The organism is Streptomyces zagrosensis, assembly GCF_014203645.1.
Lineage (GTDB): Bacteria > Actinomycetota > Actinomycetes > Streptomycetales > Streptomycetaceae > Streptomyces > Streptomyces zagrosensis.
The window spans coordinates 1-52,537 of sequence record NZ_JACHJL010000031.1 but is presented as its reverse complement, the minus strand read 5'-3'; the positions used below and the strand labels follow the sequence as shown (position 1 = coordinate 52,537).

At 68.7% G+C, this 52,537-nt stretch carries 59 protein-coding genes and 4 pseudogenes; 23 read left to right on the top strand and 40 right to left on the bottom strand.

What is annotated here, in order from left to right; genetic code table 11:
• Positions 1 to 316 precede the first annotated feature (316 nt).
• The 7 genes from FHS42_RS33930 to FHS42_RS33900 form a co-directional block, all read right to left on the bottom strand.
• Positions 317 to 622: a MazG-like family protein gene (locus tag FHS42_RS33930; RefSeq protein WP_184579801.1), complete on the bottom strand. Its 306-nt coding sequence runs from the start codon at positions 620 to 622 to the stop codon at positions 317 to 319.
• A gap of 89 nt (positions 623 to 711) precedes the next feature.
• The gene (locus FHS42_RS33925; protein ID WP_312867156.1) at positions 712 to 1,203 is read right to left on the bottom strand and encodes a P-loop nucleotide/nucleoside kinase family protein; all 492 of its coding nucleotides are present in this window, start codon (positions 1,201 to 1,203) and stop codon (positions 712 to 714) included.
• Positions 1,200 to 2,153: a nucleoside 2-deoxyribosyltransferase gene (locus FHS42_RS33920; protein ID WP_184579799.1), complete on the bottom strand. Its 954-nt coding sequence runs from the start codon at positions 2,151 to 2,153 to the stop codon at positions 1,200 to 1,202. The genes FHS42_RS33925 and FHS42_RS33920 overlap by 4 nt, the downstream gene beginning before the upstream one ends.
• Positions 2,154 to 2,187: 34 nt before the next feature.
• Positions 2,188 to 2,997 carry a carbohydrate kinase family protein gene (locus FHS42_RS33915; protein ID WP_184579797.1) on the bottom strand — a complete coding sequence of 270 codons (810 nt, stop codon included), beginning with the start codon at positions 2,995 to 2,997 and terminating at the stop codon, positions 2,188 to 2,190.
• A 17-nt stretch (positions 2,998 to 3,014) separates the two neighbouring features.
• Positions 3,015 to 3,839: a Rossmann-fold NAD(P)-binding domain-containing protein gene (locus FHS42_RS33910; protein WP_184579795.1), complete on the bottom strand. Its 825-nt coding sequence runs from the start codon at positions 3,837 to 3,839 to the stop codon at positions 3,015 to 3,017.
• Positions 3,836 to 4,513, bottom strand: a complete 678-nt coding sequence (locus FHS42_RS33905) for an aspartate racemase/maleate isomerase family protein (protein WP_246495798.1) — start codon at positions 4,511 to 4,513, stop codon at positions 3,836 to 3,838. Before FHS42_RS33905 ends, FHS42_RS33910 begins: the two co-directional genes overlap by 4 nt.
• Positions 4,514 to 4,529: 16 nt before the next feature.
• A complete protein-coding gene (locus tag FHS42_RS33900; protein ID WP_184579791.1) occupies positions 4,530 to 6,050 on the bottom strand; it encodes a radical SAM protein in 1,521 nt (506 codons plus the stop codon).
• Positions 6,051 to 6,260: 210 nt separating this feature from the next.
• Here FHS42_RS33900 and FHS42_RS33895 point away from each other — a divergent pair, with 210 nt between their 5' ends.
• Complete coding sequence (locus FHS42_RS33895) at positions 6,261 to 7,646, top strand: NsdA family TPR-like regulatory protein (RefSeq protein ID WP_184579789.1); 1,386 nt, start codon at positions 6,261 to 6,263, stop codon at positions 7,644 to 7,646.
• A gap of 9 nt (positions 7,647 to 7,655) precedes the next feature.
• Here FHS42_RS33895 and FHS42_RS33890 read toward each other — a convergent pair whose 3' ends face one another.
• Positions 7,656 to 8,465 (bottom strand): SDR family NAD(P)-dependent oxidoreductase, encoded by an 810-nt coding sequence (locus tag FHS42_RS33890; RefSeq protein ID WP_184579787.1) that lies wholly within the window; start codon positions 8,463 to 8,465, stop codon positions 7,656 to 7,658.
• A 290-nt stretch (positions 8,466 to 8,755) separates the two neighbouring features.
• Here FHS42_RS33890 and FHS42_RS33885 point away from each other — a divergent pair, with 290 nt between their 5' ends.
• The 3 genes from FHS42_RS33885 to FHS42_RS33880 all read left to right on the top strand — a co-directional run bounded on the left by FHS42_RS33885 (position 8,756) and on the right by FHS42_RS33880 (position 10,621).
• Positions 8,756 to 9,331 (top strand): ATP-binding protein, encoded by a 576-nt coding sequence (locus FHS42_RS33885; protein ID WP_184579785.1) that lies wholly within the window; start codon positions 8,756 to 8,758, stop codon positions 9,329 to 9,331.
• 355 nt (positions 9,332 to 9,686) lie between these two features.
• Entirely contained in the window at positions 9,687 to 9,884 is a 198-nt protein-coding gene (locus tag FHS42_RS36415) for a DUF5999 family protein (protein ID WP_221477133.1), read from the top strand.
• The gene (locus FHS42_RS33880) at positions 9,881 to 10,621 is read left to right on the top strand and encodes a hypothetical protein (RefSeq protein ID WP_184579783.1); all 741 of its coding nucleotides are present in this window, start codon (positions 9,881 to 9,883) and stop codon (positions 10,619 to 10,621) included. The genes FHS42_RS36415 and FHS42_RS33880 overlap by 4 nt, the downstream gene beginning before the upstream one ends.
• A gap of 520 nt (positions 10,622 to 11,141) precedes the next feature.
• Here the strand turns inward: FHS42_RS33880 and FHS42_RS33875 are convergent.
• On the bottom strand, positions 11,142 to 11,912 hold the full coding sequence (locus tag FHS42_RS33875) for a helix-turn-helix domain-containing protein (RefSeq protein ID WP_184579781.1): 771 nt from the start codon (positions 11,910 to 11,912) through the stop codon (positions 11,142 to 11,144).
• A gap of 422 nt (positions 11,913 to 12,334) precedes the next feature.
• Between FHS42_RS33875 and FHS42_RS33870 the strand changes: the two genes are divergently transcribed.
• From FHS42_RS33870 to FHS42_RS33860, 3 genes are read left to right on the top strand one after another with little or no spacing between them, the layout of a single operon-like run.
• Complete coding sequence (locus FHS42_RS33870) at positions 12,335 to 12,922, top strand: hypothetical protein (protein ID WP_184579779.1); 588 nt, start codon at positions 12,335 to 12,337, stop codon at positions 12,920 to 12,922.
• A complete protein-coding gene (locus tag FHS42_RS33865) occupies positions 12,915 to 14,228 on the top strand; it encodes an MAB_1171c family putative transporter (RefSeq protein ID WP_184579777.1) in 1,314 nt (437 codons plus the stop codon). Before FHS42_RS33870 ends, FHS42_RS33865 begins: the two co-directional genes overlap by 8 nt.
• Positions 14,225 to 14,686 (top strand): NUDIX domain-containing protein, encoded by a 462-nt coding sequence (locus FHS42_RS33860; RefSeq protein ID WP_184579775.1) that lies wholly within the window; start codon positions 14,225 to 14,227, stop codon positions 14,684 to 14,686. The genes FHS42_RS33865 and FHS42_RS33860 overlap by 4 nt, the downstream gene beginning before the upstream one ends.
• 53 nt (positions 14,687 to 14,739) lie before the next feature.
• On the opposite strand, the gene FHS42_RS33855 is transcribed toward FHS42_RS33860, so the two are convergent.
• Positions 14,740 to 15,606: a helix-turn-helix domain-containing protein gene (locus FHS42_RS33855; RefSeq protein ID WP_246495796.1), complete on the bottom strand. Its 867-nt coding sequence runs from the start codon at positions 15,604 to 15,606 to the stop codon at positions 14,740 to 14,742.
• 1,086 nt (positions 15,607 to 16,692) lie between these two features.
• On the opposite strand from FHS42_RS33855, the gene FHS42_RS33850 reads away from it, so the two are divergent.
• From FHS42_RS33850 to FHS42_RS33810, 9 genes are all read left to right on the top strand, one after another.
• On the top strand, positions 16,693 to 17,025 hold the full coding sequence (locus FHS42_RS33850) for a transcriptional regulator (protein WP_376772779.1): 333 nt from the start codon (positions 16,693 to 16,695) through the stop codon (positions 17,023 to 17,025).
• A gap of 1 nt (position 17,026) precedes the next feature.
• On the top strand, positions 17,027 to 18,046 hold the full coding sequence (locus FHS42_RS33845; RefSeq protein WP_184579773.1) for a hypothetical protein: 1,020 nt from the start codon (positions 17,027 to 17,029) through the stop codon (positions 18,044 to 18,046).
• On the top strand, positions 18,046 to 18,753 hold the full coding sequence (locus FHS42_RS33840; RefSeq protein ID WP_184579771.1) for an ATP-binding protein: 708 nt from the start codon (positions 18,046 to 18,048) through the stop codon (positions 18,751 to 18,753). Before FHS42_RS33845 ends, FHS42_RS33840 begins: the two co-directional genes overlap by 1 nt.
• Positions 18,754 to 18,871: 118 nt before the next feature.
• The gene (locus tag FHS42_RS33835) at positions 18,872 to 19,438 is read left to right on the top strand and encodes a WhiB family transcriptional regulator (RefSeq protein ID WP_184579769.1); all 567 of its coding nucleotides are present in this window, start codon (positions 18,872 to 18,874) and stop codon (positions 19,436 to 19,438) included.
• Positions 19,435 to 20,484 (top strand): DUF2637 domain-containing protein, encoded by a 1,050-nt coding sequence (locus FHS42_RS33830; protein ID WP_184579767.1) that lies wholly within the window; start codon positions 19,435 to 19,437, stop codon positions 20,482 to 20,484. Before FHS42_RS33835 ends, FHS42_RS33830 begins: the two co-directional genes overlap by 4 nt.
• 101 nt (positions 20,485 to 20,585) lie before the next feature.
• Positions 20,586 to 20,810 carry a hypothetical protein gene (locus FHS42_RS33825; protein ID WP_184579764.1) on the top strand — a complete coding sequence of 75 codons (225 nt, stop codon included), beginning with the start codon at positions 20,586 to 20,588 and terminating at the stop codon, positions 20,808 to 20,810.
• Positions 20,807 to 21,472, top strand: coding sequence for a MobC family plasmid mobilization relaxosome protein (locus FHS42_RS33820; RefSeq protein WP_184579762.1), 666 nt, complete (start codon positions 20,807 to 20,809; stop codon positions 21,470 to 21,472). Before FHS42_RS33825 ends, FHS42_RS33820 begins: the two co-directional genes overlap by 4 nt.
• The gene (locus FHS42_RS33815) at positions 21,472 to 23,244 is read left to right on the top strand and encodes a relaxase/mobilization nuclease domain-containing protein (protein ID WP_184579761.1); all 1,773 of its coding nucleotides are present in this window, start codon (positions 21,472 to 21,474) and stop codon (positions 23,242 to 23,244) included. The genes FHS42_RS33820 and FHS42_RS33815 overlap by 1 nt, the downstream gene beginning before the upstream one ends.
• 99 nt (positions 23,245 to 23,343) lie before the next feature.
• On the top strand, positions 23,344 to 23,748 hold the full coding sequence (locus FHS42_RS33810) for a hypothetical protein (protein WP_184579759.1): 405 nt from the start codon (positions 23,344 to 23,346) through the stop codon (positions 23,746 to 23,748).
• A 70-nt stretch (positions 23,749 to 23,818) separates the two neighbouring features.
• On the opposite strand, the gene FHS42_RS33805 is transcribed toward FHS42_RS33810, so the two are convergent.
• From FHS42_RS33805 to FHS42_RS33785, 5 genes are all read right to left on the bottom strand, one after another.
• Positions 23,819 to 24,052 (bottom strand): hypothetical protein, encoded by a 234-nt coding sequence (locus FHS42_RS33805; protein WP_184579757.1) that lies wholly within the window; start codon positions 24,050 to 24,052, stop codon positions 23,819 to 23,821.
• Between the two features lie 32 nt (positions 24,053 to 24,084).
• Positions 24,085 to 24,321: a MarR family transcriptional regulator gene (locus FHS42_RS33800; RefSeq protein WP_184579755.1), complete on the bottom strand. Its 237-nt coding sequence runs from the start codon at positions 24,319 to 24,321 to the stop codon at positions 24,085 to 24,087.
• 104 nt (positions 24,322 to 24,425) lie between these two features.
• A complete protein-coding gene (locus FHS42_RS33795) occupies positions 24,426 to 24,740 on the bottom strand; it encodes an esterase (RefSeq protein ID WP_221477132.1) in 315 nt (104 codons plus the stop codon).
• Between the two features lie 105 nt (positions 24,741 to 24,845).
• Complete coding sequence (locus tag FHS42_RS33790) at positions 24,846 to 25,058, bottom strand: hypothetical protein (RefSeq protein ID WP_184579753.1); 213 nt, start codon at positions 25,056 to 25,058, stop codon at positions 24,846 to 24,848.
• Between the two features lie 348 nt (positions 25,059 to 25,406).
• A complete protein-coding gene (locus FHS42_RS33785; RefSeq protein ID WP_184579751.1) occupies positions 25,407 to 25,754 on the bottom strand; it encodes an SPDY domain-containing protein in 348 nt (115 codons plus the stop codon).
• A 218-nt stretch (positions 25,755 to 25,972) separates the two neighbouring features.
• On the opposite strand from FHS42_RS33785, the gene FHS42_RS33780 reads away from it, so the two are divergent.
• The gene (locus FHS42_RS33780; RefSeq protein WP_184579749.1) at positions 25,973 to 26,239 is read left to right on the top strand and encodes a hypothetical protein; all 267 of its coding nucleotides are present in this window, start codon (positions 25,973 to 25,975) and stop codon (positions 26,237 to 26,239) included.
• Positions 26,240 to 26,243: 4 nt separating this feature from the next.
• On the opposite strand, the gene FHS42_RS33775 is transcribed toward FHS42_RS33780, so the two are convergent.
• Complete coding sequence (locus FHS42_RS33775) at positions 26,244 to 26,567, bottom strand: hypothetical protein (protein ID WP_246495794.1); 324 nt, start codon at positions 26,565 to 26,567, stop codon at positions 26,244 to 26,246.
• Positions 26,568 to 26,751: 184 nt separating this feature from the next.
• Between FHS42_RS33775 and FHS42_RS33770 the strand changes: the two genes are divergently transcribed.
• Entirely contained in the window at positions 26,752 to 27,420 is a 669-nt protein-coding gene (locus FHS42_RS33770; RefSeq protein WP_184579747.1) for a hypothetical protein, read from the top strand.
• A gap of 350 nt (positions 27,421 to 27,770) precedes the next feature.
• On the opposite strand, the gene FHS42_RS33765 is transcribed toward FHS42_RS33770, so the two are convergent.
• Positions 27,771 to 28,715: an SPDY domain-containing protein gene (locus FHS42_RS33765; protein ID WP_184579745.1), complete on the bottom strand. Its 945-nt coding sequence runs from the start codon at positions 28,713 to 28,715 to the stop codon at positions 27,771 to 27,773.
• A 121-nt stretch (positions 28,716 to 28,836) separates the two neighbouring features.
• On the bottom strand, positions 28,837 to 29,682 hold the full coding sequence (locus FHS42_RS33760) for a winged helix-turn-helix transcriptional regulator (protein ID WP_184579743.1): 846 nt from the start codon (positions 29,680 to 29,682) through the stop codon (positions 28,837 to 28,839).
• Between the two features lie 319 nt (positions 29,683 to 30,001).
• Between FHS42_RS33760 and FHS42_RS33755 the strand changes: the two genes are divergently transcribed.
• Entirely contained in the window at positions 30,002 to 30,235 is a 234-nt protein-coding gene (locus FHS42_RS33755; RefSeq protein ID WP_184579741.1) for a hypothetical protein, read from the top strand.
• A gap of 6 nt (positions 30,236 to 30,241) precedes the next feature.
• Positions 30,242 to 30,379: a hypothetical protein gene (locus tag FHS42_RS33750; RefSeq protein ID WP_184579739.1), complete on the top strand. Its 138-nt coding sequence runs from the start codon at positions 30,242 to 30,244 to the stop codon at positions 30,377 to 30,379.
• Between the two features lie 145 nt (positions 30,380 to 30,524).
• Here the strand turns inward: FHS42_RS33750 and FHS42_RS33745 are convergent, their stop codons facing one another.
• The 13 genes and pseudogenes from FHS42_RS33745 to FHS42_RS33685 all read right to left on the bottom strand — a co-directional run bounded on the left by FHS42_RS33745 (position 30,525) and on the right by FHS42_RS33685 (position 40,690).
• On the bottom strand, positions 30,525 to 31,202 hold the full coding sequence (locus tag FHS42_RS33745; RefSeq protein ID WP_184579737.1) for a hypothetical protein: 678 nt from the start codon (positions 31,200 to 31,202) through the stop codon (positions 30,525 to 30,527).
• Positions 31,199 to 31,675 (bottom strand): hypothetical protein, encoded by a 477-nt coding sequence (locus FHS42_RS33740; protein WP_184579735.1) that lies wholly within the window; start codon positions 31,673 to 31,675, stop codon positions 31,199 to 31,201. Before FHS42_RS33740 ends, FHS42_RS33745 begins: the two co-directional genes overlap by 4 nt.
• Positions 31,672 to 32,439 (bottom strand): glycosyl hydrolase, encoded by a 768-nt coding sequence (locus FHS42_RS33735; protein WP_184579733.1) that lies wholly within the window; start codon positions 32,437 to 32,439, stop codon positions 31,672 to 31,674. Before FHS42_RS33735 ends, FHS42_RS33740 begins: the two co-directional genes overlap by 4 nt.
• Positions 32,436 to 33,041, bottom strand: coding sequence for a DUF4913 domain-containing protein (locus FHS42_RS33730; protein ID WP_184579731.1), 606 nt, complete (start codon positions 33,039 to 33,041; stop codon positions 32,436 to 32,438). The genes FHS42_RS33735 and FHS42_RS33730 overlap by 4 nt, the downstream gene beginning before the upstream one ends.
• Positions 33,042 to 33,134: 93 nt before the next feature.
• A complete protein-coding gene (locus FHS42_RS39535; RefSeq protein WP_512700950.1) occupies positions 33,135 to 34,034 on the bottom strand; it encodes a DNA cytosine methyltransferase in 900 nt (299 codons plus the stop codon).
• A gap of 118 nt (positions 34,035 to 34,152) precedes the next feature.
• Positions 34,153 to 34,332 (bottom strand): annotated as a pseudogene (locus tag FHS42_RS38360) (DNA cytosine methyltransferase); the annotation flags it as partial.
• 1 nt (position 34,333) lies between these two features.
• Positions 34,334 to 34,915 (bottom strand): hypothetical protein, encoded by a 582-nt coding sequence (locus FHS42_RS33720; protein WP_184579729.1) that lies wholly within the window; start codon positions 34,913 to 34,915, stop codon positions 34,334 to 34,336.
• Between the two features lie 45 nt (positions 34,916 to 34,960).
• Positions 34,961 to 36,127 carry a DnaB-like helicase N-terminal domain-containing protein gene (locus tag FHS42_RS33715; RefSeq protein ID WP_184579727.1) on the bottom strand — a complete coding sequence of 389 codons (1,167 nt, stop codon included), beginning with the start codon at positions 36,125 to 36,127 and terminating at the stop codon, positions 34,961 to 34,963.
• A complete protein-coding gene (locus FHS42_RS33710) occupies positions 36,124 to 36,354 on the bottom strand; it encodes a hypothetical protein (protein ID WP_184579725.1) in 231 nt (76 codons plus the stop codon). Before FHS42_RS33710 ends, FHS42_RS33715 begins: the two co-directional genes overlap by 4 nt.
• Positions 36,351 to 38,139: pseudogene (locus FHS42_RS33705) on the bottom strand (type IV secretory system conjugative DNA transfer family protein). The gene FHS42_RS33710 and the pseudogene FHS42_RS33705 overlap by 4 nt, the downstream one beginning before the upstream one ends.
• 359 nt (positions 38,140 to 38,498) lie before the next feature.
• Positions 38,499 to 38,996 carry a hypothetical protein gene (locus tag FHS42_RS33695; protein WP_184579710.1) on the bottom strand — a complete coding sequence of 166 codons (498 nt, stop codon included), beginning with the start codon at positions 38,994 to 38,996 and terminating at the stop codon, positions 38,499 to 38,501.
• A gap of 26 nt (positions 38,997 to 39,022) precedes the next feature.
• On the bottom strand, positions 39,023 to 39,796 hold the full coding sequence (locus FHS42_RS33690) for a hypothetical protein (protein WP_184579708.1): 774 nt from the start codon (positions 39,794 to 39,796) through the stop codon (positions 39,023 to 39,025).
• A 198-nt stretch (positions 39,797 to 39,994) separates the two neighbouring features.
• Complete coding sequence (locus FHS42_RS33685; RefSeq protein ID WP_246495792.1) at positions 39,995 to 40,690, bottom strand: hypothetical protein; 696 nt, start codon at positions 40,688 to 40,690, stop codon at positions 39,995 to 39,997.
• Between the two features lie 92 nt (positions 40,691 to 40,782).
• Here FHS42_RS33685 and FHS42_RS38355 point away from each other — a divergent pair, with 92 nt between their 5' ends.
• A complete protein-coding gene (locus tag FHS42_RS38355; RefSeq protein ID WP_281392926.1) occupies positions 40,783 to 40,914 on the top strand; it encodes a hypothetical protein in 132 nt (43 codons plus the stop codon).
• Positions 40,915 to 40,946: 32 nt separating this feature from the next.
• On the opposite strand, the gene FHS42_RS33675 is transcribed toward FHS42_RS38355, so the two are convergent.
• The 7 genes from FHS42_RS33675 to FHS42_RS33645 form a co-directional block, all read right to left on the bottom strand.
• Positions 40,947 to 42,515, bottom strand: a complete 1,569-nt coding sequence (locus FHS42_RS33675; RefSeq protein WP_184579706.1) for a putative type IV secretion/conjugal transfer ATPase — start codon at positions 42,513 to 42,515, stop codon at positions 40,947 to 40,949.
• A 26-nt stretch (positions 42,516 to 42,541) separates the two neighbouring features.
• On the bottom strand, positions 42,542 to 42,994 hold the full coding sequence (locus FHS42_RS33670; protein WP_184579703.1) for a DUF6238 family protein: 453 nt from the start codon (positions 42,992 to 42,994) through the stop codon (positions 42,542 to 42,544).
• 34 nt (positions 42,995 to 43,028) lie between these two features.
• Positions 43,029 to 44,501 carry an SCO6880 family protein gene (locus tag FHS42_RS33665; RefSeq protein ID WP_184579701.1) on the bottom strand — a complete coding sequence of 491 codons (1,473 nt, stop codon included), beginning with the start codon at positions 44,499 to 44,501 and terminating at the stop codon, positions 43,029 to 43,031.
• Between the two features lie 143 nt (positions 44,502 to 44,644).
• Complete coding sequence (locus tag FHS42_RS33660; RefSeq protein WP_184579699.1) at positions 44,645 to 46,039, bottom strand: SCO6881 family protein; 1,395 nt, start codon at positions 46,037 to 46,039, stop codon at positions 44,645 to 44,647.
• Between the two features lie 27 nt (positions 46,040 to 46,066).
• On the bottom strand, positions 46,067 to 46,759 hold the full coding sequence (locus FHS42_RS33655; protein WP_184579697.1) for a hypothetical protein: 693 nt from the start codon (positions 46,757 to 46,759) through the stop codon (positions 46,067 to 46,069).
• On the bottom strand, positions 46,756 to 47,064 hold the full coding sequence (locus FHS42_RS33650; protein ID WP_184579803.1) for a DUF6112 family protein: 309 nt from the start codon (positions 47,062 to 47,064) through the stop codon (positions 46,756 to 46,758). Before FHS42_RS33650 ends, FHS42_RS33655 begins: the two co-directional genes overlap by 4 nt.
• 84 nt (positions 47,065 to 47,148) lie before the next feature.
• The gene (locus FHS42_RS33645) at positions 47,149 to 48,297 is read right to left on the bottom strand and encodes a C40 family peptidase (protein ID WP_184579694.1); all 1,149 of its coding nucleotides are present in this window, start codon (positions 48,295 to 48,297) and stop codon (positions 47,149 to 47,151) included.
• Between the two features lie 580 nt (positions 48,298 to 48,877).
• Between FHS42_RS33645 and FHS42_RS33640 the strand changes: the two genes are divergently transcribed.
• Positions 48,878 to 49,624 (top strand): DNA-methyltransferase, encoded by a 747-nt coding sequence (locus FHS42_RS33640; protein ID WP_184579692.1) that lies wholly within the window; start codon positions 48,878 to 48,880, stop codon positions 49,622 to 49,624.
• Between the two features lie 96 nt (positions 49,625 to 49,720).
• Here the strand turns inward: FHS42_RS33640 and FHS42_RS38870 are convergent.
• Positions 49,721 to 50,657: pseudogene (locus tag FHS42_RS38870) on the bottom strand (DUF5655 domain-containing protein).
• 637 nt (positions 50,658 to 51,294) lie between these two features.
• On the opposite strand from FHS42_RS38870, the gene FHS42_RS33635 reads away from it, so the two are divergent.
• Positions 51,295 to 51,570 carry a hypothetical protein gene (locus FHS42_RS33635; protein WP_184579690.1) on the top strand — a complete coding sequence of 92 codons (276 nt, stop codon included), beginning with the start codon at positions 51,295 to 51,297 and terminating at the stop codon, positions 51,568 to 51,570.
• A gap of 683 nt (positions 51,571 to 52,253) precedes the next feature.
• Here the strand turns inward: FHS42_RS33635 and FHS42_RS33630 are convergent.
• Positions 52,254 to 52,537: pseudogene (locus FHS42_RS33630) on the bottom strand (IS630 family transposase); the annotation flags it as partial.

Below are 52,537 nucleotides of genomic sequence, written 5' to 3'. Positions count from 1 at the left end.
CTCTCGGCGGGTCATCGTTGCCCGGCCGGAAACGGCGTTGATCGCATTGGCCTGCTCGTCCTGCGTCCGGTTCGCGTTACGCCGCAGGTGACGGACGGGTGGCGTGGTTGTCGGCGACCACGTGCAATTTCACCCTCGGGTGGGCCTTGGCGACGTGCTTGAGGAAAGGCAGGAACGGTAGAAGCGAGCGTCACGGCCTCGCCGCCTAGAGGCGTCAACCGAGCGATGTGCCGACCTTGACCTGTACGACGGCGGGCCCCCGACCACTAGAACTCAAGGTGTCGGGGGCCCGCCGTCGTCGCTCAGTGCGGAGACTCTAGACGTCGCTCGTCCGGATCTGAGCCCCATGCTCGTTTCGCTCGTACGTACGCCGCGTGTTCTTCTCGATCTTCCGGGCGACCTCGGAGTCCAGGTCCACGCCGTTCATCTCGGCCAGGGCTGTCAGGTAGAGGAAGACGTCGGCCAGCTCTTCCCCGAAATCAGGTAGCCCCTTGCGCCATGCGGTGAATGCTTCGCCTACCTCGGCGGTGAGGAGGCCGAACTCCAAGGCCACGTCCGTGGTGTTGAACCCCTTGAGGGTCTTGTTTTCCCAGGCGAGCTTCTGGGCGGACCCGATCTCCAAGACTCCTCCAGCGCCGGTACAGCAGGTGCCTCCGAAGCCTAGCGGGAGCGGTGTGCCGGTGTGTCGGCTTCGGCTGGCCGCCACCCTGTCTACGGAGGTTCGAGCGTCGTGGTGTCGAGGACGAGCACGCGGGTGTAGTCGGTAAGAGTGGAGAAGACCCTTTCGTAACCTGTTACCAGGGCGCAAACCTCTTCCAGACTGGCTCCCTCGCCGTCGCGCGAGAGGAGTCTCTGGTGGATGACGGCTGGTGGCGCGGTCAGGTGGACGAGCACGCCGGAACGCTCGATGACGCTCTCGGCCAGGTCGATCGCCTGGCTCCAGTTGATCCGGGACCGGCCCCGGTGAAGAGGACCGTAGACCAGTTCGCTGATGAAGCACCGGTCGAAGAGGATGCGCCCGGTTCCGGCAAGGATGTTCCTGTAGCGGCTGGCCAGGTCGAGGTGGTCGGGAGTCTTCGGCGAGTGCACTACGACGAAGCCGTGGTGCGTCGATAGGCGTGCTCCGAGCGTGCTCTTGCCGACTCCGTCGCAGCCTTCCAGGACCAACGTCTGGTACTCGCCGGCGATCTCGTCGAGGTTCACGAGGTCAGCCAGGACAGGACGGCGTCGCCGTTGTCGAGGTGGGCGTCGGTTGCGTACTGGATCATGAGGTTCCGCCAGTTGGGCTCGCGGCCATGGGCGTGCGTAAACGTCGGGCGCGGTTGGAAGGCCGCGATCCTTACGCCGCTGGCCACGGCCGCACCGATGAGCAGGGCAGTTCCCGGCGGCGTTTCGGGGCCGGAGACATCGGCCAGCAGCCGGGCAGCCGAGCACACCGCGGTCAGGTCAGCCAGGGCCCCTGCCACCGGGTCGGACGCTGCGAAACGCTGGGGCACCACCACCGTGTGGCCAGCGTCGACGCATGCTTTGGCCAGATGATCTCGACCCCATGCCGTGTACGGCGATGCTTCGACGTAGACAGGTGCGCCGATTACGGCAGGTGCACCCACGAGACGGGGAGCGCCATCCGGGAGGTCAAGCAGCGCGTCGACGGCCGCGTCGAGTGCCGTATTCGTCTGGGCAACGTTGCGCGCCTGGAAGCCCGGGAAGCGGGACCGGGCCGGAGCCGGCGGGGGAGTTGGTGGTCCGAGCTTGGTGACGCGCACGATGCGTGTGGCCACGGCCTGGAGGAGGGGGTCGGGGAATTCGAGGCGGGGGCCGGCCTCGGTCAGCGAGTAGGTCTGGAAGTCGGTGGTGAGCACGATGACCGGGACACCCGAAGCAGCGGCGTATCCGATCTCCATGCAGACCCCGTCGTCAAGGCTCGGGCCGTGCAGGATGGCGACCATGGCGTCGAGGCGGCCAAGGCGTTCGCGGTCCAGCTCGAACAGGCGGCGCCCCTTGACCTCGGCGACCAGGTCCTCCTCGTCGGTGTCACAGAACGGCAGGAAGACGCGACCCGGTCCGACTTTCGCGGCGAGTCGATCGGCGAGGTCGGCAGCGAGTGCGCGGTCGTGCGCGGCAAAGAGCCGGTGGGCTACGTAGACGGACACTGGGAGAGGCCCCCAAGTCGTGAGGTCAGCCGCGTCAAGGCGCGGGGATCGGAAGGGAAGAGGCCGCTACGTACCTGGCTGCGGCTGCTGTCGCCTCTGCGAGAGCCTGGGCGATCGTCGCCCCCTGCGCACGATGGGCCAGGAAGGTTCCGGCCAAGGTGTCTCCAGCGCCGGAGACCTCGCGTGGATGATGCAGCGGTGGAACGGCGGAGGCCACCTGACGCCCGAAGCAGCGCACCACTGCGGCCCGAGGGCCATCGGTGATGACCACTTCAGGGAGCGCACTCGCGTCGATCACTTGCTCCAGAATCCGGTACTCAACGGCGTTGACGAACACGCTGGTTGCCTTCGGTAGCCAGTCGGCGGCTGCGCGGATCATCGCTTCCGCGCTCGGCAGGAAGAAATCCACGCTGAAGTCGGTCCCGTTCCCCGCGAGTCGGTCGAGCACTGCCACCACGTCCAACGGGCGGCGGCAGCAGACGTGGTAGGTGCCGCGCGGGTGCAGGTCCACGTGCCTGAGCGCATGCTCGGTCAGGCACGTTGCCACGCCGTAGTGCGTGCCTATTGCCACCAGCTCGCCTTGCAGGTCGTACTCCAAGTCGAAGCTGGTGGAGCTGCCCTCGAACTGGGCCCTTGCCGACCAGTCGAGCGCGTCCAGACCCGATGCCTCCGGAAGGTGCGCGAGATCACTTCCGAGAACGCAGACCGGGGCCGCCCGGCGGCCGGCCTTCGTCGCCGCCAGCGACACGAACAGGGCCGCGCCCCCGAGCCGGGGACCGCCACGATGGTCGGGATAGCGAGTCAGGTCCCGGCTGATGTTGCCGATCACGTCGAGCCGTTCCACGGTCTCACCCCAGGAGGTCAAGCACCGCGGGCGCGGTGTGCGCAGTCGATGACCTTCGAGCAGACCGGCCGCAGCCGGCAGAGCTGCGGGGCGGGACCGTTGAGGTACAGGCGCTTGAAGTAGATCAAAACGAGGTGCGCCCACCAGGTCGGCTCCACCCCGTCGGGGATGGTGACCTGGTACTCGTTGTCGATGACCAATGAGCGGAACTCGTCTGAGCGGGCGTGCACGGCCGCCTCAAGGACGTGCCGCATCCGTTCGTGTGCCACGGCGCCTGACGGAAGGGCAAGGCCCAGTGCCGGTGCGAGCTTGGTGACCATGCCGGAATCCACCGGCATGATGCCGCAGTGATACCCGCGGGCGGTGAGCAGTGCGCACTGGGCGACCTTGTAGGACGCTCCTCGCACCCGTGCGGCGAAGTCGAGGATCAAGGCATCACAGTCGGCTGAATCCCCAGTCGGGTCGGTCCCCTCCTTCTCCCAGCCGCACAGGAGCTCGGCGAGGGAGCGCAGATAGTCGATCCGGGTCTGCGGCAGACCGATGGGACGTACCAGCGAAGCCAAGTCGGCGTCGGTAGCCGCAGCGAGGCTGTCGAAACCACGAGCATCCGCCGACGTGATCACTCGGGCGTACGTCTCCACCATGCGATAGGAGACCCGAGTGGACCAGCCAGCGGCGAGCATCCGTACCCGCGGATCGCTGATCGACGTCGGCCACCACCGGTTCTCGTCGTGGTTGGCCTCCACCTCGGCCCGCACATCCGGGAGGCCGGCAGCGCGGGCCACGAGCCGGTGGACGCGCCGGATCTCAAGCGGCTTCGCCTTCGCTCCCTCGATCGTCATGAGCAAACTCCAGTACGGGCCCGGGCGGCCAGAAGTGCCATGGCGAGGTTGGACGAGAGAACCGGCTTGCCGAACCGGTGCTCCAGTTCAGGGATCACCGCCAGGGTGTGCCATCCGGTGCACGAGAAGACCACCGCTTCGGCAGCCCCGACCGCTTCCTGCGGTAGCTGCCCCGTCAGGGACAAGATCTGTTCCGGGGTGATCGCGGGATAACCGTCGGCCAAGCCAAGGCTGGCATGAGCCAGAACCTCCACGCCGGCCGCGGCGAGTGCCGCGGCTTCCGCTTCGGTCACCGGGACGGGATAGGGCGTGACCAGCACCACGCGCGCCGCGGCTGCCCTGGTGAGAGCTTGCAGGAGGGCGTCGAAGGCGGTGAACACGCCGTCCGGCAGCGGGGGACCGTCGCTGAAGCCCGCTGACGTGCACGCCAGCATCACCACGTCGAGCGGAACATGGGACAACGAGTCCAGCGCTTGCGCTGATGCCGCACGCAGCCCGTGCCAGAACGAGGCGTCGATCGCTGTCGTCCTGGACGCGGGTACGAGCCGCGCGTGGTGGAAGACCGTGCGGCGCAGGCCGAGGCGGGCCAATTCGGTCTCGACAGCGACGTTGGCCCAGGGCAGCAGCAACCCTGCACGGACAGTGCGGGCCGACGCCGCGTCCAAGGCTGCCAACGTCGCGAGGGTCCCGTCAGGAAGCGGATGCAACACGTTCTCCGTAGATCAGGCGAGGCGCATGACCGGTAACCACCAGGTCGCCGGTAGTGCCGCGAGGCACCGCCGCATCGCGCTCGACGATCTGGATGGAGTACGAGCCCAACCGCCGCCACCAGGTCCCGCCCTGGCCGATGAAGTACGAGTGGAGACCTGGCACGCGCAGCCCGGTCGGATAGACCCGCTCCTTCATCGGCTGGTCCCAGGTGAAGTCGATGTCCGCCTTCCACGAGGGGAATTGCTCCGCCGATGGCAGCGGCTCCAACGCTCCGAGCGCAGCCAGTGGCGTACCAGGGAAAGCCCGCGCCAGGCGTAGGTTCGTCCGATGGCACAGCAGGCCAGCATCGAAAATATCCGCCAGGCCCCGGAGGTTTGCCACGTGGGTGCCGTGAGTTTCGCCGGGCAGACCGTAGATCAGGTTCAGGCCCGGAAGCAGCATCGGCAGACCACCAGGGCCACGGGCGGCGCCCGCCACGTTCACGTGCTCGACGGCGCGCATCAGGATCTCGGGCGTGCAGGTGAGGGTGTTCCTCGCGATGACTGCCGGGTCGAAGCTCTCGATACCCATCGGCGCGCAGTTGCCCTCGGTGCAGTAGTCCGCCACCAGCTTGGCGATGCGCAGGCCGACCGGCGCGGCCACAGCGAGGGGGTCCGCGTTGTCGATGTGAAGCACTTCCAGATCGGGGCAGCGCTGCCGGATACCGCCGAGCAGGGCGCGGATCGCGTCCTCGTCCCGGTTGCGATAGGAGAAGAAGCAGGTCTGCTGCCCGAGTCGCATGTTACGGACGCCAGCGGCGTAGAGCTCGGCAGCCTCGGCGACGACATCGTCGGCCTCGCGGAAGGCGACGAGAGGGGACTTCGCTGGCTCGTTGCAGAAGTCGCAGAACTTTCGCCGGGTACAACCGCGGTACAGCTCCAACTCGGCGATCGGACGCCAGGGCATCTGCTCGACGAGGCCGGTGAACGAGTCGCGCTCGCGCTGCATCCGCCCGTAGGCAGCCGGGTGACGGCTACCGAGCAGAAGGTCGTCGGACGTCACGGTATGCGTATGGACGGCGTCGAACAGCCCCGCGTACTCCGCCGGTGCGGCCAGGGCGTAGGTGGACAACGGCCCGAGCAGGTAGCGGCGGCCCCGCGCGCAGGCGAGCGCACGAGAGATCTCCTCGAACGACCCGTTCACAGCGTGCAGATGGACGGATGGAACAGCGTCTCCCGCGATGACGACCACGATCTCGGCATCCCGCAGAAGCTGAATGGCGGCGTCTCGGTTGACGGTGGTCGAGTATGTGAACGGATCGCTCTGGGGCGGTTCGACGGTGGGCTTGCCACCTGCCAGACACCAGCGGACATCATCGATGGTCACATACCGAACGTCCGCCTCCGGCCTCGCCCGCCGCAGCGCCGACCAGGCGTTCCGGACGTAGGTCGACAGGTACGGCGGTACGCCGAGACCACTCGGCTCGACGGTGAAACAGTCCAAGATCACTAATTGCTGCATGGTGTTCTCCCTCCGATGCCAAGGGCATTGGCGACGTTCCAGCAGCGTCCTGGCCGGGAAAGCCGTCGGCCCGCAGCTCCTCCAGTCTCAGTGCTGACACAGCTTGCGAGGAGGGGGCAACGGGGTTGTTCGGTTGTACGGGGGTTGTTCTTTCATGGCCCTGCGTCAAAGGACTGGGACAGAGGGTGATCGACAAGGCATCATCTGCGCATGGGAAGCACAAAGGGGGCCGGCGAGAGCAACGCCGGGCTCGCGGCTGTGATCTTGGAGACCGGTCGTTCGCACGCGGCCCTTGCCCGCAAGGTCAACGAACTGGCCGCGCTGCAGGGCGTAGTCACGCGCTACGACAAGGCGTCGGTGACGCGCTGGCTGCAAGGAATGACCCCTCGCGATCGGGCCCCTGAATTCATCGCCGCTGCCCTGGCCGGTTTCTTAGGCCGTCCCATCGCACCTGCCGACCTCGGCTTCCCAGAGCAGCGTCAGCGGCCCGTGGTCGCCCGCGCTTTGACGTACCGTGAAGACGTGGGTGAAACACTGCACACGCTCGCGGAGCTGGGCTCCACCGACATCTCGCGGCGCAGCTTGCTCGGGGCGGCTCCCTTCGTCGCCACTGCCCTGATGGACCCCCAGCGACAGTGGCTTCTGTGGCTCCTTGAGGACGATCAGGCTCCGCGCCTGGCCGCTGTCGCCGGCGGGGGCCCTGTCGAGCAGGTCCAGGCGATGATCGCCATGTTCGACGAGATGGATAACCGCTTCGGCGGTGGCGGAGTCCGGGCAAGCATCGTGCACTACCTGAGCAGCCAGCTCGCGCCCATGCTGCAAAAGCGCAACATGCCCACGCACCAGCGCCGGCTTCTCTACACCGCGGCGGCGAAGATGGCGGCGACCGCCGGTTGGTGCTCTTACGACACCGCCGACTACGGACTCGCCGAGCGATACATGATCCAGGCACTCAGGCTGTGCGCCGAAGGCGGCGACCGGGTACTCGGTGGACAGATCCTGGCGGGCATGTCCCACCTCGCCACCAGTCTCGGCAACCCGGCCGAAGGCGTCTCGCTCGCCCGAGCGGGCATCGTGACCGCCAAGTCGGCGGGCAGCCCGCTGGGGCTCGTGCGGCTGCACGCCATGGCCGCCCGTGGTTACGCCGCTCTCGGCGACTCCAAGCAGGCCACGGCCTCCCTGCACGCGGCTGGCAGAACGCTGGACATCAGCCGAGGGCCGGCCGAGGAGTCGCCATGGGTCCGCTTCCTGGACCACCACTATCTGGAAGCCGAGGCCGCCCTGGTCCACCGTGACCTCGGCGAGGCGACTCAGTCCGAACGGCTCGCCAACGCATCGGTGGAGGCGAACGGCGAACGGCGCCGCCGACAGGCGATCAGCCGCTCGGTACTTGCCACGGCGTTCCTCCGACAGAACAGACTGGACGAGGCAGTCGGCACCGCCAGCGATGCCCTTGACCTGCTCAGCGGCGTTCACAGCGAAAGATCGGTCCAGGCCCTGCGCGACTTCCGCGCACGCCTTGTCCCCCACCGAGGCGAGCCGATGGTGCGTGAATTCGAGCTCAAGGCCAGGCCCCTACTCGGCACTGCGGCATGACCCGTTCGGTCAGTACCCCTCCGGTGTTGGTGCGTTCTGCCCTTTGTCAACGGGGAGGTTGACCCCTGTCACCCCACGCGATTGGTCCGAGAGCAGGAACGCGATCACGTCCGCCACCTCCTCCGGTCGTACCAGGTCACCCCCTGCGAACTCAGCACGGAAGCGGTCGAAGGCCGCCGGGTCCTCGCGTCGCATCCGGTCCCACCGCTTACCTGGGATGAGCATCGACCCGGGCGAGACCGCGTTCACGCGGATGCCGTCCATGGCCAGCTCCCTCGCCAAGGACGACACCATGTGGATCTGAGCCGCCTTCGCCGCGCCGTACTGAGCCTGTGGTCCCGGCTTCCAGCCGGAGACCGAGGCCACCACGACGATCGGGCCGCCACCAGCCGCCCGTAGGTGAGGGGCACTCGTCGCGACCAGTCGCGCAACATGGCCGACGTTCATCTCCCACGTCGCCGACCAGTCTTGAGTCGTTGCCTCGGTGATTCCCCGACCCCGCGCGCCGCCGGCGCAGGCGACGGCGCCGTCCAGGCCACCCAGCGTTGACGCGGCCTCGTCCACAAACCGCTCCAACAGCTCGGGCACAGATACGTCCAGAGGCCGGGTGAACAGAGCTTCGGGTGAATGGAGCGAGTTGCTCAGCGCCTCCAGGGGTTCGGCCTCCCGGGCACACGTCGCCACGCGCGCTCCTTCCGCCAGGAGCAAGCGCACGACGTGTTCGCCCAGCCCTCTGGAACCGCCGGTCACCACAATCCGGCGGCCCTCGAAACGTCCCGTTGCCGTTCGCTGCCCGCTGTCGTGCCCTGTGCTCGTCATCCGTCCAACCTTCCACCAACCGTGCCAACCCGCGTGGTCGGAGACACCCTCCGTGCACCCTTCTTACCGAGACGCCGGAGCGGTTCCCTTGGGGGACGTACCCGGTCCGGGGGACAACCGTGCGGTCGGCGATCAGCCGGCACCAGCTCCGCGAATTCGGAGACGGCGCGAACCCGGGATGTCGCAAGCCGTTGCTCAACCGTCGTTCCCGGGCGCGGCGGACCCATCACGAGACGAACGAGAGCCAGCGAACGCACCCCGCGCTCCTCTCCCCACCCGGGAGGCACACCGTGTCCCAGCCACCTCACCCACGCAACAGCCTGACATTGGCCGACACCCCCAACGCTGTCGGCCTGGCACGGCTGCACACCGCAGACGTTCTGTCCGGCTGGGGCGTGCGCTTCGATACCGTCGAGACCGTGCAGCTTCTCGTGTCGGAGCTGGCCACGAACGCCGTTCGGCACCCGAAGGAAGGCGAGGAGGAATCCTCCCTGTTCTCGGTGCGGAACGTGGTGCAGACCTTCGAGTTCGCCCTGGAGATCATCGGCCACGCCGTGCGGGTATCGGTGTGGGACCGCGACACGAGGCCGCCCGTGTTGAAGGAGGTCGGCGTTGAAGCGACGGGCGGCCGGGGCATTTTCATCGTCGCCGTGGCGAGCAGGCGCTGGGGCCACTATCCGGCTCGCGGTAGGCCCGGCAAGGTGGTTTGGGCGGAGGTCGATCTCGTACCCGCCAGCCCAGTTGGCGAGGATGAGAGGTCGCGCTCTCCGAGCCGGTATCCAACGACCGGCCCAAAGAAGCCATGGGTCGCACGGGCCGACCCGAACATGATCGGGCGCGTGCTCGTGGGCCTCAGGAGCATCTGAGCCGTGGACGAGACAGAAGATGTCAGCCCGGCGCTCACGTGCGTCAGGAGTTTGCTCCCTGGGCGCGGTGCCTCTTCACCGGGGCGCGGATGGTGAGCGCCGACGAACAGACGGAGACAGCCGCGACGCCCCGCCACCGCCCGGAGGCAGCGTCGCCCCATGCATCGCACTGGTACGGCCAGTGGCTGAGCCGTACGGCCAGCGCTCTGCACGACGAGACGTAGTCGTCAGCCAGAACACCACGAACCTTCCTCACCCACCAAGATCGGCGCCCTCGCCGTTGTTACCGGACCTCCCCCGAGGTCCTGAGCCCGTCTCCGACGGTGAGGGCGCTGTGTAACAAAAGGATTTGACGATGTGTCAGCACCAACCGGAGTGTCCCGCCGCACGTTGTCCAGATGGTCAGGCCGCTCGTTCGGTTGCTAGCCACCCGGAGCAGGGGTGGTGGTTGCTGTGCAACGGCATCCTCCTCTTCGAGGACACCGGCAGCCTGCTTCCTGACGGCCGGGTTACCGCTCCGCATCGGCCTGCTGCCACGGTGGCGACCTCATGAGCTCGACGCCACGCCAGTTCTACTGGCGGAGCCTGCACATCCCCTTCATCGCCCCGTGGACGGGTGAACGAGCACGTCACTGCACCGTTGTCCTGCGACGCGGCCGTGGCGGGGAGGGTATCGGTTACGCCGACGAGTCCGGCGTAGCCGACAGAAGGCACGGTGTGTTGTGGGTGCGTCAGCCCGCCGTGCGCGGAGTCGGTGAACCTCTGCTGGCGGGCGTGCACGCGTTGCGCCAACGGCAGGCCATGTCCCACATGCTGTGCCAAGTCTGTGGCACGTCGGCCCTCGGCAAAGCCGACGAACGCCACCTGTTCCTGATGCGTGACGTGACGGGCAAGCCGATCGGTGAGGGCGAACGGACCGCCACGCCACCGGTTTGTCAGCCATGCGCAGTCGAGTCCGTGCTCGCCTGTCCACACCTGCGCAAGGGACACACCGCAGCGCTGGTGCGGCACGTACGGCCTTGGGGCGTCGCCGGCATCGTCTACGATCCGCGAACCCTCACTCCCTTACCCAACGACGTCACGAACGGCCTTGTGGAGGTGGAGTACACCAACCCGGTGATCCGGTGGACCCTCGCAGCCCGCGACGTCGTCACCCTTCACGACTGCACCACCGTTGACCTGGAGCAGCTCGTGGCCACGGGCCGGGACGGGCGCCCCGACAACTCAGCCACATCACACACGAGCCGTCAGGCACCACATGCGCCAGTGCACGGGTCGCCACTACTGTGATCGTCCTACCGCGTCAGGTGACCGTTACATCCCCCGAAGCGCACGCACGAATTAGCGGAAGCGGGACACCGCTTGACGCGGGCGCGGCCTTCACCATCTGGAGGGTGGCCGAAACCGGGCCGGACGGAAGGCGCCGGTGTGCGCGGCCCGAGGTGGTATTCGAGCACCGTGCCCCTTGCTGTCTCGGCTGCTTTCGTACTGACACGGATGGTGTCGCGCGACAGCGACTGGTGGACAGCGTCTCGGGCAAGTCGCTCTCCCAGTTGCTGGGCACCTCAGGCTGGGCGGAGGCTTCGCGCTGCGGCATGAACGACGATCAGCGAGCGCGCGGGTTTCGGCTCCGCCTCCACCTACGGGCACCCCTGCCAGGCTGCCTGCTGCGCCCGCCGATACGACGGTAACCCCCTTGGAGGCGAGGTGAAGCGTCATGCGGGAAGAAGAGCCCATCGGCGAGGTCGCATCCGCTGCGGATGCGCTGCGGTCTTTCTGTGCCGCCGAGTTGGTGATGGCCGTAGCTTCCTCAAACGGGTATGACAGCCATGAAGCGGTACCACGGTCGTTCCAATGGCATGAGCGGCATGAAGGTGACCTCGCGGGTGGCGCTGCCCGAATGCGAGGTGTATAGACGCCGTTTGGTCTGCGTCGATGGACAAGCGGGGGTCGGGAGATTGGGTGATTCCCATAGGCGTCGTGCGGTGGGGTCGGCGCGCACCGATTCGGTGATCGCGCGAAGCCGGTGGTCTGCGGGCCATTGCTCTGCGTGCAGACGAAGTTGAGCGATCATCGGCAGTGCCCAGTCGGTTTCCCAGCTGATAAGTCGCGTGCGGGCTTCGGGCTGCGTCAACGCCCCTTCCATGATGTTGGCGCCTTCTCGAATCCACGGGAAAAGGTCCAGCAGCGGGGCGTTGTAGGCGAGGACATCCCATCGATGGTCGCATGCGTAGGCGCCCCACGGGCGCAGGCCCTCGACGAACTTGCGCACTTCCGGAGGCGCCGGGTCGTTTTGCCGCTGAGGTGACATGATTTCGGCGGGCAGGTCCTCTCCCCCCGCGAGTCGGTAGAGCACCATCCATTCCTCTTCGCTGAGCTCAAGGGCTTTGCCGACGGCTGTGAGCATCGCGTCGGAGTACGGGCCCCGCCGGCCGCCCTCCAGGTTGCGATACCACCGCGGGGTCACGCCGACCAGGTCAGCGGCTACGGCCTGAGTGAGACCTCGGCGAGCCCGGGCGGTTTGCAGCACCCGGGTGATCGTCTGACGCTGCGGACGGTTCCCGACACTCTTCGAATTCATATCAACCAGATAACGATCATTTTGCGGTCTACGTCACACCGTGTTCGCGAGTAGGGGGTAGCTCGCGCGGCGTTTTGCTGAGCTGAGTATAGAGCGTCCCCTTTCTTCACGAGGTTGTTGCGGAATTGCCAGTTCCCTGTGCGGTGTATGGGGAACTGGGAATTCCGCACCTTCGCTAGCGCTGCCCATTGCCTGGTGGCGAATCGCGGTACCGTCTGCCCCTCAATTGGCGAATCGGGATGACGGATCAGGCGTTGATCATTCAAGGGAGGGCGCGCAGCGCCTGCAATAGCTATCGCAGGGAATTGACGCACGGTCGGTTTTCATACCTCCTGCGCGGGCCGCGACCGGCCATTGTTCGCCTCCTTGCCTTGGAGACTTGAAGAAGCTCGTGGATTGCGGGCTCTCAGTGAGGAATCATCATGCTGTGGAGTCAAAAGGGCCCCACTCGCGCGCGTGTGTCGCGCCGGGAGTGCGCTCGCGTGGTGGCCGGTATGCCGCTGCCGGTGCCGTTCACGCTCTCCGGGCTGATCGCCGAGATGGAGGCAGCGCGTGGGCGGCGCATCTGCCTGGTGCCCTTGGAGGAGGACGCGCCCGGGCACGTCGGCGCGTGCGGGTTGTGGCTGCGCCACCACCGCCTGCCGCTTGACCTGATCTTGCACGTGCGCGGTACGAGCCGGTTCCACCGCAAGAAGATCATTCTTCACGAGCTGTGCCACCTGTGGTGCGAGGACGGTGCGCGGGGTACGGACATCGACCGCCTCATCAAGAGTTTCCCGGGCCGCGGGGGCGAGCTGACACGGCAGCTCCTCGCCAGCGGACAGGCACAAGCCCGCGGTGGGTACGGCACTCACGTCGAGCGCCGCGCTGAGCTGGTCGCCGACATCCTGCACGACCTGGTGCGCACCCCACTCAGCTCCTCCGACCCGATGACGCGAGCATTGGACCTCGACTTGGCGCACCCCCACGCGGTGCGGGCCATCGGCGAGGGCGTGGCGGCCGGTGCTTGACCTAGTGGCCTCGGTGATCGTGGCCCTGTTGGTGGGTCAGGTGCTTTGGCGCCTGCCCTCAGCGTTGCGTAGGCCGGGTGGTCAGCGGTCGCTGGTGGGAGTCTTCGCGGCGTTCGCCGGGGCGTGGTGGATGCGCTCGGACGCTGGCCGCACGGCAGTCGACCGGCTGGGTGTCACAGATCTGGCCACCCTGTGCAAGCACCTGCTCACGATCGCCGGCGTCTGCGTGCTGATGACCTACGTCACTGCCGTATACGCCGAGGCGTCGGGCAGCGCCGAGGCACGGCACGTACGGATCGCGGTGGCCGTACGCCGGGTGGCGGTGCGAGCCTCACTGGCCGCCGTCGCGGTCATCACCGGAGTGTTCTTCTGGGTCCTGAATCGGGCGCACCCGGTCGCGCAAAGCCCTTACTTCATGACCCGGCATGCCGGCGAGGTGGGGCTGGCGCTTTATATGGGGCTGTTTTACCTGTACGTGGCCGCAGCGGCGCTGGTGTGCGGTTACCAGTGGGGCAGTGCAGCGCGGCGGGCCGAGCGCTGGCCGTTGAGGGCAGGGCTGGCGTTGATGGGCGGGGGAATGGGGCTGGCCGTGTTGTACGCGGCAACGCGTGCGGGGTATGGCGTGATGATCACGGTCCGCGAGGTCTCGCCGTCGTTCGTTACCGCGCAGGAGGCGGTAACCGATGCGATGCTGCACAGCGCGTTCATAGTGTGGCTGCTGGGCGTGATCGCCCCCGCCGCGAGCGCCCTCGCCTCTCGGTGGCGTGCTCGGCGCACCGTACTCGCCGTGTACCCGCTGTGGCGTGAGCTGGCCCTGGCGGTTCCCGACGTCGTCGCCTATCCGCCCGCCACCTTGCCCGGAGGCAGGGTGGGCCGATGGGCGGGCAGCGTCCGGGACTTGACCCGTACGGCGCCGCGCCTGCTACTGGAGCGCTACCTCACCGAGATCAACGACGCGGTACGCACCCTCAGCCACTACGCGCCACCGGGTCTCTCCGCGCGGACGACGGCTTATGCCACACGCTGCGGGCACACCGGTGAGATGGCTCGCGCGGTGGCCAGCGCCTACTGGGGACGATGCGCCCTGCTGGCGCTGGCTGACGGGGTACCACCGCAGCGCGCACCCGTGGATGCCCCACCCAGTGCCGATGACGGCTTCGAAGCCTTCGTCGCCCGCATGCCACTCGTCCAAGCCGCCTACCGCCGGGTGAACGAGCAGGTGGCGCGCCACCTGCTCTCGGTCAACGACGCGGAGCCGCCCCGCCCGGACGGTGGGCCCCCGATACCAGCGGACAGGACACCATGAGCGCCACCTTCGTCGATCCCTCGCATGCCAAGCCCGTGCCGTCGGCCGGTGTGTTGTGCTTCAACGAGCACGGTCACCTGCTGCTGGTGAAGCCCACCTACAAAGCCGGATGGAACCTGCCCGGCGGAAGAATCGATCTTTGGGAGACACCCAGTACGGCCGCGGTGCGCGAGGTCCGCGAGGAGTTGGGCTTGGACGTGTGCGTCGGCGAGCCGCTGGCCATTGCCTGGGTCGCCGCTCCGAGCGAGCGGGTGCTGTTCCTCTTCGACGCTGGCACGCTCACCACCACCCAGCAAGCAGCGATCTGTCTCCAAGCCAGTGAACTGAGCGAGTACGCGTTTTACCCGCCCGAGGACATCGATGTCACTACCGCTCCACCGGGGCTGCTCGGGGTGCTGCACGACGCACTAGCTGCCCGCGCCACCGGGCAACGCTCGTACACCGAGATCAGCGGCTGACACCGCCGCCGCGACGCCGAAGAGGAAGTTTCGTGCGCATGACGGTTACGGGGTCAGTCCAGGTCGGTAGCGTCGGCTCCCGGGAGCGTGCCGTTGTCGATGTCTTCCAGAAGGTCGGCGATAGCCGACACCAGCCGCTCGTTGAGCTGGCCCCCGCCTCCTCGCATGGCCAGGTGGGAGATCGGCGGGTGCCGCAGCGAAGCGAGGGTCTGCAACTCCTGGGCGATCTCGCGCACGGCCTCCCCATCGGGCAGCAGGGAGCGCGTCGGCACATCGAATACCGCGGCGAGCGCCCGCACGACCTCCGGTGAGAGGTCGCGGCTGCCTCCCGCTCGCATCTGCGCCACCTGCGGCGCTGTCACGATCATTCCTGCTAGGTACGCGTTCAGCGCCTTAGCGATGTCCTCGTTCGAACCGGTCGCGGTGCGCAGCAAGTTGCTGATCTTGAGCGCGGACGTATCACCTGATGGATCGGTTCGCGCGTCCTCGGGGGCGGTGTGGCCGAAGCTGCGTTCCTGGGCCGCCAGCAGTTGCTCAACGCTGACGCCATAGGCGTCTGCTAGCGGTTGGGTGAAGCGCTCGGGCAGGCGTCGGCGCCCTCGTTCGGCGTTGGCGACCGGCCCGGCGCTCTTAGTGCCCAGGACCTGCCGGGTTTGGTATTGGGAGTAGCCCGCGTCGGACCGCAGATCAGCAAGATCGGGTGGGCCCTGGCGAGGGAAGAGATCATCGAGGGCGGCCCCCAGCGCCTGGGCGAGGGCGGGCAGTTTCTCCGGGCCGGGCCTGGCGGCACCGCCCTCCCACGAGGCCACAGTGCCTGTCGAGGACAAGCCCATCGCCCGCGCGACCTCTATCTGCGAGAGGTCGGCAGCCCGGCGTACCGCGCGTACGCGGCGGCCGTCGAAGTGGCGGACGGGCATCATGCTCCTGAGCAGCGGCTTTTGTGAGAACGAGAAAAGCTTACCCCCTTGATCCGTACGCGAGGTCGAGATAGCTTCATTTCCATGAATGCAGCCATGCGGCGCGAGTTACCGCGCGGGTGAGCCTTGCCCTGCTCGCACGGGGCACCACTCGCGCCCACGACTCAGTGCCCACCTTCCAAGGGGCCGGCCTGCCACAGGCGTGAAGCCACGCCCGCAGTGCCATGGAGTCGCCGCCCTCAACTCGCCCCTCCCGCCGCGTCGTTGCTAGAGGCAGTAGCGGGCGTGGCATCACGCTGTGCAACCAGCGCAGAGTTCGAGAATCAACTCTGGATCTTGGGCCGGACCCTGCGTATGTTCGTCGTCCCCCCGGGCAATGCCGCCCGGCATCCCCGCACGTAAGGAGCGTGGCAGGCACCGACCCAATCGTGTAGGTCCGCACATAGCGACGGCGCCCGAGAGCTACGAACTCCCAGACGCCGAACGCTCAACGGCATAACCCGCCCCGGCAAGGGCGGAGATTGCCTACCTTCACCACGCTGATCCCTACCAACCGGGCGCTTCAGCGTGGCAACACTGCAAAGGGGATTCTCGCATGCCCTCTACCTTGCGCAAACGGCCCAACCGCCCGGCCTGCGCGGCAACCGTCTCTATCCCGGTGTCTTCCCGCACCGGTCGTGAGCACGTCACCACGGCCTCAGTGAACCGTCGGTGCCACCTCGTCGGCGGGAGCGGCCGATGAGCAGCGACGCTCGCGAGGGGGCGGAAGCCGGTACCTCCCGACGGACACCGGCACTCCGGCGCAGCGGAAACCAGCACCCCGATGTACCGGAATCCGGTCGCCGGAACCGCAGGTACAGCAGCAGTAGTGGGGTCGCCGTCACTTCGGTTGCCGAGTGGCAGGCCGACTCAAGCACCCGCGCCTGGGCACGCCAGCAAGGACACCTCGACCGCCTCGGCCATGAGGGCCTCGCCGCCGCCGACGTGAGGTGGCGTGCCCACCGCGCCGGCGCCGAGCCCCGCTCGGCGGGCGCCTGGGCTGCCGACTGGCGTTCCTGGGTCGCCCGGGAGCACCCCCCAGGTCACTCTCTGCCCGACAGCGGCCCCGCAAAGCCGAGCGGCACGACCCCCGTCAAAGGCCACACCGCAACCCTGCTCGCCGCCCAGCTCGCCGACATGATTCCGGGCGCGGCCACCGTCCGGGTCAGCCTCAACGACCCGAAGCAGGTGTGGCCCCACCCGCACGCCATCGTCAAGGACGAAGCCGGTAAGACCATGGAGCTGGGCCGGACGACCGCCAGGGTCGCAGCCCGCTGGATTCTGCGAGTCTGGCCGGAGGCGGACTGGACTCGGCCGCACACCTTCGACCTCGCCGACGCGACCCTCACCCGCAGCGACCTGGTCGCCGGTCGGGGCCGCTGACATGGCGCGGATACGAACCATCAAGCCGGAGGCTTTCGTCTCCGAGTCGCTCGCCGAGGTGAGCGTCGCGGCAGAGCGCACCTTCTTCGGCCTGCTCACCCAGGCCGACGACCACGGTCGCCACCGCGACAACGCCGCGATCATCGCCGGGTTGCTTTGGCCCCTGCGCGCCGAGCACACCTCGGTCCACGTCGAGGACGACCTTCACCAGCTCGCGACCGCCGGTCTGATCTGCCGGTACACCGGCTGCGACAGCCGCCGCTACCTCCACATCGTGACCTGGTCCGCGCACCAGAAGATCGATAAGCCGAGCCAGTCCCGGCTGCCCTCCTGCCCGCAGCACTACGGTGCCGATCGGTGCGGCCCCTGCAGGGGGACCTGCACCAAGCGGGTCGAGGAGTCGCCCACCCCTACCCGAGGGCTCGCCGAGGCTTCGCCGAACGCTCCCCGAGCCCTCGATCTGCCCGCGCAGCCCGCCGCGACACCTCGCGGCCACACAGACCAGGCTCCTGCCGTTCAGCAAGACGCCTTCGGCGGCATGGTCGGTGCCCCTAGCCGCGCTGACTCGAAAAACGCAGGTCAGGGCGCATTCGCGGAGGGCTCTGCGAACCTTCCCCGAAGCCTCGGAGAGGGCTCGGAGTCTGGATCTAGGATCTTGGATCCTGGATCTCTTGTCCCTACGGGGCGCACAGCGCCCGCAGCCTCCGTCTCCGCCAAGGACCTCGTAGGGGAGTACGTCGCCGGGTGCGACGAGCGCCCCCCGAGCGACGTGATCGGGCACCTGGGGCGGATTACCAAGAAGCTGCTGGGCGAGGGCATCGCCCCGGCGCACATCCGAGCCGGGCTGGCGAACTTCGCGGCCAACCCAAAGCACCCGAGCGTGCTGACCAGCATGGTCAACGAGGCCATGAACGCCCGCCCCGGCGCTTTGGCGCGGCCGGGAATCCGGCCTAACGTGCCCGCTCACCAGGCGTGGACCAACCCGACCAACGCTGCCGCCGCCTACGCCGAGGAGCTGTGATGCGCACCCGTACCCGCGAACCGCAGACCCTCGGCAGCGAGGGCACCCTGGACCGGATGGCACGAATCCTGGCCGCTCGGAACATCGACCCGGCCGCCGTCGCCGAGCTGATCGACGACCCTGAGTCCTTCTCCCCGCTGGACGCCCTGTCGGCCGGTCTGCCCCCGCGCTACCGAGGCGCCGTCGCCGACCACCCCCAAGTCCTGGCCTGGGCCCATGACGTCGCCGAGGCAGCCGTCGCCCCCAGCCGGGGAGCCCGGCGACAGGTCACCACCGGCCCCAGCCTGCTGATGGCCGGGGTCGTCGGCGCGGGCAAGACGCACCAGGCGTACGGCGCGGTCCGGCGGCTGGTGCAGAGCGGGGTCGGCGTGCGCTGGCGTGCGACCACCGCCGCCGACCTGTACGCCGACCTGCGGCCCCGGCCCGGGGGCGACAGCGAGCGAGAGCTGGCGGCCGTCAGCCGCTGCCCGCTGCTGATCATCGACGACCTGGGAGCGGCCAAGGCCAGCGAGTGGGTCGAGGAAGTGACGTACCGGCTGATCAATCGCCGGTACAACCACATGCTGCCGACCTTGATCACCACCAACTTGGCGATCAAGGACCTCCGGGCCTATCTCGGTGACCGCGTGGCCAGCAGGCTCGCGCAGATGACCACGCGAGTCGAGTTTGAGCCGGCCGACCGCAGACGTCACCGCCCCGCAGCCTGACCGGCCGCAGGCCGCCACGCCGGGCCGCGCCCTCAGCGCGCCGCCCCATGCACCTCCCGACCCAGCGCACCCCTCCGCCGACGCCCCTGCGCGCGGAGAGCGATCGGAGCAACCCCGCATGACCACCACGACGATCAGCCCTACCCGCCACCGCCTCCTCGGCGATCACACCTGGCAGGACCAGGCCGTCTGCCAGAGCACCGAATACAACCCGGTGGACCCCGAGACCTTCTTCCCGGAGCCCGACGAGACCGACAAGATCGCCGCCGCCAAGTCGCTGTGCGGCCAGTGCCCGGTCCGCCGCACCTGCCTGGATGCCGCACTGGAAAGCGGTGACACCGACGGCATCCGGGGCGGACTGACCGAGGAGGAGCGCGGGCCGCTGCACGAGAAGCTCGCCAACCGCCTCGACTACAGCCGCGTCAACGCCACCATCGCCGGGCGGGACGTCCACCTCACCAAGGCCGAGCGCCGCGCGGTCGTCCACGCCGCCTACCGCCACGGGGTGACCGAGCAGCGCCTGGCCTGGCTCCTGAAGATCACCGAAGAGCACGCCCAGAAGAAGTACCGCGAGACCCGCCGCGCCCTGCGCAACCGGGACCTGGAGCAGCCCAAGAAGACCACCCCGCCACCCGAGGCTGGCTGTGAGCGCCTGGGCCGCGACGACTTCGGGACGGCGGCGTGAGCACCGCGAGCGCGCCGAAGGCGGCGCACATCACCGGCTGGGACCGCGCGGTCGTCATCGCCCTGGGTGGCGCGGGATGTGCCCTGTCATACGACGCTCTCCAGCAGATGGCCGTCGCCATCCACGTCCGCGGTTTTCTGACCTACCTCTTCCCCCTGGTGATCGACGGCTTCATCGCCTACGGCATCCGGGCACTCCTGGTCCTCCGCGACGCGCCTTTGCGCGCCCGCCTCTACGTCTGGGCCCTCTTCGGCACGGCCACCGCCGCCAGCATCTGGGCCAACGCCCTCCACGCGGTCCGGCTCAACGACGAAGTAGTCGCCGGCACCGGCCTCCGGCTCGGGGACACGGTGGTCGCCGTGCTGTCCACCATCGCCCCCCTCGCGCTGGCTGGAGCGGTCCATCTCTACATCCTGATCGCCCGAGGCCCGGTCAAGGGCAGTGGTCGGGAGGAACTTGGTCAGGTTGACCGGCCCGAGGGCGTCGCGGTCACCCGGACTGACCGGGTCGGTCAGCGGCAGCCACAGGCCGGTCAGGTCAGCGCCGGGCAGCCGGTCAGCGCCCGGACCGACCGGCCGCAACTGTCCCTGGACAAGCAGATCCCGAGTCCTCGGTCAGTGACCGGGGACAGTGTCCCGGCGGCCACCAGCAACCCGGTCACCGGCCACCACGGTCAGCGACACGAGGCCGCTGAACAGCCTGGACACTCGGACACCGCGCCGCCGGTCACTGACCGCGCGGTCGGCACCGAGCCGGTCATCGGCAACCAGGACAGCCACGCGCCGGACACCGACCGGCCGGTCACTCCGGCGCCGGTCACTGACCGGGACACCTGGACAGCCAGTGACCGGCGAAGTGACCCGGACACCGAGGAACTGCTGAAGATCGCCCGGTCAGCGGTCGGGGCCGAGGACAAGCTGACCCGCAAGGTGGTCGCCCAGGCGATCCGAGGTCAGCAGATACCGCTGTCCAGCGACACCCTGACCGCCCTGATGGCCCAGCTCCGCGCCCAGCACGGACAGCCGGTCACCTCCGGCCGGAACTGACCGCACAGCACGAGGCGGGTGACCGAGCCGGACACCACGGCCGGTCACCCGCCCCCGGTCACGCGCACCACATCCTTACGAAGCGAGGCGGAGAGCAATCCATGTGCACTCACCCGGCCACACCCACCGAGGTCGATTCCTGGCTGACCGTCCTGCACCAACGCGGCCACCTGCACCGGGCCCAATCCGGCCCCGACAACACCTGGACCGTGCAACGAACTCGGGAAAGTCGCCCCTGGACCCTCCACCACCCGGTCCTGGCCATGGACTGGATCGAGGAACTCGTCCGCGAACTGCGGCAGGAGAACCCGGAGACGAGCCGATGACCGCCAACGATCCGGTGGTTACCACCGCCGGACAGCAGCGTGACCCCATGACGGCTCCTGGCGGAGCAAGTTGTCGCGTACGACGGTCCTACGGCCCGTCGTACGCACTTGCCCCCGCCCAGGAGGGCGGGGGAAGTTCGGCCGGTCCCCGAGCGAGGGCGCACGGGGACCAGCCGGACGCCCGGCACCAGGGGGTGCCGGACGCGGGGGGAGCAGCAGACCGCCACAGCGACCACGAGCAGCCGAGCCCGAGCGCGTCCCCCTTCCCCGACCGCAAGCCGCGCCGCCGCAACCGCAACCCGACCGAGCGCACCCGTAAGACGACTACCCGCCTCTCCGATACAGAGAAAGCCGAGATCGTTGACGCCGCCGCGCAGCGCAGTGTCACCGTCGCGCGATTCCTCGCCGCCGCCGGCCTCGCCGCCGCCCGCGGTTCCACCACCTTGCACACCAACGAACAACTCGACGCCGCCATCGACGAGCTGGCCGCCCTGCGCACCGCCCTCTCCCGGGTCGGCAACAACATCAACCAGATCGCCTTCGTGTACAACGCCGGAGGGCAGCCCCGCCCTGGCGAACTCGACCACGCCCTCAGGGCCTTGACCCGTGTCCTGGCCCGCGTAGACGACGCGGCCGACACCCTGGTGAAGAAGCGCCTGTGATGGTCCCCAAGATCCGACGCGGTTCACGAACCCACGGCCTGCTCGTTTACCTGTACGGCCCGGGCAAACGCGACGAACACATCGACGCCCACCTCGTCGGGAGCTGGGACGGCTTCGCCCCCGACCCCGGACGAGACACCAGCCCCGACCCCGACCCCAAGGTCACCCTCGCCCGCCTGTCCGCAGCGCTGGACCTGCGGGTCAAGCAGGCCGGCGCCACGGCACCTGGCCAGCACGTCTGGCACTGCTCGGTCCGCACCGACCCCGGCGATCGGACCCTGACCGACGCCGAATGGAACACTGTCGCCCGCCGCCTGGTCCACGCCGTCAACCTCGCCCCCGAAGGCGACCCGGACGGCTGCCGCTGGGTCGCCGTACGGCACGCCGACAATCACATCCACATCCTGGCCACCATGGTCCGAGGCGACCTACGCCGCCCCCGGATGAACTACGACTTCAAGAAGGCCCAGGCCGAATGCCGCCGCATCGAGAAGGAGATGGGCCTGCGCCGGCTCAAGCCCGGTGACGGCACCGGAGCCAAGTCCCCCACCAGCGCAGAGCGTTTCAAGGCCGAGCGAACCGGGCGTCCCGAGGCCCCTCGCGAGACTCTCCGCGAAGCCGTGCGCCAAGCCCTCGCCGGGGCAGCCACCGAAGGGGAGTTCTTTACCAGGCTCCGCGAGGCGGGCCTTCGTGTGAAGATCCGAAACGCTCCGTCCGGTGACGCCATCGGCTACAACGTCGCACTTCCCGGCGACCGTAACCGCGAGGGCAACCCGATCTGGTACCCCGGATCCAAGCTGGCCCCCGACCTTTCACTCCCCAAGATCCGCCGCCGGTTGGCCGACGGCACTGCTGACCAGACGACGCACCCGGCGGCCACCAGCGGCCGACCGGACTGGTTCCCGCCCGCCCGGGAACGACGCAACGCCACCGGCATCGCCGAGCGCGCCGCCATCCTGCTCGACAGCGACGACGACGAAGCCGCAGCTCAACTGGTAGGGCTCGGCGAACTCCTGGACGCGGTGACACAGACCTCCCCGGCCGCCACCCGCGCCGAGCTGGGTGCCGCCGCCCGTGCCTTCGAGCGTGCCACCCGCAGCCACGTCCGAGCGGAGCGTGCCGATACCCGGGCGATCCGCTCGGCGGCCCGGGGCATCATCCAGGCCGGTGGCGCCCTCGGCCGTGGCGAGGACGGTGGCACCACCGCCATGCTCCTCTCCACCCTGGTCCTGGTGACGCTGGCCGTCGCCCGCTGGCACTCCGCTCGTGGACATGCCCAGCAGGCCTACGCCTCGCGGCAGGCCGCCGAGCATCTGCGAGCCGCCTACCGTCAGGCCGCTGCCATGCCCATGCAGGCGCTGCGCGACCGAGGTCGTGCCCTACCAGAAGTCGAACGCCGCACTCACCAGGCCACCATCCGCGCGGTACTGCCCGAAGCGGTGATGGGAGCAGACAGCTCGTCCACGAAGACCGATGCCCTGACCGCCACGCTTGCCCAAGCCGAGCAAGCAGGCCACGACCCCAAGGCCCTTCTCCAGCAGGCCATCGACATGCGCGAACTTGACACGGCCGACGACGTGAACGACGTGATTGTCTGGCGGCTGCGCCGTCTCGCCCAGCTTCCCGCTCACCCGGGTGCAGCGACGCGCCGCCCGCAGGCCGGCACCAGCCAGCCGAAAGCCTCGGCCAATCGCACTAACAACCGGGCGGCGCCCACGGCAGTACCTCGCCCCGCCGTCTCCGACCCGCGCAACCGCCCACCGCGCCGCTGACGAGGGCCCGGCGGGCCGGGTGACCAGCCTTCGAGAAATTCCTGGACAACCAGTTCCACCGGCTGTTACGGATGGAAACAGAAGCACCTCGACCGGAAGATGACGCTCGTGCTCAGAACCACCGACCGCCCCACAGAGCCGACACCCGTGCTGCCCGTCCTCCCCGCCGGCACCGTTTCCCTGTTGCACGTCGAATACGAGACGCAGCCGCCCAGCGGCCCCGGCGCGACGCGCTGCCTCAGTCACCCGCGTGAACTGGCCGTTCGCGGGATCCCGGTGATGTGCACGGCCTGCCGTGCCCGGCGCGACTGGCTGCTCATCAACCACGGCCGAAACGTCTGGGTCTGCTGCCGCTGCAGCAACCAGTGGCTCGAACCCGAGATCAGCCGCGCCGACTTCGACGCCCTGATCGCCATCCCGGACGGAACGACCTACCCCAGCGTCGAGCAGGGTCTCACCGCGCTCGGCTTCGACGGGGCCTTCGCCGGTACCTACCTGGATTAGCCGAGCGGAACACCGAATGCCGAGGAGCACCACCGATACGTCGGTGGCGCTCCTCGGCGTTGCGTGATGGTCAGCCGCGGTTCCCGTTCTTCGGCAGCCCTCCTCGGAAGTCGCAGCCGGGGCACTCGTCCTCGCCCTGGATGTGACCCTCGTACCAGCCGTGGACGGCGGCGTGGAGGATCGCGTCCTCCACCGAGGCTTCCCCGTTGCGCACTGATGCGATGGCGTTGCCGACGACCACCCGGAGCGCAGCGTTGTCAGGCGAAGGGAACGGTGGGGAGGGCATCGGCGAATCGGACGTCATGGCCGCAGCCTACGGGCGGGCGCGAGCGCCGGTCAGCCGGACGGCGTGATCCCCTGTGAGGAGGGGCGGTGCAGGTCGCTACGGAATCCTCGGCCGACCGGGTTCCAGGTCTGGAACGTGGCGGGTCTCCAGCGTGGCCGGTCCGGCACGGTGGTGTCGTCAGGCGCGGGCAGGCTGCCCCGGCTTTTGCAGTTTCGGGCAGCCCCAACGCTGATGCCCAGGTGGGCGGCGACCTCGGGGTACCCCCAAAGTTGCTGGTCGTCGGCCATCGTGCCCTCCTCGTTCGTCGGTGACGAGCGTACGCAACACGCGGCTGGACGTACGGCAAGGCCGCCCCTGCCTGATCGGCGCGGGGCGGCCTTCTGCGGTTCGGTCAGACTTGGGCGAGGCGGTTCGAGAGGTCGAGGGCGGCGGTCGCGACCGCGAGGGCGGCGCACAGGCCAAGCACTTCGTGGAGGGTCGGGCGGACCAGGCGCGGCCAGTCGTCCGGGGCATCGGGCCACGAGGCGAGGTGCACCTCGGTGGTGGCCAGGCCCAGGTGGGCGGTGATGTTCCAGCCTGTGAGGGAGGCGGGCTCCCAGTGAAGGCGAATGCGGCCGAGGGGGAGCGGGGTTTCGACGGCGAGCCAGGTGACGTCGAGCGGCCCGTCGGGCAGGGCGCTGACGCGCTGGACCAGCGCGCCGCGCATGGCGCTCGGTATGGGGCGTACGGCCAGGCTGCGCAGGGGAAGGGCCTGCGAAGGGCGGGCTTGCGACGAGATAGGAGCCTCCGGGATTTTTGTCGATGGGGCAGGTCAGGCCCAGGCGAGGGCGTTGCTGATCGCCACCGGGAGGTAGTCCTCCTGGCCATCGTCGGCGATGAACGCCTTGCCGTCCCGGACGATGACCTCCGCCCCTAGATAGTGGGTGAAGGGGAAGTCCGGGTTGATGGCAAGACGGATCGGCAGGCTGGGGTCAAGGTCCTGGAGTTGGCGGAGCAGGTGGCCGACGGTCAGGTAGTGGGGCACGGGATTCTCCAAGATCGGTGCGGAGCGGCACGGCGCAGTTTGATGAGTGAGCGTCAGGGAACTTTGAGGCGGCGCAGGTCGCGAAGGTCGTCCGGCCCTTGGGTGTGGTTGCGAGGTGCCGCTTGCGGCTCTCGTTGACGTAGCCCTTGCCGGACTGCCTCATGCCCCAGCCGCCGCACGGGGGCAGATGGCCTGCGTGTACGCGCGGCCGGGGCAGTCGGGGTGAAGCGGCTTGCCGGAACTCGTGTGCTTGTGCCCCGCCGGGCAGGGAGTGCCGTCGGCGTGGTGGTTGGTGAGCGGGGCGCGGCGTGCCACGAGGTCCCTCCGAGACATGGGTCGGTAGCGCGGTCAGCGGGTGGGGGTGGCGATGAGCGCGGCGAGAAATCCAGCAACGGCCTCGGAAGGGGTGTGGAGGCCGAACTCCTGCACCCACGGGTCGCCTTCAATGGGCTGCACTCGGACCTGCCAGACGATGCCGCGCTTCCAGGCGGCGATGTCCTCGGGGAGCCAGCCGACGTAGACGCGGCCGTCCGGGCTCGTCGCGTGGATGTTGGCCTCCGGGGTGTCAACGGCCGTCCAGCCGAGGGCGTTGAGGAGGTCGAGCACCGGGCCAGCGCAGTGGTTGGAGGAGAGCCAGCGACGACATTCCACGGCTGGGCGTGTGACGGCGGGCAGGAGGGTGGGGGAGGTGTTCACGGTTGGACGATCCCTTCGTTGACCTGCGGTTTTCCCCAACACCCGTACGTTGACATGCGGTATGCCGAAGTACGTAGCCCTTTCCCGGGAAGCGGCGTCTGCCGTGGGCGAACTGGCGGTCGCCGGTGGCGGTGCTGACGTCGGGAATGGATCGGTGAACGCGGTTGTCGTAACTGGGTTGCGGCAACGGGCCGCACGGGACCGAAGGGGGAGCAGGGATGGCGGAGCCGAGCAGACACGGGGACGGGGCCGGGCTGGAACGCAAGTTCCGCGCCGCCGGGCGGCCGTGGACGGTGGGCGACATCGCGATGGTCGCTGACGGCCAGTGGGCTGTCGGTGTGCAGTGCGACGGACGGCGAGACGAGGACGCCGTGGTGGAGGACCGGATAGCGGATGGGCGTCGCGTTGAGTTGACGTTGGAGGACCTGGCCCGCGCGGTGGGCTCCCGCATCGGGGATGCCCACCGCGACGAGGACCTCAGCTGACCGATCAGCGGTGCGGGCCCAGTGCGGCCAGCGACGGGCCGGAAACGGCCGAAGCAGCGGGTTGATCGGGCGACTGGCCCAGGGCGCGTAGAGCGTGCCCCGAGCGGGCGACAGCGGCCTGGGCCAGCCGGGCTGCCGGGGCCCGGTCGGCGGTCGCGGCGGCTTCACGCGCCTGGATCACGTGGCTGATGGCCTGAAGGGATGTCCGGCTCTCGGCTTGAGCGACGCGGAGCTCCGCCGCTGAGCTGGTGCTCCGTTCCAGGTCGTAGAAGGCCGGCACACGGCCGGGCCGGGTGAGGGCGTGCAGACGGTCCTGGTGCACAGCCACGGCGTTGGTGGAGGCGGCAGGGTGTCCCGCGGGACAGATTGGGTGTCCCGTTTGGTGAATGGGAGGCCCTCACTCGGCAGAGTCACGCCTATGAATGGACCCGAGGGGCCGAAGCCGCCCCACGCCGTGGGGTCGAAGACGCCCCAGCCAGAGCCGACCGAGCCGAAGAAGGAGATCAAGAACGATGATGCAGCCGGACTCGCGAAGGAAGGCCAGCAAGGTGCCCAGGCCGGCCAAGGATTCGCGCAGGAAGCCGGGAAGGCGGCAGTCGGGGGAGCGGCGTCCGGAGGCATCCGGGGCCTACTCGACTGGTTCCGCGAGGTCCTTCGAGACGGAGACGGCGGGGGAGTGGGCTCCTGACATCGAGGATTTCGACGGCCTCACCCAAGAGGACTGGTTCGACTACATCCGCTCCGCGCACAAAGCGTTCGGCGAACTCTCAACCCGCGAGATCTCAAGGAAGGCTCGGCATTACGACAGGGGATGCACCATGGGCAAAAGCACCGTCCACAAAACCCTGGAAGGACGCTGGCCGACCGCGCAGACCGCCTATCGGCTCGGCCTCGGCATCGGCGGGCCGGGTCTCGCCATGCAGTTCCGCAACGGGTGGTTAGCTGCGGACGGCAAGCTGCGCAGGGAGATCCACCTTCGGAACATGCGTCATGTTCTGGCGAGGCAGGAGGACCCCCGAGCTCTTGAACTCTATGAACGAGGCCAGGAAGAGAGACGCGAGCAGCGCAGGCGGGAGCAGCGGGAAAGTGACCGGCTTCGACGATGGGCCAGAGTGATGGTGCCCATGCAGATCGCCGTGGCGATCTTTACGCTCGTTGCGTTCTGGCTAAGCCAACGCTGAATCGGGTGGTGGCCCGGCCCATGCGTCTAGGGTGCTGACCGTGATCTTTCTGTCGGCGGTCCTGCTCGCCCGGCCCGCCCGGCTCTGCCATAACGACTCACCTTTGACTTAGTGCAGAGAAGTCTGTGACGACCAAAGCCGAGCGGGTGCGCATGGCCGAGCGCAGGAGCGGGTCGTCGCCAGGGCGGCGGACCGCGAGGAATTGCAGAGTGTCAATCGGGCGGCCCCAGGCTGTCTCGATCATGACGGTGGCCTGATCGAGTGTGGTGGCGTTGGGCATGGTGGAACTCCCGGCATTCGGAGTGGTGCCTCGGGTGCAGGTGCTGTCCCGCAGGGACCGGAGCCGGTAGTCAGCGGCTGTGGCGTGGGGGTGTCGGAGCGGCCGGCGGCCTGGCCCCGAGAGTGGGCGCGGGAGTGCTCGACTGGTTCTGCGCCGGGGCCGCTGTACGGCTGCGGGCGGCCATGACCCGTAGGTCGGCGGCTGTCCGAGGGAAACGTGCGGCGCGGTGGACGGCCTGCGTGACAGCAGTGCGGCGTACGTCAAGGGGAGTGGGAGCCCGAGGGGCCTGGGGCGCGGTCGGGCCGATGGAGGTGAGCGAGACCAGGTGCTCCACCTCGCGGTGGATTTGGTGCCGCTCACGTACCGCCGGGGCTGGATCGGCCATGGCCGTCGCTGTCGCGGCGATCAGGTGGGAGGGGGTCCGGGCGGAGAAGATCGCCTCCGCGCGAGTGCCCCACCCTGGTGGACCCGCCCAGAGCGTTACGGCTTCGGCGTCCGGGCGGGAGCGGCGGTTGTCGATGAGGACGCCTGCTTGTCCGTCTGGGGCGATGATTTCGGCGGTGCCCAGCTCGGCTCCGCCGTTGCGGGTCCAGCCGGCATCGGTCAGGGGCTGGACGGCGTCGGCCCAGCGGTACGAGGGGCTCGCCAGGAAGCGTTCGTTGCCCTCGTACGCATCGGCTTCGGCGTAGTCGTGGGCCAGAGCGGTGGTGAGACCGGCGACGATCTCGGCCGGGGTGACGTGGTTGAAGGTTGCCGTCCAGCGGGGTGCGCAGACGGCCTCCTCGGCGGCAGCGATCTTCCACAGCTCGAAGTCGTCACCGAACCAGCCGATGCGGATTTTCTGATCCGGCGAGGTGACAAGCAGTTGGCAGGGGCCCTCGTCGAGGTAGTGGTGCGGCCAGTGGGCGACGGGGGCGAAGCCAGCTTCTCCGGTCCCGTTGGAACCGGCCAGGTACATGGGGCTGACCAGTACCTCTTGGTACGGGTCTTGGTCGTCGGGCTGTTGGTGGCTCATCGTCGAGGCTCGGAGAGCGTGGGAGGGGCGCGCGCCCGCGTGCGCAGCAGGACGGGCTGCTCGGCTGCACGCGGGCGCTGTAGGGGAGGGGAGATGCGGCTGGCTCTCCGTGGCACCTGGATCACCGGCCCCGAGTGGGGGCCGTATGGCGGGCGACGGCGGCCGGCACCTGTGGTTGCGGGTGTGGTGCGTGGCTGAACATGGCATTCGGCACGGCGGTGCTCCGACGCAGGGCCGCTGCCGTGCGAATGCCGTCCGTTCCGAGCGGGACGTCGGTTTGGGCCAAGGCGGCTGCCATGGTGGAGACCGGGGGCGCCGAGTGCTTCCGCACGGCGACGGGGTTACTCCAGCGCTCGACGACTGCGTAGACGGGACCCAGCGCCCGCCCAGCGTCGGTCAGAACGTAGGGGTCACCATGGCGCGGTCCGGTGCGGGTGACCAGGCCGTCGGCCTGAAGCCGGTTGAGTCGCTGCCGGGTGAGAGCGTTGTCGAGGCCGACTTCCTCAGCGATGTGGACGAGCCGCGTGGGGCCGCCCGCGTCGAGGATTTGGATCACGGCGGTTGAATGCCGTAGATGCAGACGCCGCACGGCGTCCTCGACGCGTTCGGCACCAGCTACCTGGCCGCCGAGCGACAGGTTGACCTGGGACCAGTCAGAAAGGGCGTGGTGTACCCGAGACAGCGATGTGCCGAGGGCGCTGAGCTGGTACGGAGCTCCGCGGCGGTCGTCGGCGCGGCTGACCAGCCCATGCTCGTGCATCTGGCCCAGCCGCTTGCTGATGAGCTGCTCGCTGACGAAGGGGAGCCTGGCGGCGACGTCACGCACACGCATGGGGCGATCCTGCTGTGCCAGGGTCTGCGCCGACCAGGTGGTCCACTTCGGTGCTATCAGGGAAAGCGCGTCCTCGACACGCTGGGCATCGACCGAGCCGATGGAGGAGGCGAAGGGTTGTGCGGGGCTGGGCATGGGGGTGTCCTTTCAGCTGCGAGTTAGCGGGGACGGGAAGGCTGGCTGGAGGCCTTGGTTACGGGCTCGATAGCCGGATTGACGATGGCGCCGGAGTGCGCCGTCGTGCTGGTGCGGCTGAGGGCGACGGATACACGCGGCGCTGTGGCACGAGCCTTTCGAAGGGCCGCCTCGCCCAGGGGCGTGAGCGAGAGGAGCTGCCCAGGCCGATACAGTCCGGGCTCCTGTCCTGGACCAGTAGCCCGTCGGCGACCAGTCGCTGGACGGTTTCGACGATCTCCTGGTCAAGACGCGGGCCTTGTCCAAAGGAGAGGTAGGCGTGGCCGTGATTGCCGCTGCGGTGAAATCGCAGTTCGCCGGTCTCGGCGGCTTGAAGGGCTTCGAGCTTGCGTTCGTCCGAGACGGCCCAGTCATCGACCCGGCCGGGATCGTGTTCGCGGTTCGGGCCGCGGGTCTCTGCGGTCGAGGGCTGAGCAGCATCCGACTCGGGCAGGAGATGGCGGTACGCGAAGATCGATTGGGTGAGCCGCTCGTAGGCCGCGTTCTGTCGTGAAATGAGGTGTCCGATCTGTTGGACCGCGGACCGCAGGGGCTCGTACGAGCCGGGCGAGCCGGTGAATTTGCCTCGTCCGAGGGGTTCGAGCAGTCCGAGTGCGGCCTTGGAGGCGTGAGTTACGCGGCCATGCAGCTCGTCTAGGTCATGGGCGGCCCCGATGACGAGCGTCGCGGCGAGGTACAGCGGCTCATTTGGTCGGTAGGCGGTGTTCAGCGTCCGGGGTTTTCAACGCCGAGCATCTGGGCGACGAGGTGGGCGCCGGGCCGCTTGGTCGCGTCGTGAGGGTTCATTCCGCCGCCTCCATTCGGGCGAGCAGGGAGCGCACCAAAGTGGGCAGGCTCTTGGGACCGTCGCCGATCCAGACGTGGTCGGTCGCCTCGCCGAGGACGTACGCGGCGTCTTCGATTAGGCCGCTGGAGATCTCCATGCAGGCGTCGGTGATCCGGGAGGCTGCGAGCAGGGACTCGGAGAGCACCTCGACGTAGTCGGCCGGCGCGAGACCGGCGGCCTCGGCCGCAGTACGGATCGCCGCCAACTCCAGGGCGCTAAAGGCGAAGTCGAACTCGCTGTTGTGCTCCACGCTGACCCGTGCGGCGAAGGCCGGGTCCGGCGGCTCCGTGGGGATGCCGACGCGCGTGCAGATCCGGTCGACCGAGGCGGTCAGCTCGGCGAGGGACTCGGTGAGCCATCCCAGCGCCGAGGCGTAGGACGCCAGGGTGAAGAGACCTGCCGGTGTCGTGGGGAGCGGATCGTCGGCCACGTCGGCTACGAAGCCTTCGAGCCGGTCGTTCAGCTCGCAGACGACCTGGGGCCCGGCGGATAGTGCACCGAGCACGGGGTGCAGGTAGGAACGGCTAGCGGCCGTCGGGTACTCGGCGGTGAGGATGCCGGAGACGCTGTGCGCGCCCTCGGTGAGGAGGTCAGCCAGTTCGGTACGGGCCAGGGGGGCGCGGTCGGCGGTCATCGCTGGGCAGCCTTTCGAGGAGCGGCAGCAACGGGTTGGACTGCTGCGGGAGGAGTCGCCGGGGCAGCAGTCGGCTGGGCGACCGTGCGGGGAGAGCGAGAGCGAGCGGCCTGCACGCGCGCCTCGGAGGCAGAGGCTGTCTCGGTGTCCTGGTGGGGGTTGGTGCGCAGGTGTGCCGAGCGGTAGACCGCGTAGTCCTTCCTGCTACCGGCGGCGACGAGATAGATCTCGCGCTTGTGGTGCGAGGTCGGGGGAGCCGGGCGGAACTGGATGACCATCCGGTAGGAGACGGACGGATCGACGTAGACCTTGTGGAAGCCCGCGAGGCGACCCTTCAACGGCAGGCAGTCATCGCTGCCGTGAACCAGGTTCTGCAACTCCAGCAGGGCCAAGTCGCGTATTTCGTCGGGCAGTTCTCGGAGGTCCGCGATGGCGTCGGGGTGTGCGGAGAAGGCGAAGCGGGCGCGGCTCACAGCGACCGCCCGCGGCTCGGTCGCTGTGCCGTTCCTGTCGGAGGCGCGCTGGGGGCGTCGAGGCCGGCTTTCGGTATCGCGGAGGCGCCGGACGAGCGGATGAGGGCAGCGCGGGCCCTGTGCTCGATGGCCTGACCGCGGTACTCCGGCGGCTGCGGCATGGGGCCGCCGCGCTCGTCCAGACAGCGGCCGGCTGCCCTTTCGTCGAAGAAGGCACCTTCACGCACCGTGTAGGTGTGGGCGTCGAAGTCCCCCTCTTGGGGAAAGACACGAACCGGTGCCTGGCCGGTGAGGCAGTCGCGCGTCATCGTCCACGCCTCACACGGGACGAGATCCGAGGTCCTACTGCTGAGGACTTCGTACCGAGTGCCCGACTCCCGGTTGTGCTGCTCGATTTGGACGGTGAGATCGTCGGCGGGCTGCATGCAGTCGTCGCCGATCTGAGCGATTCGCTCGGGTGGGCAGCCGCGTTCGATCAACCAGTTCTGAGCAAAGGGCGCCGTGGCGTGATAAGCCGTCTGAAGGGTGTACGTGTGCAGGTTGCAGTCCCGTGCGACCGTGATCGCGGCTATCTGCGGCTCACCGGGCACACCCCGAGTAATCGACCTGTCGTGGGCGACGACGTAACTGTGGGAGCCGTTGGGGGCGGTGTGGTGCTCAGCCAGAATGGTCAGGTCATCTGAGCAGAACCCCCGCTGCGCGTACTTGGAGTCCGCGTCGGCGGGCACGAGATCGTTGAGACGGAAGTCGAGTACGTCGCTCATGCCGCCACTCCCCACTGCTCGGGCGCTGGGGTGGTCAGCACACGATGGTTGGGTCGGGTCGGGCTCGTTGCGCACGCGGCGAAGGGGCCGTCTGGTGCACGGAGGTGGACCAGCGTTTGGTCCAGGTGGTCGCGGTGCCAGGTTGAGGGGCCAGTCAGTCCGGCTTCGGTGTCGGTGAGTTGCTGCCATGCGAGCCAGAGCGCGTGAAGCCGGGCGACGGCCTCGGGGTGTTCGTGCCACTGCGCACACCACGGACGAGTGGTGCTGATCTCGCGGCCGTACACCGGCAGGAAGAGGTAGTTCACCCAGTCGCTGAGGGCGGCGAGTTCGATGGCGTACGCCTCACCGCCCAAGGCGAGGATGAACACCGAAGCGGGGCCGCCCTCCTGCGGGGAACTGGCCGCCTCTGCGGTCGGAGCGCCGTCCGCCGGCGGGAGTGCGGCGGAGGCGGGGGCGGGCTCGGAGCCCAGGCGGTCGAGGATGACGCCGTGCTGCCTGACCTCGGCCATTGTCTTGGCGAGGGTGCTGGCGAGGTCGTCGAGGTCCCCGTCGGGGACGCGGAACGGTTCTTGGTCGGGGGTGGACGGGCTGGGGTCGGACATGGGGGCGTGCTCCATCTGTGAGACGGCGACATGAGGAAGAGGATCTGGAGGAACCGCGATTTGGTCCGGCCGGGAAATGCCGGTAGTGAGGTGCTACGTCGTCGTGCAGCGAGAGCAGCGCGGGAGGGGCTGCGCCAACAACTGCATTGCACGGCGCGCCTGTTGAGGCACGACGCCGTTGCCCAGTGCGGTGAGTTGAGCTGGTCGTCCGAGCCCGGGAGTGGCGGTGACCCAGCCGGGCTCCAGTCCCTGCATCCACTCCACGAAGTCAGCGCGAAGGCGTCCGGCCGCATCGGTGGGCGGCGGCGCGGGGCGGGTAAGCGTCTCCCACCGGGTGATGGCGGCTGCGTACGCCCCCCATCGCTGGTCGGCCCCCCGGTTTTCGGAGCCGATTCCGTCCAGAGCGGCAGAGTTATTGCCGTTGCGGGAGGGCGCCATCCCTTGCCCGCTCGGCGTCGCGGGGTGCCCGTGTCGCTGGCCCGCGGTGTGGGCAGCAGTGACGCCGCCGCACTCGGCAGGGTCATGTCCCCATTGCCGTGCCGCTGGTTGGGCGAGCCCTTGATCCCGTCCGACGCCTTCGGCGTAGGCAGGAGCCACTCCACCTCGTCGGCCAGGCTCGGGCCGTGTCCTCCGCTCTTCCTCTTGGAGGGGTGTTGCGAGCCGCCGTTCTTCGCGATGTTGCTGGTCGGCGTCTTGAACAGGGCGTTCGGCAGGCCGGGCGACGAGGAAAGTGCGCTCGCGGCGGTGCGGGGCTCCGATATCGGAGGCGCGAAGCACGAGCCACCTCGCGTCGTACCGGAGGTCGGCCAGGGATCCGAGTACGGCACCGAGTGCCCGCAGAGGAGGCTGACCTGGGGTGTCTCCCAGACACCACGGGCAGAATTCCACGTCGCCAGGGGAACCGGCGGGTGAGGTGAGGAGGCCGCGCACATTCTCGATCACAACCAGGCAGGGTCGGAGGGCTTCGACCGCACGGGCGACGTGCAGCCACAGCCCGGAGCGGGTCTGGGAGTTGAGTCCGGCCCGGCGGCCGGCGACCGAGACGTCTTTGACAGGGGAAACCCGCAGTCAGGACGCACACCCGGGGAACGGTGGACCAGCCGACGGTCGTGATATCGCCCAAGTTCGGGACGCCGGGCCAGTGGCGGGACAGGATGCGCGAGGCGTTTGGATCGACTTCCGCGTGCCAGGCCAGCGTGCCGCCGAGCGCGGACTGGACGCCGAGGTCCAGCCCGCCGTACCCCGAGCAGAGCGAGCCGATCAGCGGAGGGGGTGCGATGGCGGTCCGCATGTCACCGACCCCGAGCGATCCGGCTCGCAGGAGCTGCTGCTCCCGGGACTGTCGGCGGAGGTGAAGCGAATGCGGGAGCCGCGGTCGCGGATCGGCTACGGGCTGCCTGCAGCCGCGCGGACGGAGGCGAGACCGTCGCTGACGCGGCGTGAAGGGCGTCGGCGGCTTCGCGTAGGGCGGTGTCCGCCATGCTGAGCGCGTCATCCGTCACCCGTGCCGCAGCCTCCCGAGCGTCCCGGGCATCGGGCTGGTCGCGGAGGTGCTCGGTCTGGTTGAGGAACGAGAGCTGGTGGGCCACTGCCCCGAGAGCGGATGCCGCCTCGCCGGCAGGCCCTACGGCGGCGGCGAAGCTGGTGATGGCCCGCGCGGTGTGGGCCTCCTGGTCTTGGCCGACGACCCGGGAGGAGACCTCGTCACCCAAACCGCTGATCAGCGCGCCGAGTTCGGAGATCTGCTGGGCGACGGCGACGCTGTTCGGCGAGCGGTGGGGGTCTCCGGGAATCGGGAGCTTGCCGCGCTGGGCATCGAAGGCTGAGGCCGTGGCACGCAAAGCCAAGGCATCGGTGTCGGGGGTGTTGTTCACGGTGAATTCCAAGGGAGAGGACGAGCGACGGAAAGAGGGGAGGGTTCAGCTGTGTCGGCGAGAGGGCGGTCGCACGGCGGCCGGGCTGGGGGCAGAGCCAGGCCGGACCGGGGACGGCGAGACTGGGCGCGGTGTGCTGCGGGCGAGTGCCGCGTGCACCTGCGCAGGGGGCGGCCCGGTGGGTGAGGGAGCCGGGGTCGGCGTCGGTGCGGGGCGGCCGGTCGCGGTCTGCCAGCGGGCACGCACTTCATCGAGCGGACCGAGCGCGTGCAACGCGTGATTGATGAGCCTCCCGGGGGCCAAAGCCTCGTTCTCCGCCAAGGCCCGGATGGCACGCGCGGAGGTCGCCGCCGTGCGGGTGACCGACGAGCGCATCACCAGCTCGCCGAGCCATTCGGCGCTGCCTGGACCCACGCCGTCGCAGATGGCGGCGAGCTGATCGCTGGACAGCGTTCCGTCGGCCAGAAGCCCACGCCGCTGTGTCTCCCAGAGCAAGGTGACCCGATCGATGGGCTCACCCCGGTGGTGCAGTGCGCCGAGGCAGCGGTAGAGCTGCCCGTGGGCGGGGTCGGCGAAGTCGCCAGGCCGCAGCCAGCCGACTACCTCGTCCATGGCCTTCGGCTGCTCAGCGAGGACGGCCAGAAGGAACCGCTCGTCCTCGGCGACCCGGTCGGCCCGAACCAGCGGTGGCAAGGCCGGGACGGCGGCCGACGGAGTAGCAGGCGTGACCGGGCGCGGTTCGGTACCCCACCGCTGTGCGAGATCGCTGAGCACGCCGGCAAGGACGTCCGCGTAATGCAGGGCTCCCTCGACGTCGCCCTGCACGGCGTCGGCGCGAGCCGCCTGGTGAAGGCGGATCGCGTGTTCGGTGATGCTGCGCTGGATCGCGCCCTCCAGCACCATGCGGCCGTACACCGGAGCGTGCGCGGGCCGCGGGCAGGCCACGATCAGGGTGTGGGCGTACGTCGCGGTCAGCCCTCGTACGTGGGTGCTGGCCTCGGCGACCGCATCGGTCACCCACGACAGCGGTACGGTCTCTTCCGCCAACGCGGGGTGGCCGTCGTCCCGGAGCTTGCGCAACGCGGCGAACAGCGCCTGGTGGGCTGGTCGGTAGAAGTGATCTGGTGCGAGCCAGTCGAGGTTCGAGAGCTGACCCGGGTCGAGCAGCACGGAACCGATCACCGCCTGCTCCGCGCCCAGCAACGGGTTCATCGCTGACCTTCTGCGTCACAAGCGGGAGGTTCGCTCTCCCGGGCGCGGAGGTCGGCGACCGCCTGGTCGGCAGCGACCAACGCCTGGGCGAAGCGGTCCAGCGTGCTGGTGAACGCGGGGTCGGAGGCGAGTATCGAACCGGCCCCGCTGACCAACCACCACTGCCCGTCGCGCAGAACGACCGGCGAGCGTACGAACCGCCCGGGACGCGGCGTGGGCGCGCTCATACCGACAGCCCGAAGTCGTCACGGCCGCGGGTCTTCGCGATGGCGCGTTCGGTGATCGCCTTCGTCGCACGGGCCGAGGCCGGGCCGACCACCTTGGCGGACGGCTCCTTGTACCAGGGCCGGAGATCGAGCATGGCGATGCGGATGCCGGTGGCCAGGAGCAGTGCCTTGCCCTTGGGTAGGGCCCGAATCGCGTCGGGTGGCAGGATGCGCTCGGTGCGCATGCTCACCGAGGTGGACTTGCCGCTGTCGCTGGTCGACACCGAGGTGGTCTGCACGTCGTGGTCGCCGACCTGCCTGCTGAGCCGGTCGGCGAAGTCCGCGTCGTCGATGCCCGAACCGATGATCTTGACGGTCGCCGCGGACCATAGTGCGTCCATGCCGGCCTCGCCCCAGCATCGCTGGCCCTGCCGGTAGGACTGCAGGATCGTCATCGGGATGACGCCTCGGCTGCCCAAGTGGCTGTAAAGATCCGGGAGATCGCTAATTTTGCAGACGTTCGCGGCTTCGTCGAGGACGCACAGGGCGGGCGGATCGAGCCGTCCGCCGGAGCGCTCGGCGACGACCACGGCCGCGCGCATCACGGCGTCGGCCGCTGCGGCGATGATCGCGCTTGCGCTGCCGCCGCCGTCCTTGCTCAGGAGGTACAAGGTGTCGTAGGAGGTGGCGAAGTCGAAGGGCTTGAACTCGGGGAGATGCTTGGCGGGCGTTACCCAGGCTGCGACGTCCGGGTCGAGCAGGCAACTCGCGTACTGCCGCGCGGTCTCGTAGATGCCGTCGCGGGTCTCGGTGGCGCCGGAGACGGTGCCCTGGAGCTGGGCGGCGACCGCGTCGTGGCCGGCGTCGGTGAGCAGGTCTACCGGGGTCCGGTCGGCGGGGGAGGCGAGCCAGGCCAGGACATCGGTGATCGGGCGCTGGTGGCCGGCGGCAGCGAGGAACAGCGCGCCGAGCGTGTTGCTCGCGGCGGTGGACCAGAAGTCGGAGCCGTTCGATTCGTCCACACTCGCGGCGACGAAGTGTCCGGCAAGGCGTTTCGCTCCGGCCAGGTCGCGGGCGTCGGCCAGGATGTCCCACCACATCTCGCGTGGGTGGTGGGCGATCTGCTGGGGGTCCAGGGCCCAGACCGTGCCCACTTCGGCGCGAGCGTCCACCGTCGCGGTGAAGGCGTCGTTCGCGGCCTTATTACTGGTGAGCAGGACCGGGCCGGGCGCCGCGAGAATCGCCGGGATCGCGAGTCCGGAGGTCTTGCCGCTTCGCGGAGCCATGATCGCGACGATCACGTCCTCCCAAGACGCGCGGACAGGGGCCCGTCCCGGGGAGAGAGTGCCGAGCAGGATGCCGCGGTCAGCAGGGGCGACCTCTTTGACACTCCCTGCCGCTCAGGGACGGCCGCAGGCTCCTGGCCTTGGCGGTGATCTCCTTGTCCAGCAGCGGAGCGAGGTCGGCCTTCCGGGCGAGGCCGTTCTTCGGCCCGCCGCGCAGCCGCATCCACAGCACCAGGCCGAGGACGGCGAGGCAGACGGACAGCAGACCGGGGATGATCCGCACACCGACCAGCAGGGCGGTGGTACTCAGGTGCGGCCACAGCACCTCGGGATGAAGCAGCGCGTCAGCGGCCCTGAACGCGGACCAAGGCCCATGCCCCAAGAGGGAGTTGGTGAGATTGCCGCTCAGCCAGGCCAGCGAACCGCAGGCGAGCGCGATGCCGAGTATGCCGAAGAGGAGGTAGAGGAGCGCGTCCGACCCGGTGGTGGTCGAGGGCGCGCTGGTACGCGGTGCGGGCATGGTGCTTCCTGGGAGTGAGCGCAGGCGAGTGATGGGGGCGGGGCACGCGGCGCTCTTCTGCTGGCCATCGAGGAAGCTCCTGTTCAGGAGGAAAGCCGGCGGTCCGGGCTATCGGGTGCGAGGGGCTCGGGGCGGCGCAGTGCTCGGCGCCGCGTCTGCGGAGCCGGCCGGGGTCGTTGCGCGCTGGGTGGCAGCATTCGGCGAGGAGGTACGGGCAGCGCGCTGCCGGTCCGCTTCCGGATTGCCATCGGCGGGCGGCGGGGCTGGAGCGACCGGACCAGCACCGTAGAACTCGGGCATGGGGTATCCAAGTCTTCGACAGGGGAGCCGGTGCCCCGCCAAGGCGGGGCACCGGGTGGTCAGAAGTGGGGGTTTTCGGTCGGCCGGTCGGCTTCGGTGGCTGTCTGGAGCAGTTCGGCGAGGTCGTCCGGCTCGGAGGAGCGCTGGTCGATCCACCACCCGGCACGGTCGATGGCGCGAGCGGCCTCCTCGATCTCCTCCCACTCCATCTCGCTGGTCCCGCCTTCGAGGACCAGGGTGGTGTAGGCAGCGGCCAGGACCTGGTGGCGACAGCGCACTCCCCAGGCGACGGCTCGCTCGGTCCCTTCCAAAGGGGGCATCCGGTACTGCTGAGACCAGGCTTCGGATTCCGCCTGCTCTTGGGCCCGTTTGGCCTCCAGCCAGGCGGCCTTGCCCTGCTCGTCGCCCTCCCGGGCGGTCCGCCAGCAGGTGGTGCACTCCTGCTTGGCGAGCCATTCGGCGAAGCCCGCGCGACGGTCGGCTGCCCGGTCGGACAGGTCGCGTTCGGCGTGATGGCCGCAGGAGTGGGTGATCTGCCAGATGGTCTTCACGGCCATGGGTAACGCTCCTTACGGGAGTTGGGTCAGCGCTTGCGGGAGAACGCGATGCGCGGGTCGGCCGGCCGTGCCGCCGGAGTTGAGGTGGCGGGAGCGGGGACCGGAGCCTTGTTCGGGAGGTCGGCGTGGGCTGGGCTGGTGGCGAGCGCGGCGGCGCCGATGGGGAACTTGTGGGTGGTGAAGCCCTGACTGTGCTCGTGGCGCGCGGTTGGCGCGGGTGCCGGGGGGCGGCGCGCTGCTATGTCCTGGGCGAGATGGGGTTGCACCGCGACCTGGAGATCGGATCGGTGCATCGACACTGTGGCGTTGGCGACCTTCTCCAGGACCTCACTGCGGTTGGCGGTGATGGGCAGCGTGTAGATATCCAGGTTCGGATTCAGCCGCCAGCCGTGTTCCTCCAGGATCAGTGGGCCGCCGAGCGCGGCGGAGTGGTCGCTGGTGGCCGCGACGATGCCGAGCCGCGGATGCTCGGCGAACGCGACGTCGGGATCTATGCGCGGGGGCCGGTCACGGGTGGGAGTCCTGCCGGAGGCCAGCGAGGGGTCGAACGCGGCATCCGCATCGACTCGGTAGCCGGCCTTGCGCAACAGCGCGACGGCTTGGGTGGCACGCCCCTGTCCGTCGCGCTGTTGGTCGGCCAGCGCGTACAGCGTCGGCTTGCCCGGGACAGGGTGGAATCCGAACCCTTCCAGCATCCATGTGCCGGCTGCGAGGTGCTTCGGGTTCGCGGCGACGATGCCGTGGTCAGGGTGGTGGCCGAGCGCGACATCGGGAAGCGAATCGAGATGGGAGCTGGACATGGTTGATCCATCCGGTGCGGACTCGGAGATGGGGGCGGTCGAGGGCCGGGGCGGTTCTGGTGCGGGGCATGCGGTACTCCGAGGTAGGAAGCGGTCAGTGACCGGGTACGGGCGGGGGCGAGAAGGATGCAGCACGGGGCTGGTCGAGAATCCGGCGATCGGCCGGTTTGGCCTCGCCGGAAGTCGCTGCTAGGAGCGTCAACGCGAACGGCGTGTGGCGGCTGGATTCGACGCGGGCGGCGTGGGAGGCGGAACGGGTGGAGTCCCGCGATGACCGAAGCTGGATCGAGCGAGAGCAACTTGGGCACGTTCCTGCGATGAGTGATCGGGCACTGCCCGGCTGGCCAGGTGCTCGGCAGCTCGGACCAGTGCGGGCCCTTGATATGCCAGCTCTGCTGCCTGGTGCCAGCCCTCGGAGTTGCGGATCTCCTGCGCCCGGCTCGCGTAGAGCTCCCGCGACCCGGGGAGCGAAGCGTCCATGAGCGCCATGACCTGATCCCATTCGTGGCGGATTCGGCCTGCTCGTTCCAAAGTGGTGTCGATTCCGCGAAGCCGCCGGAGGTCTTCACTGATCGGCCCCTCGACGTAGTCGGCACCGCTGGCGGCGGCACGGACACCAGCCAGTGCTTCGGGCCCGTGGTCGAGAAAGACCTCGACGTGTGTCCACGCTTCGGCGTTGCGCTTCCGTACGCCGCTCAGCAGGCCCTTGCGGTCCAGAGACCGGTCGTCGTGGTTGTGGAAGGAGTTCGAGACCGCGTCCCAGGCATCTGACACCCGGACGATGCCGGCGGCGGCGGAGGCCAGCGCCGGAACGTGTAGCCGCCACGTCGAGTGATCGGCAGTCGGCGAAGGCTGGTTCTCCTCGGACGCGGGGGAGTTGGGAGGAGTGGGCATGATGGTCCTTGTGCCGGTGCTCACCGCGACCGCGGTAGAGAAAATGGATCGCAGCCCAGCTGAAGCCACAGGCTCTGCGAGAGGACCGCTTTTTGCAGGAGATCTTCGCGACCGACGGTGACGTACGCCGCATCTGCGACTTCTTCGGCATCGGTATCGACGCGGCCATGCGCTACACGCTGGCCCTCGCGAAGGCTGACCCCGACACCGACTCCGAGTGGTAGCCGACGGGAACGCAGGACCTCACCTGCAATCATCACTGCACCTCACGGAGACGGAGGGGCAGCAACGAGGCTTCAGTTTTCGTGAACTCGGCGCCTTTGGCCGACATGCGGGCGTCGGTGTCGAACAGTGCTCGCTCGGCGGGGTGCAGGATGTGCTGGGTGATGAAGCTTCGGCCTGCGACCTTCCACAGGCCCCGGCCCTTGGTCAGGGCGGACACCGCCTGGGTCTCCACGCCGGTCAGGCCGAGCAGTGAAGCGGCAGCAGCGAGCTGGTCGGGTTCCTGCCGGTAGATGATGCGGGTGGAGCAGTCGGCAAGCAGGCCCTCGGCCAGCACCCGGCCGCGCGAGCCGGCATCGCCTGCGCTGAGCAGGTCGCTCAGGCGGTGGATGACCATCAGGTTCGCGATGCCAAGCCCGCGAGAGAGCTTCCACTGCGACTGCATGCGCTCCAGCAGGCCGATGTGCCGCATCACCCGCCACGCCTCGTCGTAGATCACCCAGCGCCTGCCCCCGTCCGGGTCGGCGAGCGCGGACTCCATCCACGCCGAAGCGCAGGTCATCGCCAGCACCAATGCGGTGTCGTCGCCGGAGCCGCCGAGGCGGGAGAGGTCGATGGACAGCATTGGGGTAGTGGGGTCAAAGGCCACCGTCGAGGGGGCGTCGAACATGCCGCTCAGATCGCCGTGCACAAGGCGGCGAAGGGCGTGCGCGAGGTCCTGTGCGGCGGGCCCCATGTGTCCGGCATGGTTGCCGAGGGCTTGGTCGAGGCGCGCGGGTGAGCCGAGGGCGTGCGCGATCTGGCCGAGCAGCGGCACCGTGCCGTTGGCGTCGGCCTCGGCGACGACCAGGTCGAGAGCGAGGTCCAACGCGGTGTGCTCCATCGGCAGGAGGTCGCGCTTGAGCACGGTGCGCGCCAGGCCCGCCAGGAGAAGGAGGCGGCGCTTTCGAACCTCGGCCGACCAGTCGCCCACGCTTACCGAAGCGGGCCGGGCTGGAGCATCCAGCGGGTTCAGCCGGCCCGGAAGCCCTGGGCCGAGCGCGATGCTGCAGCCGCCGAGGGCCTGCGCCATGGCCGTCCACTCTCCCTTGGGGTCGCAGGGAACGTAGACCCGGTAGCCATGGGCAATCGCCCGGGTGGCTATCGACTTGGCCAGCGCGGACTTGCCCATGCCGATGATCCCGGCCAAGACGGCGTTCGGATTCGTGAAGCCCTCGATCCGCCCGCTGCTGTACAGCGAGAACGGGTCGTAGCAGAACGCCGCCTCCGCGTGGACGTCCCGTCCGATGAAGATCCCTTCGGCGCCCAGTCCTCCCTCCGCGAGAAACGGATAGGCGCCACTGACGGTGGCTGTGGTCATGCGGTGGGCAGGGAGGCTGAGCTTGCCGCCCCGAGCTGATGAGGAACCGGGCCGTCCGGACAACGGATAGGCCGGCCGCAGTTCCGGGTCGAGGCGCTCCTCGGCGCGGTGCTTTGGCGGTGCTCCGGCGCGGCGGGCCTGGCGGCGGGCCTCGGCGAAACCTGCGCGAGCGGCACGCTGCTCGGCGCGTGACGCCTTGCGGGGGATGAACAGGTGGGAGGCGCTGGCACGGGTGCGAGGCATGAACGTTTCTCCGTATGGAAGCCGGGTCAGCGGCGGACGAGACCCGTGAACGGCGAGTGCAGGTCGGCCGGGGTGGTGCGGCGGCGTACCAGGTGCGCGGTGCGCTGGTGGCGCTGGCAGATGGTCAGCTCTGGCGCCCCCTCGGGCAGGTCCGCCTGGCACGCCTCACGTTCGGGCACCTCGCCGGAGTCCGGGCGGGGTGCCGCGTGATACGCGGCGTGGATGTGGTCGGCGGCTTGCCAGATCCGGGTGCGGGTGGCGCGGAGCTGGTCGCCTTCGACGGGCACGAGCTGGCCGGTGCGGGCGGTGTGAGCGTCGAGCAGGCCGTGCAGCGATACGAGGTGGTCGTGCAGGGTGTCCAGTTCGGCGCGGGTGGTGATGAGGGGACCGCCGGGGATGTTGAGCGCGCGGTGGAAGTCGAGCGCGGCGGTGGCGAAGGGCATGAAGTCCTGCGCGGGCGGGCTGGCGGTGCGGGACATGGGGGTGCTCTTTCGGGGGGAAGGAGGGCCGGCATCAGACGGCGAGGGCGAGCGGCATAGCGGCGGCGGTGAACGCTTCGGCCTGCTGCCAGGTGAGCGGGCGAAGGTCGAGCTGGGCGCCGACGGCCGCGCTCTCCACGACGGCGCAGGCGGAGCGGAGTTCCTCCTCCGTGTCGGCCGAGACGGTCAGCAGACCGGTCAGGGCGACATCCGCGTGGCCCGCGATGAGCTGGCGCTCCCGGGACTTGATGTCCTGGTACTCGATCGAGTGCGCCTCGGAGTCGACCTGGCCCCGGCGGGCTCGCTCGGCGGCGTCGGCGATCACGCTGGACTTCTTGCGCTGGACGTCGCGCAGGGCGGCGTCCAGTCCCTTCGGCTCGTACGACAGCGACAGCGTGCGCCGGACCCCGGCGGTGAACAGGAGCTGGTGCAGAAAGCCCGCCGACGTTTCGGTGCGGGGCCAGTTCTCCACCCAGTACGTGGCGTGGACGGCCGAGTCGGTCATGATGTGGTCCGACTTCTCGACGACCACGACCGGACCGGCAGCAGCGGGCTCAGCCTCGGGACGTCCTGCCGTGGACCAACGATCCAACGATGCAAGGGCCTTGGGGTCGTACGCGGTGCGCACGACGGCCGCGATCTCGTGGGCGGTGAGCCAGCCGGTGGGGTTGAGCCCGGCGGTGCGCGCGGCCTGATCGAAGGTCGAGGTCAGTTGCGCCAGGACGCTGAAGGACCCGGTGAGGCCGCCACCGGCCTGGTTGATCAGCCGCCGTGCGGCCTTGGCGTCCAAGGACACCGCGACGTACGCCTCGTGCGGTGCCGCAGCCGGGCCGGCGCTTTGGATCAGCTCGCTGTAGATCGCACCCGCTACGGGGGCTTGGGGCTGGCCGTGCTCCTCCCAGTACCGGCGCAGCGCGTCACCAGAGTCGGGGACGGTGCGCTCGATCACCTGGATTCGGGCGACCTGGCCCGTGCGGGCGAGCGCGGCCAGTGCGCGTCCCCATCCGTTGACGTTGGCGTTCTGGGTTCCCGGGTCAAGCAACGCGAAGGCGCGGGAGGAGACCTTGACGACGGCGGTCAGGGTGCCGGTGTGGGGGTTGTGGACCGCGCCGTATCGGCGGTCGGGTGCGGTGACCACACGCAGGCTCGCCGCTGTGCCGGGCAGGTGGAGTAGCCCTTCGCGGATCGGGCGGCGGGAAGGCCGGGTGAGCCAGATCAACTGGCCCCGCGTTCGGCGCAGGGCGTACCGGGTGACGATCGGAGACCAGTCGGCCAGGGCACGGCCTCGGTAGCGGACGAAGACGAGGAGGGCGATGGCGGTCCACACCGGAATAAGTTCGAGTGCGCCGACCACGCCGCAGGTGAGAATCACGGCGAGCAGGAGAAGCCCGGTGAGGCTGACAACGATCAGTTGCGAGGCGGTCAGGCCGAGCAGGATGCCGCGCCGCGAACGGTGCGGAAATTTGACGCTGGCCGTGGCGGCTTCGGCCCGGAGATTGTCGGACATGGCGGTTCCAGACGGTGGGAGCGGGCGGGGGCGGGGCGTGCGGCGCTCTTCTGGAGGTCATGGCAGGGCTCCGTTTCTGGTGATCGGTGGCGCGGGGCGCGGGGGCGGGCTGCGGGTGCAGCCCGCCCCCAGATTGCGATGGGTCAGGAACCCGACGGCGGCTGGCTGGGATAGACCCAGTTCGTCGGTGGTGCAGAGCCGGATGCAGACGGCCCCGTGGAGGATGGCGGTGGCGGTGCTCCAGGGCCTGCCGGCGGCGCGGCACCAGCGCGGGTCATGCTGCTGCCCGCAACCGAAGCGGCAGCGAACTGGCCGCCCGCGGCGTGTCCTTCAGAACCTCCCGATTCGCCGTCGCCGGGTCGGGTGATGAGCGCCGGGATACCGGGGCGCTGGATCAGGGGCCGCCCCCCGTCGCCGGAGGCGTTCGAATCTTCGCCGTACCGGAAGCTGGTCCGTGGCTTCGGCGGTCCCGTGTCGATGCCCTCTTTGCTGAGGTTGCCGCCCGCAGGGTTGATGCCGGAGGCGACACCGTTCCTGTCCGCACCGGGGACCTTGTTCGGGCCTTGCGGAGCGGGAGCGCCCGCGTTCGCCTGCATCGCCAAAGTGCCCGCGGTTTTCGCGGCCCCGGCGGCGACCGCCAGGCCGCCGATACCGGACCGGTGCAGATCGTCATGACCACCGCTGTCGGTCGCCCAGTGGACGAACTTGTAGGTGGTGTAGGGACACAGGAGCACGAGGACCATGACGACGATGCCGGCCATGGCGTCGGACAGCGCGGCCATACCGTCGTCGGCGTCTGACTTGCCCATCGCGCTGACGCCGATCAGGAAGACCACGCTCATCAGCAGTTTCGATACGACCAAGGTGGCGGTGGCCTCGATCCATCCGCGCCGCCACCGTTTGGCGACCTCCCACCCGCCTCCGGACCCGGCGAACACGGCGAGGGCGACGAGTATCAGGACTCCGACCTTGCGGGCGACCATGACGCCCCAGTACATGAACGCGCCGATGGTGAAGCCGACAGCGACCACGGCGGGGACCGCCCAGCCCAGGCCGAACATCGCCCCCAGTTGGTTGACTTTGACGACCCGGCGGATCGCATCGTCGAGCGAGGTGTTGGCTGCTTGGAACAACCCTGCGGACAACGCGTCAACCACTGTGATGGCCACGGAGGTGAAGGCCACGGCGCAAAAGGAGAAGAGGACGCCGATCATGGTGCCGATCCCAGCCTGGGCCAGGGCGCGTTCGTCACGTCGCCAGGCCGCCGACATCAACTGGATGCAGAAGGTGGCGACGGTCAGGGTAAGGCCGATGGGCAGCAGCAGCTCGTAGTTGTCCCGGAACCACCGGGCGTTGAGATCGATAGCCGTGGTCGTGTCCACGGCTTTGACGGCGAGGTCCGCCGCGCTGGCGGCCAGTTCACCCGCGGACTTCGCGATCCACGCCCCGATGCCATCGGTGACGGTTCCGGCGGGGTTGGTGGCAAAGTCAACGGCGGCACAGACGCCGCCCATCATGGGCAAGTCGCAGACTCCCATGGCGGTACCTCCGTTCGTGGGTGGGGGTCAGGGTGCGACGGACGGCAGGACACCGGCCAAGGCACAGGGTCGGGAAGGCCGGCACTGGACCGCGAGGGTGGTAGCGCGGTTTTCGGCGCCCCCCGCAGGCGAGCCCTTCCACGCGATCGACTGCTTGCCGGTGACCGTGACGGCATAGACGTAGGCGTCGGTGATCGCTGCGGGGTCTGTCTGGAGAGCCCGGGTGAACGAGTTGGGGAAATGCCCCTCGTTCACGGTGGCGGTGGCGAACTGGCCGTTGGCGGCCAACTGCTTCCACAGCGCTGAAGAGGGGACGAGCGCGTCGATCGAAGCTGTGTCGGCGTACTTGGATTCGCTGGTCAGCCAGCCGCGCAAGGTCCGCAGCAACTCGGGTTGGGAAGAGGCCCGCGTGTCGTAGGACCACAACGCTGCTGCCGCCGCCTTTCCGAAGGCGATCGGGTCGTGCGTGGTCGGCGGGTCGGGCAGGGCGCTGGCACGCCCGCTTTGTGGTGGTGAGCTGGACACCGAGGCAGCAGGGGAGGAGGGCGACGCCGAAGTGGGATGCGGCGAACCTGCCTTCGAGGGTGCCCTATCACCGCGGGTGAGGTAGGCAGTCAGCCCTGCGAGGGTGACGAGCACGGCCAGAACAGCGGTGCCGAGCAGTACCCGGTGGCGTACACGGGAGGCGGGGGCGGAGTGTGCGGAGTCGGAGGACTTCATTGGACCTGTGACCCGAGCGAACTGAAGAAGGAGACGACGCCGTTCGCGGCACCCAGCAAGAGGGCCGCGCCAGCGCTGACCAGGACGCCCTTCTTGCCGCTGGCCTCCGCCTGGTGACCACCGGAATGGTGGCCCCAGGCCCAGACGCCCGCACTGACGGCGAGCGCCCCGACCACCGCGATGATGCCGAACAAGTTCACGGAGCCGACCACCTGCCTGAGGACGAACAGGCCGGGCAGACCGCCACCGTGCGGTGTGATGCCAGGGTCGTAGGCGAGCTGAATCGATTTCTCAGCGAGATACATCACGAACATCCGTTCGAATCGGTGCATGCCGAAACCCGAAGGGCGAAGCGGCGGTGCGAAAAAAGGAATGAGGGAAGACGCCGGTCAGAGGACTCGGCGAGCCGCGAGAATCTGCGACTTCCAGGACGCGAGGGTCGCGATGCGTACCACGTCACCGGTGTGCGGGGCGTTGATGATCAAGCCCTGGCCGATGAACATGCCGACGTGCTCGGGGACCTCGGCCGTCCCCCGGGTGAAGAGCAGGTCGCCCGGGCGAAGGGCGTCGGCCGATACCGCCTTGCCTTCCTTGACCTGCGTGTACGTCGTACGCGTCAGGGTCACCCCGGCGGCTTTGTACGCCTGCTGCATCAGGGACGAGCAGTCGCAGCGCCTCATCGGGTCGGGCCCGTGGGAGTCGGTGCAGCTCCCGCCCCATTGGTACGGCGTATCGAGCTGACCGAGTGTCCAGCGAATCGCCGTCTGGACCTTCGGCGGAGCGTCGGCGGGGATCTTGTACTCGGCCGGCACCGCACCGGGCGGGATAGTTCCGAAGTCGGTTCCGTCCCCGGCGGGCGCACAACCGTCCGCGGTGTCGGGCGGAGAGCTGCCGGTGCCAGCCGACCCGGATGGCGAAGGACTCGGTGACGCGCCGGCGGGCTCCGACAGCAGGGGCTCGATGGCCTGCTGCAAGGCGGTGGCCAGGGGCTCCCACTTGGCGTAAGCCTCGGGGAAGCCCGACTTCTGCACCGCTTGGGCCGCCTGGGCGACCGACAGCGACTGCCAGCCCGAGACCTTCTCCAGCGCCTCGTAGAACATGGTCGAGGAGTGCACCGGGTCGAGGATCTGGTCTGCGGTGCCCCACCCTTGCGACGGGCGCTGTTGGAACAGGCCCAGCGAATCGCGATCCCCGTAGGTCAGGTTCCGCAGGCCGCTCTCCTGCATCGCCGTGGCCAAGGCCACGACCTGCCCCCGGGCCGGGATGTTCTTCGCAATACCGGCGGCCTGGATCGCCTTGGCGTTGGGAACCTGCTCGGCTGGATCGTCCAGCCCCGACACGGACACCACACCCTTGGCGCCACCGCCGAGGAGGATCTCCTTCACCTGGGCGGACACGGCCGAACTGTCCACAGCTTGTGGGCCATCGTTCGAGCAGGAGGCCGTCGCGGTTCCGGCACCGATAGCGAGGATCGGCACGATCAGCAGGAGGGGACCGCACGCGAAGAGACCGAGCACGGCTCCGGTGGTCTTCTTCATCGCCGCTGCCGTTCACCGGTACGGCGGTGCCAGCCGAACAGCGGTGTCGGGTCGGGGCGTGGGGGTGCCAGGGCATGCTGCATCGCAGCGGCTCCTCGTGGTTCGTAGGAGGCGCGGTGCCGACTTCTCGTGCGAAACCGTCGGCACCGCGCCGATGCGAATCCGCCTCTCAGGGCGGGCCCGGGTCAGGTGAGTTGGTAGCTCCCGGAGGCCGGTGTTGGGTCAAGCACGGCAGCCAGCCGCGCTCGTAATCTCAGGCGGTACAACGGGTCTCCTCACGGCGTCTCGGACGAAGGGTCAACGGGTGTCCCGTGCTGCCCATTTGGACGTGACAACACGGATAAGCACAGGTCAATGGGGGTGGGATCGCTGCGCTGTACCGCTGATGTGGCGAGACAGTAGACCGGGAGTCCGGCCGCGCCAAACGGCTCTCGGGATCGGCCTCGGCCGGAGGCTCAGCTCGTTAGGTGCGGCCGGAATTCGCGAATAACCTCCGGCGCAACCCCGCTCGAAACGAACGCCGTTGAGCAACGTCCGGAGCGGGGCCCAGTCCCGCCGTGCCCTGAAAGAGGCCCCGTACATGAGCTACACGCTGCACCGAGGCGATGCCCTCACCGTGCTGAAGACCCTCCCGGACGAAAGCGTCAACGCCGTCATCACCGACCCGCCGTACAACTCCGGCGGGCGTACCAGTTCGGACCGCACCGGTCGCACCGCGCGAGCCAAGTACGTCACCAGCGGATCGACGCACGACCTGCAGAACTTCCCCGGAGAAAACCGCGACCAGCGGAGCTATCGAAGCTGGTTGACCGCCCTGCTCACCGAGGCGTACCGGGCCGCCACCGAGCATTCGGTGGCCATCGTCTTCTCGGACTGGCGCCAGGAGCCGACCACGTCCGACGCCCTGCAGATGGCGGGCTGGACCTGGAGCGGCACGATCCCGTGGATCAAGCCCGCCAGCCGGCCTCGCAAGGGTGGGTTCAAACAGTCGGCCGAGTTCATCACCTGGGGAGTCAAGGGCAGCCTGGCGAAGGATCGGGACCTGTACCTGCCCGGCCACTTCATCGCTTCCCAACCGCGCAAGGACCGGGTGCACATCACCCAGAAGCCGGTCGAGATCATGCGGCAACTCGTGCAGATCTGCCCCGAGAGGGGAACCGTTCTCGACCCGTTCACCGGCAGCGGCTCCACGGGGATCGCAGCCCTCCGCGAGGGGCGCCGGTTCGTAGGGGTCGAGCTGTCCTCGCACTACGCCGACGTGGCAGAACAGCGACTCCGCGCGGAGCTGACACAGGACGACTTCGTCCTGGCCGGACCGGAGGGGTGATCATGAGAGCGGAGAGCCCGAGGCCCGCGGACCGCAGACGCCCAAGGGCGGTTGGCGCATCGAGTAACCGATGCGCCAGCCGCCCTTCTGTTTGCGTCAAGCCGCCTCGAACGCCCGTCGGATCAACGGCGCCGCCTTCTCCAGGTCGGGCCGCCGAGGCGAGACGCACCTCCAGGCCCCCGGTCCCCAGGTGCCCGATGCCGCGCATGTCTCGGGTGAAACCCTCCTCCAACTCGACCGCGTCCGGGTCAAATCTGAGGTAGACCAGGATCGCTTCGTGCTTCGGACGGAAGATCACCGACGCGACGTTCACCAGCCGCCGGTAAGCGATGTAGTGCCTGAGAGGGGCCACCTCGACCTCGCCCCACGCCGTGAGTGCGTCGTCCAGCTCCGCGTACAGATCCCTCAAGCACTCCGGGACGAGACCAAAGCCCGTCGGCGGCGAAGTCACAGGGGCCGTCGGCACGCTGATAGTCGCCCTGTCCCGCCCCCTGGCCCGCCGAGACGAAGCAGCGTTCACCGAACCGGGCGAGGAGTCCACAAGCAGCAGGCTCAGGAGGTCACCGTCGAAGACGCGGTAGCGCACCAGGTCGATCCGCTCGGGCAGCCGCTGCACAGCCACACGGTCGTGGTGGGAGAAACCGGCCGCGATGCACACCAACCGCGGTCGGCGCCAGTCGATCGACTCAGCGGCCTCCACGCCCAGCACCTTCCGTACGAGCGCCTCGAACTCGTGGTGCGCCGACTCTAGCCAGGACAGATAGGAGACGGCCTGCGAAAGCACCCCGCTGTCGGAGCCCTTTTTGCACTCGATCACCACGGGGGAGTTGTTCTCGTCAAGCCCGAGTGTGTCGATCCGACCGCGGTGCCACGGTCCCGTCGGGTATTCCGAAGCCAAAAGGCGGATGCCGAGCATCGACTCCAGCCCAGCCTCGACCCGACGCTGCAGCTCCACCTCCAGCGCCACCGTTGAGCCCCGCACTTCGACATCCCGGCCATCGACATCTCTCCGGAACAGCATCAGGTCGGCCACCAACGTCCCCCTTGCCCGCGAGCCGTACAAAGGAAGCAATCGAAACCGCTCGTGGGGTATTCCGAGCGGAGCCGCACGTTCCTGAGGGCAGCGCACCGCACTGATACGGCATCACACGGTTCAGGCGAGGGATGGCCACCCCGGCCTCCATGAGGCGCAGCTAAGTAAAGCGGAGTAAGCGGGACACGGTTGAGCTGGCGATCAGCGTACCGAAGCGGTCCCGGGTCGTGGCTCCGAGCGATGACTAGGACTCCTTGGCGCGCGAGAGCTCGGTAGTTCTTCAGGCTCCGCCCTCATGGCGATGAATAACGTCACTCGAAAGAGTGGCGGTGGAAGCGAGTTAGGGCGGAGTTTTTCACGAACGCAGATCTTTTCTGCACGACAGTTGATCGGTTTAGTGCCTTGATGTTCGGTCTACCGCCGCTACGTGGGTGCAAGGTGTGTGCTAGCGACGTCTTGCTTGAGGTGATGCGGAGATTCCGCTTCCGTTTTCATGATTGTCAGCTCATGCCGTGATGCGTCGGCCAGAGGTTAGCGTGAAAGCGCATAGAAAAAGGGTCCCGAGTTGGCTGGCGCTCGCGTCAGGACCCTTCTTCGCGTGCTTCGTCATCCAACGCACCAGGGAGGCACGAGAGAATTGATTGAGCACACTCGTCGGGCGCTAGCGCGCCTTAAACGGGCGGCGCCCGGAGGGAGCATTCCGCTGCCGCTGCCATTCCAAACAGCCGTCGTCGGTATTTTCCTCACGTTCCGCTTCGGCTCGGTGCTGGCCATGATGGTGTTGGCAGTGGCGGTCATCTGGCCTGGGGCTTTGCCACCAGCCGTCCAAATGCTGATGACAGCACAGGCATGGTCGGATCGTAGTGCCGTCTCTTTCGTAAAAACCCGCCACATCGGCCGACGCGCCGAGTGAGAACTGACAGCTCGTGTCCTGACCACAACGAGTAGCGGGCCCCACCTGCTTGGGGCACGAGCTGTCCACTCGGGTCGGACGGAATCGACCTTTTCTACGACGAACCAACTCTAAATTTGCGCTCGTGCACGCCACAGCCGTTGTGAAGCTTGGCGGGCGCCCTCTACCAAGTTCTGTGGAGTGGACAACATGCCTCAGCGCCATGTCCTCGCCGGGACGCGCGCCAACTCCGAACTGGGTTCCACAGCCCGCCCTTTGGGGGAGTCCGTAAGCGCACCCCTTGCTTACACGGCTTTTTGCCACGATCACTGGCCGGTCTATCGGCGGTTCAGCAGCTCCATCGCCGGGTCGCCGCGCAGAGGTAGCGACCTTGCGCGTATCGCGCTGTCTGTTGTCGCCACCCACTGGCCGGTGGTGCTGGGGAGCGCCTCGCCCTCTGCGGCTGCATGGAACCTACTATCGCGCCAGTGCGCAGCAACGCGAGCGGAAACAAGCCAGGCGCACGGCATACTCGAACGTCTTGAGGCCGATGCGCTCGTACTGCGCCACAAGCTCGGACTCACGTCTCAACAAGCCGGCTATGCCATGGGGATGCCCGCAGCGGAATTTGAGCTCTTGCGCAACCGGGCTGTACGGAATCTCAGCTAGTGTGCTGCGCCAGAAATGGCGGCTCTAAATTGCTCTCAGGTATCGGTGGTTGGTGAGTTGACTTTGGTGAGGTAGTCGGCGAGTGAGTTGAGGATTTCGTCGGCTGTTTTGGTCCAGGTGAAGGGCCGTGGGTTCTCGTTCCAGGTGTCGATCCAGGCTCTTATGTCCTGCTCCAGTGCCTTCACGGAGGTGTGGACGCCGCGGCGGATGAGTTTGTCGGTCAGCAGGCCGAACCACCGCTCGACCTGGTTCATCCAGGAGGAGCCGGTGGGGGTGAAGTGGACATGGAAGCGGGGGTGTTTGCCCAGCCACGTCTTGA

Coding starts and splice junctions, on each gene's coding strand:
- FHS42_RS33875 (WP_184579781.1), bottom strand. CDS start 11,912: ATGAATTCGAAGAGTGTCGGGAACCGTCCGCAGCGTCAGACGATCACC.
- FHS42_RS33650 (WP_184579803.1), bottom strand. CDS start 47,064: ATGTATCTCGCTGAGAAATCGATTCAGCTCGCCTACGACCCTGGCATC.
- FHS42_RS33675 (WP_184579706.1), bottom strand. CDS start 42,515: ATGCCTCGCACCCGTGCCAGCGCCTCCCACCTGTTCATCCCCCGCAAG.
- FHS42_RS33815 (WP_184579761.1), top strand. CDS start 21,472: ATGGTCCCCAAGATCCGACGCGGTTCACGAACCCACGGCCTGCTCGTT.
- FHS42_RS33855 (WP_246495796.1), bottom strand. CDS start 15,606: ATGATGCCCGTCCGCCACTTCGACGGCCGCCGCGTACGCGCGGTACGC.
- FHS42_RS33910 (WP_184579795.1), bottom strand. CDS start 3,839: ATGACGATCGAGGGAGCGAAGGCGAAGCCGCTTGAGATCCGGCGCGTC.
- FHS42_RS33710 (WP_184579725.1), bottom strand. CDS start 36,354: ATGAGCGCGCCCACGCCGCGTCCCGGGCGGTTCGTACGCTCGCCGGTC.
- FHS42_RS33770 (WP_184579747.1), top strand. CDS start 26,752: ATGATGCAGCCGGACTCGCGAAGGAAGGCCAGCAAGGTGCCCAGGCCG.
- FHS42_RS33640 (WP_184579692.1), top strand. CDS start 48,878: ATGAGCTACACGCTGCACCGAGGCGATGCCCTCACCGTGCTGAAGACC.
- FHS42_RS33895 (WP_184579789.1), top strand. CDS start 6,261: ATGGGAAGCACAAAGGGGGCCGGCGAGAGCAACGCCGGGCTCGCGGCT.
- FHS42_RS33810 (WP_184579759.1), top strand. CDS start 23,344: ATGACGCTCGTGCTCAGAACCACCGACCGCCCCACAGAGCCGACACCC.
- FHS42_RS33860 (WP_184579775.1), top strand. CDS start 14,225: ATGAGCGCCACCTTCGTCGATCCCTCGCATGCCAAGCCCGTGCCGTCG.
- FHS42_RS33780 (WP_184579749.1), top strand. CDS start 25,973: ATGGCGGAGCCGAGCAGACACGGGGACGGGGCCGGGCTGGAACGCAAG.
- FHS42_RS33880 (WP_184579783.1), top strand. CDS start 9,881: ATGAGCTCGACGCCACGCCAGTTCTACTGGCGGAGCCTGCACATCCCC.
- FHS42_RS33890 (WP_184579787.1), bottom strand. CDS start 8,465: ATGACGAGCACAGGGCACGACAGCGGGCAGCGAACGGCAACGGGACGT.
- FHS42_RS36415 (WP_221477133.1), top strand. CDS start 9,687: ATGTGTCAGCACCAACCGGAGTGTCCCGCCGCACGTTGTCCAGATGGT.
- FHS42_RS33845 (WP_184579773.1), top strand. CDS start 17,027: ATGGCGCGGATACGAACCATCAAGCCGGAGGCTTTCGTCTCCGAGTCG.
- FHS42_RS33665 (WP_184579701.1), bottom strand. CDS start 44,501: ATGTCCGACAATCTCCGGGCCGAAGCCGCCACGGCCAGCGTCAAATTT.
- FHS42_RS33840 (WP_184579771.1), top strand. CDS start 18,046: ATGCGCACCCGTACCCGCGAACCGCAGACCCTCGGCAGCGAGGGCACC.
- FHS42_RS33695 (WP_184579710.1), bottom strand. CDS start 38,996: ATGGCCGTGAAGACCATCTGGCAGATCACCCACTCCTGCGGCCATCAC.
- FHS42_RS33660 (WP_184579699.1), bottom strand. CDS start 46,039: ATGGGAGTCTGCGACTTGCCCATGATGGGCGGCGTCTGTGCCGCCGTT.
- FHS42_RS33805 (WP_184579757.1), bottom strand. CDS start 24,052: ATGACGTCCGATTCGCCGATGCCCTCCCCACCGTTCCCTTCGCCTGAC.
- FHS42_RS33645 (WP_184579694.1), bottom strand. CDS start 48,297: ATGAAGAAGACCACCGGAGCCGTGCTCGGTCTCTTCGCGTGCGGTCCC.
- FHS42_RS33820 (WP_184579762.1), top strand. CDS start 20,807: ATGACCGCCAACGATCCGGTGGTTACCACCGCCGGACAGCAGCGTGAC.
- FHS42_RS33730 (WP_184579731.1), bottom strand. CDS start 33,041: ATGTCCGACCCCAGCCCGTCCACCCCCGACCAAGAACCGTTCCGCGTC.
- FHS42_RS33690 (WP_184579708.1), bottom strand. CDS start 39,796: ATGTCCAGCTCCCATCTCGATTCGCTTCCCGATGTCGCGCTCGGCCAC.
- FHS42_RS33835 (WP_184579769.1), top strand. CDS start 18,872: ATGACCACCACGACGATCAGCCCTACCCGCCACCGCCTCCTCGGCGAT.
- FHS42_RS33670 (WP_184579703.1), bottom strand. CDS start 42,994: ATGTCCCGCACCGCCAGCCCGCCCGCGCAGGACTTCATGCCCTTCGCC.
- FHS42_RS33715 (WP_184579727.1), bottom strand. CDS start 36,127: ATGAACCCGTTGCTGGGCGCGGAGCAGGCGGTGATCGGTTCCGTGCTG.
- FHS42_RS33825 (WP_184579764.1), top strand. CDS start 20,586: ATGTGCACTCACCCGGCCACACCCACCGAGGTCGATTCCTGGCTGACC.
- FHS42_RS33760 (WP_184579743.1), bottom strand. CDS start 29,682: ATGCCCAGCCCCGCACAACCCTTCGCCTCCTCCATCGGCTCGGTCGAT.
- FHS42_RS33795 (WP_221477132.1), bottom strand. CDS start 24,740: ATGCGCGGCGCGCTGGTCCAGCGCGTCAGCGCCCTGCCCGACGGGCCG.
- FHS42_RS33655 (WP_184579697.1), bottom strand. CDS start 46,759: ATGAAGTCCTCCGACTCCGCACACTCCGCCCCCGCCTCCCGTGTACGC.
- FHS42_RS33745 (WP_184579737.1), bottom strand. CDS start 31,202: ATGACCGCCGACCGCGCCCCCCTGGCCCGTACCGAACTGGCTGACCTC.
- FHS42_RS33685 (WP_246495792.1), bottom strand. CDS start 40,690: ATGCCCACTCCTCCCAACTCCCCCGCGTCCGAGGAGAACCAGCCTTCG.
- FHS42_RS33765 (WP_184579745.1), bottom strand. CDS start 28,715: ATGAGCCACCAACAGCCCGACGACCAAGACCCGTACCAAGAGGTACTG.
- FHS42_RS33735 (WP_184579733.1), bottom strand. CDS start 32,439: ATGAGCGACGTACTCGACTTCCGTCTCAACGATCTCGTGCCCGCCGAC.
- FHS42_RS33870 (WP_184579779.1), top strand. CDS start 12,335: ATGCTGTGGAGTCAAAAGGGCCCCACTCGCGCGCGTGTGTCGCGCCGG.
- FHS42_RS33800 (WP_184579755.1), bottom strand. CDS start 24,321: ATGGCCGACGACCAGCAACTTTGGGGGTACCCCGAGGTCGCCGCCCAC.
- FHS42_RS33900 (WP_184579791.1), bottom strand. CDS start 6,050: ATGCAGCAATTAGTGATCTTGGACTGTTTCACCGTCGAGCCGAGTGGT.